At 57.1% G+C, this 57,671-nt stretch carries 48 protein-coding genes and 1 tRNA gene (1 of these 49 running past the window's edge); 27 read left to right on the top strand and 22 right to left on the bottom strand.

From position 1 onward, the window contains the following. The 4 genes in view from ACEW72_RS00635 to ACEW72_RS00620 are tightly spaced (at most 13 nt apart) and all read right to left on the bottom strand, a layout consistent with a single transcriptional unit that may run on beyond the window. Positions 1-743: the 5' portion of a hydrolase 1, exosortase A system-associated gene (locus tag ACEW72_RS00635; RefSeq protein WP_373474443.1), read on the bottom strand. 115 nt of this gene lie to the left of the window's left edge; the window shows 743 of its 858 coding nt (coding positions 1-743); its start codon is at positions 741-743; its stop codon lies off the left edge, out of view. Beyond that, on the bottom strand, positions 731-1,420 hold the full coding sequence (locus ACEW72_RS00630) for a hypothetical protein (RefSeq protein WP_373474442.1): 690 nt from the start codon (positions 1,418-1,420) through the stop codon (positions 731-733). Before ACEW72_RS00630 ends, ACEW72_RS00635 begins: the two co-directional genes overlap by 13 nt. Continuing rightward, positions 1,417-1,677, bottom strand: coding sequence for a phosphopantetheine-binding protein (locus ACEW72_RS00625; protein WP_373474441.1), 261 nt, complete (start codon positions 1,675-1,677; stop codon positions 1,417-1,419). The genes ACEW72_RS00630 and ACEW72_RS00625 overlap by 4 nt, the downstream gene beginning before the upstream one ends. A gap of 13 nt (positions 1,678-1,690) precedes the next feature. Beyond that, the gene (locus ACEW72_RS00620) at positions 1,691-2,737 is read right to left on the bottom strand and encodes a GNAT family N-acetyltransferase (protein WP_373474440.1); all 1,047 of its coding nucleotides are present in this window, start codon (positions 2,735-2,737) and stop codon (positions 1,691-1,693) included. 33 nt (positions 2,738-2,770) lie between these two features. On the opposite strand from ACEW72_RS00620, the gene ACEW72_RS00615 reads away from it, so the two are divergent. Both ACEW72_RS00615 and ACEW72_RS00610 read left to right on the top strand, forming a co-directional pair. Next, positions 2,771-4,288 carry an acyl-CoA ligase (AMP-forming), exosortase A system-associated gene (locus tag ACEW72_RS00615; RefSeq protein ID WP_373474439.1) on the top strand — a complete coding sequence of 506 codons (1,518 nt, stop codon included), beginning with the start codon at positions 2,771-2,773 and terminating at the stop codon, positions 4,286-4,288. A 70-nt stretch (positions 4,289-4,358) separates the two neighbouring features. After that, positions 4,359-5,585 carry a pyridoxal-dependent decarboxylase, exosortase A system-associated gene (locus ACEW72_RS00610; protein ID WP_373474438.1) on the top strand — a complete coding sequence of 409 codons (1,227 nt, stop codon included), beginning with the start codon at positions 4,359-4,361 and terminating at the stop codon, positions 5,583-5,585. On the opposite strand, the gene ACEW72_RS00605 is transcribed toward ACEW72_RS00610, so the two are convergent. The 3 genes from ACEW72_RS00605 to ACEW72_RS00595 are packed head-to-tail and all read right to left on the bottom strand — an operon-like array spanning position 5,574 to position 6,861. Further along, positions 5,574-5,771, bottom strand: coding sequence for a zinc-finger domain-containing protein (locus ACEW72_RS00605; RefSeq protein ID WP_373474437.1), 198 nt, complete (start codon positions 5,769-5,771; stop codon positions 5,574-5,576). The two genes, ACEW72_RS00610 and ACEW72_RS00605, sit on opposite strands and share 12 nt — an antisense overlap. Before the next feature lie 39 nt (positions 5,772-5,810). Then, entirely contained in the window at positions 5,811-6,407 is a 597-nt protein-coding gene (locus tag ACEW72_RS00600; protein WP_373474436.1) for a DUF4402 domain-containing protein, read from the bottom strand. A 4-nt stretch (positions 6,408-6,411) separates the two neighbouring features. Then, positions 6,412-6,861: a DUF4402 domain-containing protein gene (locus tag ACEW72_RS00595; RefSeq protein WP_373474435.1), complete on the bottom strand. Its 450-nt coding sequence runs from the start codon at positions 6,859-6,861 to the stop codon at positions 6,412-6,414. A 175-nt stretch (positions 6,862-7,036) separates the two neighbouring features. Here ACEW72_RS00595 and ACEW72_RS00590 point away from each other — a divergent pair, with 175 nt between their 5' ends. The 3 genes from ACEW72_RS00590 to ACEW72_RS00580 all read left to right on the top strand — a co-directional run bounded on the left by ACEW72_RS00590 (position 7,037) and on the right by ACEW72_RS00580 (position 10,839). Beyond that, positions 7,037-7,954 carry an ABC transporter ATP-binding protein gene (locus ACEW72_RS00590; RefSeq protein ID WP_373474434.1) on the top strand — a complete coding sequence of 306 codons (918 nt, stop codon included), beginning with the start codon at positions 7,037-7,039 and terminating at the stop codon, positions 7,952-7,954. Further along, entirely contained in the window at positions 7,954-9,528 is a 1,575-nt protein-coding gene (gene nadB, locus ACEW72_RS00585; protein ID WP_373474433.1) for an L-aspartate oxidase, read from the top strand. The genes ACEW72_RS00590 and nadB overlap by 1 nt, the downstream gene beginning before the upstream one ends. Positions 9,529-9,660: 132 nt before the next feature. Next, positions 9,661-10,839 (top strand): dipeptidase, encoded by a 1,179-nt coding sequence (locus ACEW72_RS00580; RefSeq protein WP_373474432.1) that lies wholly within the window; start codon positions 9,661-9,663, stop codon positions 10,837-10,839. 34 nt (positions 10,840-10,873) lie between these two features. On the opposite strand, the gene ACEW72_RS00575 is transcribed toward ACEW72_RS00580, so the two are convergent. From ACEW72_RS00575 to hflK, 4 genes are all read right to left on the bottom strand, one after another. Continuing rightward, positions 10,874-11,251, bottom strand: a complete 378-nt coding sequence (locus tag ACEW72_RS00575; protein WP_373474431.1) for a GxxExxY protein — start codon at positions 11,249-11,251, stop codon at positions 10,874-10,876. A gap of 283 nt (positions 11,252-11,534) precedes the next feature. Further along, the gene (locus ACEW72_RS00570; protein ID WP_373474430.1) at positions 11,535-13,022 is read right to left on the bottom strand and encodes a trypsin-like peptidase domain-containing protein; all 1,488 of its coding nucleotides are present in this window, start codon (positions 13,020-13,022) and stop codon (positions 11,535-11,537) included. 128 nt (positions 13,023-13,150) lie between these two features. After that, positions 13,151-13,981: a protease modulator HflC gene (gene hflC / locus ACEW72_RS00565; protein WP_373474429.1), complete on the bottom strand. Its 831-nt coding sequence runs from the start codon at positions 13,979-13,981 to the stop codon at positions 13,151-13,153. Continuing rightward, positions 13,981-15,120, bottom strand: coding sequence for an FtsH protease activity modulator HflK (hflK, locus tag ACEW72_RS00560; RefSeq protein ID WP_373474428.1), 1,140 nt, complete (start codon positions 15,118-15,120; stop codon positions 13,981-13,983). The genes hflC and hflK overlap by 1 nt, the downstream gene beginning before the upstream one ends. Positions 15,121-15,191: 71 nt before the next feature. Here hflK and ACEW72_RS00555 point away from each other — a divergent pair, with 71 nt between their 5' ends. The 5 genes from ACEW72_RS00555 to ACEW72_RS00535 all read left to right on the top strand — a co-directional run bounded on the left by ACEW72_RS00555 (position 15,192) and on the right by ACEW72_RS00535 (position 20,536). Further along, positions 15,192-16,166 carry an Mrp/NBP35 family ATP-binding protein gene (locus ACEW72_RS00555; protein WP_373474427.1) on the top strand — a complete coding sequence of 325 codons (975 nt, stop codon included), beginning with the start codon at positions 15,192-15,194 and terminating at the stop codon, positions 16,164-16,166. Beyond that, complete coding sequence (locus tag ACEW72_RS00550) at positions 16,163-18,439, top strand: molybdopterin cofactor-binding domain-containing protein (RefSeq protein ID WP_373474426.1); 2,277 nt, start codon at positions 16,163-16,165, stop codon at positions 18,437-18,439. The genes ACEW72_RS00555 and ACEW72_RS00550 overlap by 4 nt, the downstream gene beginning before the upstream one ends. Further along, the gene (gene hemH / locus ACEW72_RS00545) at positions 18,439-19,437 is read left to right on the top strand and encodes a ferrochelatase (protein ID WP_373474425.1); all 999 of its coding nucleotides are present in this window, start codon (positions 18,439-18,441) and stop codon (positions 19,435-19,437) included. Before ACEW72_RS00550 ends, hemH begins: the two co-directional genes overlap by 1 nt. Positions 19,438-19,528: 91 nt before the next feature. Then, a complete protein-coding gene (gene phbB, locus ACEW72_RS00540; RefSeq protein WP_373474424.1) occupies positions 19,529-20,251 on the top strand; it encodes an acetoacetyl-CoA reductase in 723 nt (240 codons plus the stop codon). Positions 20,252-20,284: 33 nt separating this feature from the next. Continuing rightward, entirely contained in the window at positions 20,285-20,536 is a 252-nt protein-coding gene (locus ACEW72_RS00535; RefSeq protein ID WP_373474423.1) for a ribbon-helix-helix domain-containing protein, read from the top strand. 282 nt (positions 20,537-20,818) lie between these two features. Here the strand turns inward: ACEW72_RS00535 and ACEW72_RS00530 are convergent, their stop codons facing one another. The 10 genes from ACEW72_RS00530 to ACEW72_RS00485 form a co-directional block, all read right to left on the bottom strand. Next, complete coding sequence (locus tag ACEW72_RS00530) at positions 20,819-21,445, bottom strand: LuxR C-terminal-related transcriptional regulator (protein ID WP_373474422.1); 627 nt, start codon at positions 21,443-21,445, stop codon at positions 20,819-20,821. Between the two features lie 66 nt (positions 21,446-21,511). After that, positions 21,512-22,792 carry a UDP-N-acetylglucosamine 1-carboxyvinyltransferase gene (gene murA / locus ACEW72_RS00525; protein ID WP_373474421.1) on the bottom strand — a complete coding sequence of 427 codons (1,281 nt, stop codon included), beginning with the start codon at positions 22,790-22,792 and terminating at the stop codon, positions 21,512-21,514. A 26-nt stretch (positions 22,793-22,818) separates the two neighbouring features. Beyond that, a complete protein-coding gene (locus tag ACEW72_RS00520; RefSeq protein ID WP_373474420.1) occupies positions 22,819-23,130 on the bottom strand; it encodes a DsbA family protein in 312 nt (103 codons plus the stop codon). 6 nt (positions 23,131-23,136) lie between these two features. Then, positions 23,137-23,418: a hypothetical protein gene (locus tag ACEW72_RS00515; RefSeq protein WP_373474419.1), complete on the bottom strand. Its 282-nt coding sequence runs from the start codon at positions 23,416-23,418 to the stop codon at positions 23,137-23,139. Next, positions 23,418-24,146: an SDR family oxidoreductase gene (locus ACEW72_RS00510; protein WP_373474418.1), complete on the bottom strand. Its 729-nt coding sequence runs from the start codon at positions 24,144-24,146 to the stop codon at positions 23,418-23,420. Before ACEW72_RS00510 ends, ACEW72_RS00515 begins: the two co-directional genes overlap by 1 nt. After that, positions 24,143-24,496, bottom strand: coding sequence for an ATP-dependent Clp protease adapter ClpS (clpS, locus tag ACEW72_RS00505; protein WP_373474417.1), 354 nt, complete (start codon positions 24,494-24,496; stop codon positions 24,143-24,145). The genes ACEW72_RS00510 and clpS overlap by 4 nt, the downstream gene beginning before the upstream one ends. A gap of 108 nt (positions 24,497-24,604) precedes the next feature. After that, positions 24,605-26,794, bottom strand: coding sequence for a PQQ-dependent dehydrogenase, methanol/ethanol family (locus ACEW72_RS00500; RefSeq protein WP_373474416.1), 2,190 nt, complete (start codon positions 26,792-26,794; stop codon positions 24,605-24,607). Between the two features lie 647 nt (positions 26,795-27,441). Beyond that, positions 27,442-28,116: a DJ-1/PfpI family protein gene (locus ACEW72_RS00495; RefSeq protein ID WP_373474415.1), complete on the bottom strand. Its 675-nt coding sequence runs from the start codon at positions 28,114-28,116 to the stop codon at positions 27,442-27,444. A 97-nt stretch (positions 28,117-28,213) separates the two neighbouring features. After that, positions 28,214-28,696, bottom strand: a complete 483-nt coding sequence (locus ACEW72_RS00490) for an RcnB family protein (RefSeq protein ID WP_373474414.1) — start codon at positions 28,694-28,696, stop codon at positions 28,214-28,216. A gap of 121 nt (positions 28,697-28,817) precedes the next feature. Then, positions 28,818-30,002 (bottom strand): acetyl-CoA C-acyltransferase, encoded by a 1,185-nt coding sequence (locus ACEW72_RS00485; protein WP_373474413.1) that lies wholly within the window; start codon positions 30,000-30,002, stop codon positions 28,818-28,820. Between the two features lie 208 nt (positions 30,003-30,210). Between ACEW72_RS00485 and ACEW72_RS00480 the strand changes: the two genes are divergently transcribed. The 12 genes from ACEW72_RS00480 to ACEW72_RS00425 all read left to right on the top strand — a co-directional run bounded on the left by ACEW72_RS00480 (position 30,211) and on the right by ACEW72_RS00425 (position 46,554). After that, on the top strand, positions 30,211-31,632 hold the full coding sequence (locus ACEW72_RS00480) for a coniferyl aldehyde dehydrogenase (protein WP_373474412.1): 1,422 nt from the start codon (positions 30,211-30,213) through the stop codon (positions 31,630-31,632). A 198-nt stretch (positions 31,633-31,830) separates the two neighbouring features. Continuing rightward, positions 31,831-32,670: a hypothetical protein gene (locus tag ACEW72_RS00475; RefSeq protein ID WP_373474411.1), complete on the top strand. Its 840-nt coding sequence runs from the start codon at positions 31,831-31,833 to the stop codon at positions 32,668-32,670. Positions 32,671-32,679: 9 nt separating this feature from the next. Then, positions 32,680-33,003: a hypothetical protein gene (locus ACEW72_RS00470; protein ID WP_373474410.1), complete on the top strand. Its 324-nt coding sequence runs from the start codon at positions 32,680-32,682 to the stop codon at positions 33,001-33,003. A 244-nt stretch (positions 33,004-33,247) separates the two neighbouring features. Then, positions 33,248-34,534 carry a site-specific integrase gene (locus ACEW72_RS00465; protein ID WP_373474409.1) on the top strand — a complete coding sequence of 429 codons (1,287 nt, stop codon included), beginning with the start codon at positions 33,248-33,250 and terminating at the stop codon, positions 34,532-34,534. 187 nt (positions 34,535-34,721) lie between these two features. Beyond that, on the top strand, positions 34,722-35,894 hold the full coding sequence (locus tag ACEW72_RS00460; protein ID WP_373474408.1) for a site-specific integrase: 1,173 nt from the start codon (positions 34,722-34,724) through the stop codon (positions 35,892-35,894). A gap of 93 nt (positions 35,895-35,987) precedes the next feature. Next, positions 35,988-36,072: transfer RNA gene (locus tag ACEW72_RS00455), tRNA-Leu, on the top strand. Positions 36,073-36,658: 586 nt separating this feature from the next. Continuing rightward, entirely contained in the window at positions 36,659-37,924 is a 1,266-nt protein-coding gene (dcm, locus tag ACEW72_RS00450) for a DNA (cytosine-5-)-methyltransferase (RefSeq protein WP_373474407.1), read from the top strand. Next, positions 37,914-38,384 (top strand): very short patch repair endonuclease, encoded by a 471-nt coding sequence (locus tag ACEW72_RS00445; RefSeq protein WP_373474406.1) that lies wholly within the window; start codon positions 37,914-37,916, stop codon positions 38,382-38,384. The genes dcm and ACEW72_RS00445 overlap by 11 nt, the downstream gene beginning before the upstream one ends. Further along, positions 38,377-39,615, top strand: a complete 1,239-nt coding sequence (locus tag ACEW72_RS00440; RefSeq protein ID WP_373474405.1) for a type II restriction endonuclease — start codon at positions 38,377-38,379, stop codon at positions 39,613-39,615. The genes ACEW72_RS00445 and ACEW72_RS00440 overlap by 8 nt, the downstream gene beginning before the upstream one ends. Positions 39,616-39,894: 279 nt before the next feature. Further along, positions 39,895-43,053, top strand: a complete 3,159-nt coding sequence (locus ACEW72_RS00435; RefSeq protein ID WP_373474404.1) for a helicase-related protein — start codon at positions 39,895-39,897, stop codon at positions 43,051-43,053. After that, positions 43,043-44,881, top strand: a complete 1,839-nt coding sequence (gene drmB / locus ACEW72_RS00430; protein ID WP_373474403.1) for a DrmB family protein — start codon at positions 43,043-43,045, stop codon at positions 44,879-44,881. Before ACEW72_RS00435 ends, drmB begins: the two co-directional genes overlap by 11 nt. Then, positions 44,881-46,554 carry an AAA family ATPase gene (locus ACEW72_RS00425; protein WP_373474402.1) on the top strand — a complete coding sequence of 558 codons (1,674 nt, stop codon included), beginning with the start codon at positions 44,881-44,883 and terminating at the stop codon, positions 46,552-46,554. Before drmB ends, ACEW72_RS00425 begins: the two co-directional genes overlap by 1 nt. 8 nt (positions 46,555-46,562) lie before the next feature. On the opposite strand, the gene ACEW72_RS00420 is transcribed toward ACEW72_RS00425, so the two are convergent. Beyond that, positions 46,563-49,265 carry a UvrD-helicase domain-containing protein gene (locus tag ACEW72_RS00420; RefSeq protein WP_373474401.1) on the bottom strand — a complete coding sequence of 901 codons (2,703 nt, stop codon included), beginning with the start codon at positions 49,263-49,265 and terminating at the stop codon, positions 46,563-46,565. A 92-nt stretch (positions 49,266-49,357) separates the two neighbouring features. Between ACEW72_RS00420 and ACEW72_RS00415 the strand changes: the two genes are divergently transcribed. From ACEW72_RS00415 to ACEW72_RS00395, 5 genes are all read left to right on the top strand, one after another. Beyond that, entirely contained in the window at positions 49,358-52,411 is a 3,054-nt protein-coding gene (locus tag ACEW72_RS00415) for a hypothetical protein (RefSeq protein WP_373474400.1), read from the top strand. Continuing rightward, positions 52,408-55,320 carry an SNF2-related protein gene (locus ACEW72_RS00410; RefSeq protein ID WP_373474399.1) on the top strand — a complete coding sequence of 971 codons (2,913 nt, stop codon included), beginning with the start codon at positions 52,408-52,410 and terminating at the stop codon, positions 55,318-55,320. The genes ACEW72_RS00415 and ACEW72_RS00410 overlap by 4 nt, the downstream gene beginning before the upstream one ends. Before the next feature lie 195 nt (positions 55,321-55,515). Then, positions 55,516-55,833 carry a hypothetical protein gene (locus tag ACEW72_RS00405; RefSeq protein ID WP_373474398.1) on the top strand — a complete coding sequence of 106 codons (318 nt, stop codon included), beginning with the start codon at positions 55,516-55,518 and terminating at the stop codon, positions 55,831-55,833. 212 nt (positions 55,834-56,045) lie between these two features. After that, on the top strand, positions 56,046-57,116 hold the full coding sequence (locus tag ACEW72_RS00400) for a Fic family protein (protein WP_373474397.1): 1,071 nt from the start codon (positions 56,046-56,048) through the stop codon (positions 57,114-57,116). Positions 57,117-57,379: 263 nt separating this feature from the next. Continuing rightward, positions 57,380-57,671: single-stranded DNA-binding protein (locus tag ACEW72_RS00395; RefSeq protein ID WP_373474396.1), on the top strand; the 292-nt coding region annotated here is incomplete at its 3' end.

Below are 57,671 nucleotides of genomic sequence, written 5' to 3'. Positions count from 1 at the left end.
GCTGTATCAAATTGCGCCAAACGCACATCGGGCCGTGCCTGGACATCTGCAAATATTCCGCTTTGCCAGGCACCCATGAAAGCCATCGCGGTGGTGTCGCGTTGGGCAACAAGCACAGTTATTGGAACCGCCGACCGCGCCAATGCCGTCGCCAATTCTGCTGCCAATCCGGAGGCTGGTTGCTTACGTGCGGCTGATGCCAAGCCACCGGCCAGCTTACGCAAATCTATCTTTCCGGTCAGCAAATCAATAAGGCTGCGCGGATTTTTTAGCCTTGCCCAGTAACGGGCGCGAATTGCATCCGCATTCGGGACCGGGGATTGTGCGGCGTCGCCGGACGGCGCGTCAATAACCCAAGCGTTGGCAAGAATGAGGGCGTCAATTGATAACTTATGGTGGAAAAGTGCCAACGCGCTTGCGGCATCACAATTGCCAAATGCGACGATCCGTTCGGTCCGGGGTGCGGCGTTGCGGAACGCAGCGACAGCCGCAGCGATGTCATCGGCACTGTTTTCAAAACCGGTGTTAAGGCCTTCACTTTCGCCAACGCCGCGCCGGTCAAAGCGAAAGACCGGATAACCCAGTGCGGCAAAATGCGCCGCCATTGTCGCTTGCCCGGCAAAGGCACCGCTGCGAATTTCATTGCCGCCGCTCACGATCAGAATAGCTGTTGCAAGTTCGCCTGTGTCGAGCGTTCCGGCAAGCAGGTCGTCGCCGCATGGGAATGATATCATTTGGCGCATGTGGAACTCCACACATCCAGTTTATCCGCAAATGCCGCAGACATTCGAGCATCATCTTGCGGCTCAGCCCGCAACCACAAAGGAGTTCCATCAATATCGGCCAGGGCAATTTCTTGGAACTGGTATGAAGTTGACGGCGCAGCATCCTGTAAACTCAACAACATCTCGTTGCTCAAATTATACCCGGACAGTTCCAGAAACCCAAATTTTGCGCTGGCCATCAGACTGTCAATTGTTGAATTTATGCCAGCCTCCTTATCGGCCACCAATCTGCTCCGCAGCATCGTTTTTAACAAGGACGCACCTTTGACGGGGGCAAGCCGCAATATCGGCATATCCGCAACATCATCGATCAAAGTTCCGCCCCGCAAAGATACGATGTGGGTTGGATTAAGCTGGACCAATGCTTCTTCCAAGGCCCGCCGCCACGTACTGACCGTCTGTTTTGAAATGTCAGCCAGGCTCTCGTTGAAACCTGGCAAATCTGGAAGTAGCGAGCAGACACCCCGACCGGCCAGAGCGCGCATGACTTCCACAAGCATCCGGCGGGTCCGGTTCATTTCGTCGAACACCGGAGGGATGATGATTATCGTCCGCGCAGCGTGGCGTTCGCCAAAGCATAAGCAAAATTCGCTCTGCCCGCCAAAGTCATAAGTCAGATAAGTAGGCAGCGTCACCCGGAAACCTTGGTATGTGCGAAAGCGACAAGGCTGCCCAAAGTCGCGAACATATCGCCATCGACATCGTCATCATCAATGATGATGCCAAGCCGATCTTCCATTTCGGTAAGTAATCCGGCAACGGCCATAGAATCCAGTTCGGGCAACGCACCAAATAATTCGGTATGATCATCCATCGCAGCGACTTGATCAACCGATAGGCCAAGTACATCCGTTAAAATTGCGCGGATCGTTTCTTGCGTAGTGAGGGGCATCTTATTCTCCGGTTTATGCGGCACTGCGGCGCATTTGGCGCAAATGCAGGCGGGCAATCAATGGCCAATTGGCAACATGTTTGGGCCAGTACATCTCCAGCCTGTACCGTGGACGAACAGCATCCATCCAGTCACGTTTATACGCGTCGCTGCCGGTGCCAAAATCAATTTCATCCACTTTGTCGATGTCGATCACATGTTGGAACAAGGCGGCGGAAAGCAAGGTTCCGGGTGAGGCGTCAAGATGCCTTTCATCATGGGCAAGCTTGTGGATCAAGGCGACGCCGTTTTCCACGGTCCAGAATTGGGCGGCGACTGGTTTGCCGTCAATATAGGCAAGTCCGAGGCGCAATGTTCCAGAACCACTCTCGTTTCGGGCCAATTGCTTCAGAAATTCCGGGCTGCCCTCATGCGGCTTCCAGCTTCTCGCATAGATTTGTTCATAATCGTGCCAGACGGTATCCGAAAACTCGGCGTCGATCCGAATAGCCACAGTATTTTTTTTGGCTTTCCGTTTGACGGTGTTTTTCAACTGTCCGGGCCGACTATCCCAATATTGCTCAAATGATCGACCGTTTAGCCGCAAATAATGGTTTTCGTCGCATTGAGTAATGTCCACAACCCAGCCTACCGCTGTGAATGCGGCGGCAATCTCGCTTGCAGAGCCTTCTTCATCGGGCACGGGCGCCAACGTAAGGCGGCGGGTGCGATGCCGCGCCGTTTCGGCCAGCTGCTGAAGCAATGGCCGGCGCTCGGCTTCGTCAACTGCGCCATTGTAAATCGGCCGCCATGTAAAATTATACCAATTGGCAAGCGCAACGTGGTGACGGCTTGCTCGCCGCATCAAAGGTAGCCATGCGTCGGCATGCCCGAATTGCGCCCTGAGAAAAAGCGGTGCTTTATCGCGCAGCGCAATACGATGCAGCGGGTCAAGCCAGTCGAGCCGGTCGAACAGACAGGCCTGCCGCTCCCGATCCATACCACCGCGTGCAGCCGCCTGCGCGGTCAGAAAATTATCGTGATATTCACCTTTTACCGGCAAATATGTTACCCCTGACATGCCCCAAAAACTCCAATCGAATTTGACCCCGTGATGCCCGATCTGCCAACTTTCCCGCCCGACCATTTGGCCCTGTTTGGGCAGCCCGATGCACCTGCACTCGCTGTCCGTGACAAGGTCTATAGTTTTAAGGAGTTAAATCTCCGTATCGGTCGCCTGGCCGCCTGGCTGGCCACGCGGGGGCTGTCGGCGGGGGATCGGGTCGCTACGTGGCTGGGCAAAAGTGAGGTTGCCTGTTTGATGCCGCTTGCTTCGGTGCGCGCCGGATTGGTTCATGTTCCGGTCAATCCGCTTTTGAAAGCAGCGCAAGTCGCGCATATTATAGCCGACAGTGGCGCACAGTTGCTGGTTACAAATGCCGCACGCGCCGCAACCTTAGACGCAACTTCTTTGCCGGTATCGTTATCGCAATTCCTCGCGGATGAAAGAGCGGTTCAAGCAATTCTTGACGACGCGGCGTCCCCGATTTTGCCCCCACTCCCCGAAGATACCGATCCCGACACATTGGCCGCCATTCTTTACACAAGCGGTTCAACCGGCCGCCCTAAAGGAGTTGTGCTTTCGCACGCCAATCTTGCGCTTGGTGCAGATAGTGTGGCGCAATATCTGAAGCTTTCGTCCGACGACATAACGCTCGCAGTTCTGCCCTTAAGTTTTGATTATGGCCAGAACCAGTTGCTATCGACATGGCGCGCCGGGGGATGCGTTGTGCCGCTCGACTATCTGACAGCGCGCGATGTTATTAAGGCTTGCGCCAAGCACAGCATCACTACACTTGCCGCAGTACCGCCCTTGTGGGTGCAACTGGTCGAACAAGATTGGCCAACAGACGCCACCCGAAATATGCGCCGCTTGACGAACTCCGGTGGTGCGCTGACGCCAAGTCTCGTAAAAATGCTGCGCAGCATTTTTGGGCACAAGACCGATATATTTGCGATGTACGGACTGACCGAGGCATTTCGATCCACTTTTCTAGACCCGGCGTTGATTGACGATAAACCGACCAGCATGGGCCATGCTATTCCTTACGCCGAAATCATGGTGGTGACACCAGAAGGCATCGAAGCCGGGCCGGATCAAGCCGGTGAACTGGTCCATGCAGGGCCGCTGGTCGCAAAGGGATATTGGCAAGACAATGCGCGCACCGCCGAACGGTTTAAGCCTGCACCTGCGTTTTCGACATATGGCGGCATGGCGGTCTGGTCAGGCGATACCGTCCGACGTGACCGTGACGGCCTGCTCTATTTTGTAGGGCGCGACGATGCGATGATCAAGACAAGCGGTAACCGCGTGTCGCCCACCGAAATTGAGGAAGCCGCAGTGGAAAGCGGATTGGTAGCCGAAGCCTGCGCTCTTGGCCGTAAGGACGACCGGCTCGGCGCAGTGATTGTTCTATTTGTGCGGGGCGATGGAAATGATGACGGGCTAAAAGTGCATTTGAAGGCGACGTTGCCCAATTTCATGCAACCAGCCGAAGTGGTGTGGCTGGATACGTTTCCCAAAAATGCCAATGGCAAATTGGACCGCACAGTTTTGGTCCAAACTATATAGTGCGCCATTTGCTTCTTAGTCACGCGGCCATTATCGAAACATTTACGCCTCATTCCTATATGGTAACGCGATGAAAGCGACGGGACCAATTCCAACGGGCTATGAAAGCATCGATGGCGAACTCGCGATTGGCGGGCTTCCCGCGTCTGTTTTGGCTGAAAAATCCGGTGATACGCCGTTGTTTGTTTATTCTTCTGCACATCTGCGAAAGCGTGTGGAGGATACAAAGTCGGCCATGCCCAAACGGCTAGCATTGCATTATGCTATGAAAGCCAATCCCTACCCACCTCTGCTTGCGTTGATGCACGGCCTGGTCGACGGGTTCGATGTGGCATCAGGCGGAGAGCTTGAACTGGCGCTCGTTGCCGGTGTGAACCCGAACCAGATCAGTTTCGCCGGACCGGGCAAACGCGACCGTGACCTTGAACGTGCGATTGCCTTGGGCGTAACGCTGAACTGCGAAAGTGAAGGCGAGGTGGAGCGTGCCATTGCGATTGGCGCGAAGCTGAATATCTGTCCGCGACTTGCCGTTCGGGTAAACCCCAGCTTTGATTTGAAGGGATCGGGCATGAAAATGGGGGGCGGGGCAAAGCAGTTTGGTGTCGATGCCGAACGCGTACCCGCATTGGTAAGACACATCCTGATCGCTGGCGCGCAGTGGCAGGGTTTCCATATCTACGCAGGCAGTCAGGCATTGTCAGCCGACGCCATTATAGCGATGCAGGCACAAACGCTGGATCTGGTTGTGGAACTTACGCAAGCAATCGGGACATCGCCGCCAAAGGTCAATCTGGGTGGCGGTTTTGGCATTCCTTATTTTCCCGGTGACACACCGGTTGATATTAACGCTGTAGGATTGGCTTTGGATGTTCGCTTAAGCGGCTTGCCAGAAAGCCTTGCCGATACGCATTTCTGCATTGAGCTCGGCCGCTATCTGGTGGGCGAAGCAGGCGTATATCTGACCCGGATCGTCGACCGCAAAATCAGTCATGGGGAAACTTTTCTCGTTACCGATGGCGGGTTACACCACCAGTTGGCAGCGAGCGGTAATTTTGGCACGGTCATCCGGCGCAATTATCCGGTGGCGATTGCAAATCGGTTTGATGCCGCGCCGACCGAAGTTGCAACAATTGTCGGATGCCTGTGCACCCCGCTGGATAAATTGTCCGACAGCGCCCATTTGCCGCGCACCGATGTCGGCGATCTGGTCGCTATTTTTTGCGCGGGAGCTTATGGCGCGAGTGCGAGTCCGGCAAATTTTCTAGGCCAAGGGCCCGCTGTGGAATTACTGGTTTAGGCCGTTATCCGCAGGCCCACCGATCAGCACATATCGTCTGTCACAATATCCGCAATCGACATAGCCCTTGTCGTCGATTTGTAACCAGACGCGGGGATGGCCGAGTGCGGCTGGAATATCGCCGCTGCCATCGCAAGCAATGCGGGCTTCACGGACGCGGATGGTTTCGGGCTGAAAATTGCTCATTTGCGGCGCTTAGCAAAAGCGCGCTACGGCTGCAACGGCTCAGAAATAATTGAGGGTAATTGACCAATTGCCGGTATATTTACCCGGTACCTGATTGGCACCTACTTCCAATGTTGCTCCGATCGGGAACGTAAAAATGCCATTGGTTGCAGCAATCCGGAATCTAAGGGGCGCGGTCGTCAGTACGGCGGTCGGCGTACTTCCAATCACAAAAGTCCGCACCCGCATTGGCGCGCCAGGCCCTGTGATCAATATGCTGTTAGCGCCCAACGATATATCGACACGCTGGTTAAAGCTGCCCTGACCGGAAAAAGTTGCCGTGCTCTGACCGCCGCCGACAAGGACAATGCCATTGTTCGCCGTGCGCGTTCCGGTTGGTGCCATAACGACCGTGCCAGCGGCCGTGCCAGGAATGAGTGAACCAAAATCCAGATTATCGTCGATGACAAAAGATAACGGACGAACGACGGTAATTTCTGCATTGGCCGGTTCGGTTTCGGCAAGCACCTGTTGCGGACCACATACTGCAAAAACAGCAGCAATGCCCATAGCCAGTTTTACTGGAAATTTATTTTCGGCCCCACACATAAGTTGCGGGATAGACCGTGAACCGTAAAGATATTCTAAAAATTGCATTATATTAGAGGAAATTCACCGTGACGGTAAAATCACCCTGATACAGACCTGGCGCTTGGGATGGTCCGACGCGCAGGCGCCCGCCGACAAAGAACGACAACTGTCCCGTCGCGCCCATAATCCGTAGCGGTGTTCCGTTCTGCTGGAACTGGTCGAGTAACATCTGCTCGCTGCCGGAAACGCGGACCAACTGGATATTACCCGGCAGGTTTATAAGGACCAACGTAAGCGGTGCCGCCACCACATCAAACCGCGCGCGCGACACCGATCCGCCGACCGGAATAGCATTACCTGCGGAAACAATAATTGTATCGCTGGTCGAAGGTATCCGTAACCGGCTTTGGACAGATCCGGTGATGACTGATCCAAAATCAAGGCGGGACGCGTTTGTTACCAGACCGGGATTGACGATTTGAGTTTGCGTATCGCCGGGCAAGGCAAAGGCACCCTGCACGCAAAATAAGGCGCAGCCAAAGGCTGAACGCCGTATTGTTTTCTGAAAAGCCCCACTGTCCACGCTTGCACATTATCTCGAAGCAATGCGTATTTGGTGTTCGAAAAGGGTGAATAGGCCGTAAACCATGTTTCCTGTCATTGCACCCGAGACATGGCTTCGCTATCGCTAGCCTATGTCCGATAAAGCTATAGATATTCAGAATCTCTCCAAAAAATATGTAGGTGGCAAACAGGCGCTGGACGATGTCAGTTTTGAAGTCGCGCAAGGTTCGATTTTCGGATTGCTCGGTCCGAATGGCGCGGGCAAGTCTACGCTTATAAATATATTGGCCGGGCTGGTGATGAAAAGCTCCGGATCGGCGTCGATCTGGGGCTTCGATATTGACGCCAACCCCCGTAACGCCAAGGCCTCGATTGGAATTGTGCCGCAAGAAATCATGTTCGATCCTTTTTTCACACCGAAAGAGGCGCTGGAATTGCAGGCGGGCCTCTATGGCGTGCCAAAGGCGAGGCGCAAAACGATGGAATTGCTTCGCGCTGTAAGGTTGGAGGACAAAGCCGACGCGTATGCGCGTACTTTGTCGGGCGGGATGAAACGGCGTTTGTTGGTTGCAAAAGCAATGGTCCATTCGCCGCCGGTCATAGTGCTTGATGAACCGACCGCTGGGGTCGATATCGAATTGCGGCAACAGCTTTGGGATTATGTCGTCGAATTGAACCGCGAAGGCGTGACCGTTGTTTTGACAACGCATTATCTGGAAGAAGCGGAACAGCTTTGCGATCGGATAGCCATCATCAATCACGGAAAGTTGATTGCAAATAAGCCGACCAAAGAACTGGTCGGCATGGCCCGCGAAAAAGCGGTCGTCCTGACTCTCGATCGCGATTTAACCGAATCCCCAAAGCACGCTGCCTTTGAAAAGTCCGAACTGTTGGGTGACCGCATCGTTGAAATCACTTACAACAAGGACCGGATGAACGCAGGTGAAGTGCTTGCTGCCATCCAGGGCCTTGGACTTGGTATAATTGATGTGACAACGAAGGAAGCTGATCTGGAAGACGTGTTCCTGCGGTTGACGAGTACGTCGTAATGGAGGCCGATGTTCTCATCATCGGGTCAGGCGCGGCTGGATTGACGGCGGCGCTGCAGCTTGCCCAAAAATACAAGGTTGTCGTGCTGGCCAAAGGTGCTTTGTCCGATGGCGCGACGGCTTGGGCGCAGGGTGGAATTGCGGCGGTGCTGGAACCGGGCGATACTTTTAAAAGTCATATCGAGGACACGATGGTCGCGGGCGCGGGCTTGAACAACCGGGCTACCGTGGAATTCGTTGTCGAAAATGCACCCGAAGCGATCGAACGGCTGGCGAAGCTAGGCGTGCCGTTCAATCTGGACGGCAATGACTGGCATCTGACACGCGAAGGCGGCCACAGCCACCGGCGGATTGTCCATGTCGACGATGCTACCGGATGGGCGGTGCAGCAAGCACTGGAGGCGGCGGCGAATGCCAATGCTAATATCACTTTGGTCCCGGATATGGTGGCAATCGACCTGATTCTGGGGAGGCATCAGGAACGCTTCTCCACATCGGGCCGCATCCACGGCGTTTATGCATTGAACCGCAAAACAGGAAAGGTAGAAACCTTTACGTCGCGCGCGACAATATTGGCCAGCGGCGGGGCAGGGCGCACCTATCTCTATTCAACCGCCCCGCGCGGTGCGACCGGCGATGGTATCGCGATGGCATGGCGGGCCGGATGCCGCATTTCCAATATGGAATTCATGCAATTCCACCCCACATGCCTGTACAATCTGGAGGTCAAGAATTTCCTGATTACCGAAGCTGTGCGCGGCGAAGGCGGGATATTGAAAAATCCGAAGACCGGGCATCGTTATATGCCCGATTATGACGAGCGCGCTGAATTGGCCCCCCGAGATATCGTAGCGCGTGCCAATGATGCGGAAATAAAGCGCGACGGATTGGATTTTGTGCATCTGGATATCAGCCACCGGCCGCCGGAATTTGTGAAAGAGCATTTTCCGAATATCTATGAAAAGCTGATGGGTTTGGGTATCGACATCACGCGTGATCCAATTCCAGTTGTTCCCGCGCAGCATTATACGTGCGGCGGCGTCTTGGTTGACCTTGATGGGCGGACAGATGCCCCCGGTCTTTATGCGGCAGGCGAAGTGACGCAGTCGGGCCTGCATGGAGCAAACCGGCTTGCCTCCAATTCTCTTTTGGAATGCTTTGTTTTTGGCGACGCCTGTGCGGCACATATTGATGCCAATTGGGGACGCTTTCCGAAACCTCCAAAGGTGCGCCCGTGGGACGAAAGCCGTGTTACCGATAGCGATGAAGAGGTGGTCATTGCCCAATGCTGGCGTGAGATACGCCAGTTTATGTGGAACTTTGTCGGCATTGTCCGCACCACCAAGCGGCTGGAACGGGCGCAGCATCGCATCGATCTGCTACGCCGCGAGGTTGAAGATTATTACAGCCATTTCCGGGTGACCCCAGATCTGATCGAATTGCGTAATCTTGTGGAGGTTGCCGATCTCATCATCCGGTCTGCCTTGTCCCGCGCCGAAAGTCGCGGTTTGCATTACACGCTCGATTATCCGGATTTGGCAAAGCAAGCAGTTGATACCGTGTTGGTGCCCTAAGTCTTGAAAACACTTTCCTGCAAAGGCTTGGATAGGGCTGAATGTTATCAGTAAATAGGGGGTATTATGTCCGACCAAAAGTGCGTTTTGACTGTAAACTTACCAAGTTTTTTGCGGGTTTCGCTTCTGTCCATGCTCATAGCAGGGACCGCGCCGTTAAGTGCGACAACGCCGGAGGAAACCGCGCGGCAAGTACTTGCCAAAACCCCGGTTATCGATGGTCACAACGATACCCCGCACCAGATTGCCGAGCTGTTCGATCGCGACTTTTCGAAATTCGACCTAAAGGGCCTGTCGCCTGATATATTGGCCAAGACTCATACGGATATCCCGACCTTGCGCGCGGGTTTTCTGGGTGGGCAGTTCTGGTCTGTCTATGTCGACGCCGCTTTGCCCAAGCATGAAGCGGTAACACGCACGGTTGAACAGATCGACGTCGTGCGCCAGATGATAACACGCTACCCCGATGCCTTTGTTTATGCCGACACAGCGGCAACGGCAGAAGCTGCCATAAAAAAGGGCAAAATTGCGTCGCTGATTGGCATGGAGGGCGGGCATTCCATTGGCAGTTCACTGGAAATCTTGCGCCAGATGCACGCGCTTGGTGCGCGCTATATGACGATTACCCACAGCCTGACGACAGATTGGGCCGACAGCGCCACCGACGCGCCCAAACATGACGGTCTGTCGCCCTTCGGCTTTGAAGTGATTGCCGAGATGAATCTTCTGGGGATGATCGTGGATATAAGCCATGTGTCCGAAGCCACGATGCATGACGTGCTGGACAAGACGCGCGCGCCTGTTCTCTTCACACATAGTAATGCGCGTGCCGTGACCCCGCATCCGCGCAATGTCCCGGATTCAGTGCTGAAACGTCTGCCGCAAAATGGGGGTGTAGTGATGGTGACCTTTGTCCCCGGTTTTACCTCGCCCGAACGTCGGCAGTGGGAATATGACCGTTCGGCGGTCGTGGGCCGTGCGAAGCTGGAGTTTACCGGCAATCCCGCAGGCGAAAAAGCCACGGTTGATGCATGGATCGCCGGCCACCCGCAACCCAAAGCGACGTTGGCGCAAGTCGCCGATCATATCGACCAGATCCGCAAAGTCGCCGGTATCGACCATATCGGAATTGGCGGCGACTTCGGCGGCGTGGACGAACTGCCGGTAGGGCTCGAAAACGTATCCACCTATCCCGCACTTTTCGCCGAACTGGTGCGCCGGGGTTATTCGAAAGCGGATCTTGCGAAAATTGCACAGGGCAATGTGTTACGGGTAATGCGGGGTGCCGAAGCCGCGGCCGGGATAAAATAATCTCACACAAAGACACTAAGGCACAAAGAAGGAGCTAAGTCTGTTTTGACAGGTCGCCATTAGCAATTCGCCGAATACCTTCTTTGAATGTAGCTCCACCGAAATTCATCAAGAGCCCAAGCGGCAGATCGAGCAATTTTAGATAAGTGAGTATTTGTCGGCCATGTACGGCAGCCAATCGCTCACATGATTTTAATTCAATTAGAAGCTTTCCTTCGACAAGTATGTCCGCACGAAAACCTTCATCGAAAACGCGTCCATTGAAGTGGATTGAAATGGGCTTTTGTCGTTCTACGGACAATCCTCGCGCCGCAAGGCTATCTGCTAAAAGCACTTCGTAAACACTCTCTAACAATCCCGGCCCGAGTGCATCATGAATTTTAAAGCCGCAATCAATTGCAACCGTTGCCATTCTTTCTAAATCTCTCAACTTTAAATCTTCTTTGTGCCTTGGTGTGAGATTACATCAATCCAACCCATCGGTCAAAAACCGCTCCGTAATGCCCGCATGTTAAACCGCACCGCGGGACATGACGCTGTCGTCGAGAAACATTTTGCTGGTGTTCATGTTACAACAAGGTAGCCGGTCGCCGCCTTTGTGGCTGGCACCGGGAAGGAACGTCGTGCCAAGGGGGTGTTAGTCAGGTTCATGGAAGCTGGCTGACACCCCGCTGGCGTTGATGAACAAAAGAGGGTTATTCCTCGATACGGACCGTTGCATATTGCGTGGTTCCGCCCCGACGTTTGACGCCCAGCAGAACCGCGCTGCGACCGGCTGTCTTGGCCGTACGGATCGCGGCGGCGAGTGCGGTGGCGGAGGTCACAGGCTGATAGGTTGCCGATACGATCACGTCACCGCGCCGCAAACCTGCCTGAGCGCCGCTACCTTGACCGGCAATGTCGATCACAACGCCCTTGGTATCGCTGCCCATGCCCAACTGACGCGCAATTTCGGCGTCCAATGGAATGACGCTTAAGCCGATTGCATCACGGATGACCTTCGCATCCGGGCTATCGTTATCTTTTTCAAAATCCTTGTTTTCTTCCGGATTGAAATTGCTTTGCGCCAACTTTTCTTCTGGCGGACGGGTACCGACTGTGGCGTTAAGGCGCATTGGTTTGCCTTCGCGCAAAATGTCCAGCGGGATGCGGGTTCCGGGTTTGATGTTGGCAACGATATAAGACAATGTCGCTTCAGGCGAAACTTCGCGGCTGTCAACGTTCAGGACGATATCGCCTTCTTTCAAACCGGCTTTCTCTCCGCCTTCGCCCGCTACAACGCGGGCTACGAATTCGCCGCGGTTCTTTTCAAGACCGAGCGCATCGGCCAGATCTTCGCCGACTGGCGTGATGCTGATACCCAGATAACCGCGCTCTGGACGAACGCCCTTTTTCAGGGATTCAATAACCGGTGCGGCTTCTTCTGCCGGAATGGCAAAGCCAACGCCAATATTCGCACCGATAGGGGAAATCAGACGGTTGTTGATCCCGATGACTTCACCCTTCAGATTGAAAAGCGGACCACCGGAATTGCCAGGGTTGATTGCGGTATCGGTCTGGATAAAGCGGTCATAAGCGCCGCCCGCGCCGATATTTCGCTGTAACGCCGAAATGATCCCTGCCGTAACCGAGCTGCTGAGGCCAAGCGGGTTACCGATTGCGATGACCCAATCACCAACGCGGCTCTTGGTCGAATCCGCCATCGCCACAAAAGGCAAATTATTGGCTTTGATCTTTAGCAAGGCAATGTCCGATTGTGGATCGCGACCCACGATGTCGGCGGTATATTCTTTTCCGTCGAACAATGTGACAGTTACCTTGTCAACGGCATCACCTGCTGGCCCGCCCGCTACGACATGGTTGTTCGTGACGATATAGCCGTCCGCCGAAATCAAAAAGCCTGATCCGCCGCTTGCCTGTTCCTGAGTGACCGGTCGCCGTTCGCCGGTGAAGGGGTTGAAGCTGGTTGCCACCTGCACCTTTTGTTTGGTCGAAATATTGACCACCGCTGGCTGAAGCTGGGTAACCAGATCCGCAAAAGTGGCGGGTGCCCCGGCAGGTGCCAGGTTGGCTTGGGCCGAAACAGGAAGGGCGGTTTGCGCCGTGACGGGCGAACCATTGACCAGCGCAAAAGCACTGCCGGTCAGTAAAAGAGCGGTAGTTGCAGCATAAGCGTAACGCACGGATTTCATTCCTCTCGTCTATCTAACAAGGGCAAAGTGCCCGAAAATCAGCTTCCCGATGGCGTCACAAAGCTGAACGCCAATTGAATAGCCACCGGTCCAACCGGCGAATGTCGTTTGCCGTTCGACTAACGACCGTTACGAAACTTTTCCAGATAGGCATTTTGCGGAGACAATATGATATTGGTCGAACCTTCGCCATTCTGGAAAGTCTGGCGGTAACTTTGCATCGCGCGGTAGAAATCGTAAAATTCAGGGTCCTTGCCATAGCTGATCGCATAGATACGAGCAGCCTCGGCCTCTGCATCGGCGCGAATGATCTGCGCTTCTTTCTGGCCTTCGGCGTCGATGGCAATTGCTTCCTGATTTCTGGCGGATCGCATCCGGTTATACGCCGATTGCAATGTTGCGGCTGGCAAATCTGCGCGCTTGATTCGCACGTCGATTACTTCTGCGCCATATTTGCTCGCCTCACGATTAAGCGCCGTCTGGATATTTTCCATGACCTCGCCACGCTCTGCACTCAGCAATGTCGCGAATGTACGCTTGCCAAGTTCATTACGTAACGATGAACCCAAAATGGTACGCAACTGGTCACGCAACCGGTCTTCGGTGCGTATCGTGCGATACATCTGGTCCGGTTTGGTAACCCGGAAACGGGCAAAGGCATCGACCTGCAATCGCAACTGGTCGGTAGACAGCACTTCCTGCTGCTCCATTTCAACGCTTAAGACGCGCTTGTCGATCAATTGGATCTGTTCAACCAACGGTATCCGGAAAGTCAGTCCGGCCCGCGTATCGCCAAATACCTCACCTTTACGATATGGGTTCACAACGCGGTCAACCTTACCGTAGCTGCTGATGATGGCTTGCTGGGTTTCGGGCACGATTGTAATCGACATGCTGAGCAAGATCAGCGCAGCCAGTACGGAAAGGCCTATATATAGCGGATTACGCATTACTTCTTCCCCGTCACTGTAACGGTTTCATTTTTGGGAGCTGCCTTTTTCTGGAATTCAGGCAGCGGCAGATAAGGGGTTACCCCTCCGGTTTCGACGATGGTCTTGTCGACTTTACCCAGAACCTGCTCCATCGTTTCATAATAAAGCCGTCTTTTTGTAACTTCAGGGGCTTCCCGATATTGGACATAGATTTTGTCGAATTCAGTGGTTTCACCGATAGCCAATTCGGTAACCCGGCTGGCATAAGCGCGGGCGTCATTCATATAGCTTTCGCGCCTTTGCTGTGCCGCGTTGACTTCGCGGAAGGCGTCATTAACCTCTGCTGGCGGGTCGGATTGCCGGATCGAAATGCTCTGCACCAAAACGCCAGAGCGATACTCGTCGAGCACCTGCTGCATACGCCTGCGAACTTCAAGTTCAATCGCGCCGCGACCCGGCCCTATGGCCTGCGTCAAATCAAAATTGGCGACCGCTGCCCGCATTGCACTTTCAGCAACTTCTTTGACGGTCGAATCGGCGTTTTCAAGCTGGAACAAGTAAAGTTCCGGTTCCTTGATCGACCAACGCACATCATAGGCCATATCGATAATGCTCTGGTCTTTTGTCAAAACCAGATTTTCACTACTCGCCTTGGGTGATCCCACTGCGGTTGTCTGGATCTGTTTGGTGTCGACTTTTTCAACGGCCTCAATCGGCGAAGGAAAAGTGAACTGGATACCGGGTTGCAAGGTCCGCGCATAACGGCCCAACTGCGTTACCACGCCCTCCTGTTCCGGACCTATCCGGTGGACACTGCTCCAAACCAGCCACAATGCGATAAAGGCACCACCGATAATCGGCCACCAGCTTTTCCCGTTACTTCGCGGGGGAAGGCCACTGAATCCGCCATTTTTGCCCCCGCTGGCGCGGCGAAGCAAATCCTCAAGCGAAGGGCCGCGCTGACGTCCAGCCTGTCCGCCGCGAATAGGAACAGGGTCCCAAGGATTTGATGGCTCAGGTTTAGAACCACTCTCGCCAGATCCCGAACCCCCGGTCTTGCCAATTTTACCCGGATCGCCCGATGCAGGGGAATCCCAAGGCCCCTTGCCATCAACTGCCAAAATATTGCTGCCCTGTTGGTCGATTTTTTTGCTCATATTGCCTTTATAGGAACGGTTTTTCAGAAAAACAGTGTCAATCCCGCAATTCTGATTCTATTCGGCGATGGATGACCGATTTTGATAGTTTTTCACAACTTGTTTTTACCATCGCAGGGCCGCGTGCGACAGGCCTGAAGGCGGAGGATGGTGCCGTTTCGTTCATGCTTGATGTATCAGATATGACGACCGACGAGCGCGTGCAGATTGAAGAAAAATTGCGTCATGCCTGCGAACAGGCCGGGGCGAACAGCGTTCGGATCATGCTGACGGCAGAGCGTGTCACCCCTCGCCTGATTGCAGTCGCGAGTGGCAAGGGCGGGGTTGGTAAATCCACGCTGTCCACAAATTTGGCGGTCGCTATGAAATTGGCCGGCCGTTCCGTCGGCTTGGTAGATGCCGACATTTATGGCCCGTCCCAGCCGCGGCTAATGGGTGCGGAGGATAATAAGCCTGAAGCTGATGGCAAAAAACTGATTCCGGTAATTGGTGCCGGCGGGGTGCCATTTTTGTCGATGGGCCAATTGGCAAAGCCGGGTCAAGCCATTGCATGGCGTGGTCCCATGGCGGGCAATGCCTTGTCGCAACTGGTTGATGCCCATTGGGGCCAAGTGCGGGACATCATAGTAGATATGCCACCGGGCACAGGAGACATTCAATTGTCGATGGTCCAGAAACACAAACCGTTGGGTGCAGTGATCATTTCCACACCGCAAGACCTCGCGCTGATGGATGCGACCCGGGCTATTGGCTTTTTCGACACCGCTAAAGTTCCGATAATCGGACTGGTCGAAAATATGGCGGGATATTTGTGCCCGCATTGCGGAGAGATGAGCAATCCTTTTGGTGCAGGTGGCGCCGAGGCGGCTGCGGCCGAATTGGGTATACCGTTTCTTGGACGGATCCCATTGGATATCGATATCAGGTTGGCCAGCGATGCTGGTACGCCACCGGCACTGAGCGACGGTCCGATTGGTCGGGCATACGCCGAAATCGCACGTCAAGTCAGTGACTGGATCGATAACCCAAAAGCCCACGCCGCATGAACGCGAACGCCGATAGCGAAAGCGGATTGACCCGCCGCAAGCTGTTGATAAGCGGCGGCGTTGGAATTGGGCTTGTGGTGGCATGGGGCTTATGGCCGCGCCGTTATCAGCCCAATTTACGACCTGCGTCCGGGGAGCATTCATTCGGCCCTTGGCTGAAAATTGCAGAGGACGGCAAAGTCATCGTCGGCATTCCCCAAAGCGAGTCCGGCCAAGGGGTCTATACTGCACTCGCCCAGATTGTGGCGGGCGAACTGGGGGCGGACTGGCGTTCCGTGGCGGTGCAGCCGGTGCCGCCCAATCCGGTTTTCGCCAATGGCGTTTTGGCGCGTGAATGGGCATCTGCATTTCTGCCGGAAAAAATGGGACTTGATTCCAAACAGAGCCCGGTCGCCGGCATACTGAATGAAGTTGCGCGCCGCGAAATATTCGTGGCCACTGGCGGATCATCGTCCATCCGGCAATTTGAAAAGCCATGCCGCGAAGCTGGCGCAACAGCGCGCGTCCTTTTGTGTCAGGCGGCAGCCGCCCGTTGGGACACCGATTGGGAACAATGCCAGGTAGATAAAGGCTTCGTCACTTATGGGAAAAAACGGATCGCGTTTGCCGATCTCGTGGCCGAAGCTGCGGGGTTCGAACCCATATTACCCGTTCCATTGAATCCGTCGCCGCGCAACCGCTTGTCGGGTCGCGATGCCCCGCGCCTTGATTTATCATCTAAAGTAGACGGCAGCGCCAGTTTCGCAGGCGATATCCGCTTGCCTGATATGCTCTTCGCCTCGGTCAGGGGCGGCCCTGTTGGGCGAACGAATTTGAAATCGGTAAACAGCAAGGAGGCGTTCAAGATTAAGGGCGTCGTCAATATTGTGCGGACAGACGATTGGGTGGCGGCTGTTGCAACCAATTGGTGGGCTGCCAACAAGGCGCTTGACGCCCTAGCTCCGGTTTTTTCAATTAAAGGCCGCGTTGCTGATAGCGGGAAAATTGCCGATAGCCTGTCCTCCGCTATCGCCAACGGGCCGGGTACCCGGATGGTGCGCCTGGGCGATGTCGATGCCACGTTGACAAAGGAAGCTGGAACTCGCGTTTTCAATGCGGATTATAATATTTCTGCGGCGGTGCACGCACCGATTGAAACGCGATCGGCAACGGCGGAGTTTCGAAATGGTCGATTGCAATTGTGGCTGGCTAGCCAAACGCCGCAGTCAGCCTGCGAAGCTGCAGCAAAGGCCATCGGGATCGATGTCGATGATGTAACTTTATACCCGGTGATTGCGGGTGGCAGTTTCGACCGAAATTTCGACAATCAGATTGCGGCGCAAATTGCGGTCATCGCCAAAGAGGTCGGGCGCCCGGTGCAGCTCATTTGGTCACGCGCAGAAGATCTGGTCCGCGACCATGTCCGCACGCCCGCACTCGGGCGGTTAACGGCTGCACTCGATCAGGAGGGCCGCGTTGCCGGACTTTCCGTGCGCGTTGCTGCTGCGTCCTCAATGCGCGAACTTGCGAACCGGATCGACGGGCAAAGCCCTGTCGAAGCGCGAAAATCGGCCGCTGGACAATTTGACGCCCTTGCAATTGACGGCGCTGTTCCGCCTTATGCAATCAGCAATATGACAATTGATCATTTTCCCGTCGATTTGCCCATTGTTACAGGGCCTTGGAGGTCTCTGGCACATAGTTATACCTGTTTTTTCATCGAATCCTTCATTGATGAATTGGCCCAAAAGGCTGGTATCGAGCCGCTTTCATTCCGGATGCAGATGCTGGTTGACCAAACACGGCTGGCGCGATGCCTGACTGGTGTGGCGTCGATGGCCGGATGGGACGGCGGCGTTTCCGGAAGCAGCAACGGTCTTGCATGCCATTCGATGCGGGGCAGCCACATTGCCATCATCGCCAGCGCGCGGACCAGCGAAAATGGCGTAAGGGTAGAACGGATTTCGGCGATGGTTGATTGCGGACGATTGATAAACCCCGATTTGGCAAGGCAACAGATAGAAAGCGGTATTATCTTTGGCTTGGCGCAAGCGGTCGGAGTTGCAACCGATTTTGCAAATGGGTGGCCGACGGTCAGGCGATTGCGTGAAATCGATCTTCCCGTTCTTGCCGATATTCCCGAAATCATAGTTGAATTTATCCGCAGCGATGATGAGCCGGGTGGCGTTTCCGAATTGGGGGTTCCTGCCGTTGCACCGGCGGTTGCCAATGCGCTATTTTCCGCTGCGGGTGTGCGCCTGCGCGAATTGCCGTTATTGTCGCGGGGGCTGTAATGGAGAAGCCTGCAGAACATCCAGTGGTCGCTCAACCCAAAATCGGCATTTTGCTTGTCAATCTCGGCACACCCGATGAGCCAACCACGCCGGCCGTTAAGCGCTATTTGAAGCAGTTTTTATCGGACCGCCGCGTCGTTGAAATTCCCCCGCTGATCTGGCAGCCCATTTTGCGTGGGATCATATTGAACACCCGTCCGCAAATATCAGCCAAAGCCTATGCAAAAGTCTGGACAGATAGCGGGTCACCGCTGGCATTTTTTACCATCGCACAATGCAAGGCTCTTGGATTGCGGATGCAAGGCGAAGCCGATGTCCGCCATGCCATGCGCTATGGCAACCCGTCGGTTCCAGACCAATTGGCGGCGATGAAAGCAGCCGGTTGCAATCGCATTCTGATTGCGCCGCTTTATCCCCAATATTCCGGGGCAACGACGGGTACAGTGCTTGATGAAGCTTATGCCGCGCTCACAAAAATGCGCTGGCATCCCGCATTACGCACCCTGCCGCCATATCATGACGATCCCGCTTACATCAATGCGTTGAAAGGGTCGGTCGAGGCGTCATTGGCGCAACTCGATTTTACCCCCGACGCACTGGTTATCAGCTTTCATGGGATGCCCGAACGGACTTTGTATCGGGGTGATCCCTATCATTGCCATTGCCAAAAAACCGCACGGCTTCTTTCAGAAGCGATGGAGCGCGAACTGGTGGTCAGTTTCCAATCACGCTTTGGTCGCGCCAAATGGCTGGAGCCGGCAACTGATGACACCATCATGCAATTGGCACGCGCCGGCCAAAAAAAGATAGCAATTTTCGCGCCGGGATTTTCGGTTGATTGTCTCGAAACGCTGGAGGAACTGGCTATTCAAGGCCATGAACAGTTTGAAGAAGCGGGCGGGACGCATTTCGCATATTTGCCCTGTTTGAACGACAGCACGATCGGAATGGATATGCTGGAAACCGTCATTCGCCGGGAAGTTTCCGGCTGGGTTTGAATTGCTGTGCACTAACGCTAGCGTCAACTTGCACTTGTTTGCTGTCTGGTTATTCATCGTAAAATAACAAGACAACAAACAGGAGAGAGTTATGTCACGTATTGCGGTCGTCACTGGAGGAACTCGCGGCATCGGTGAGGCGATAAGTCTGAAATTAAAAGAAAAAGGACGTGTCGTTGTTGCCAATTATGGCGGTAATGACGTCGCAGCCAAAGCTTTTTCCGACCGTACGGGCATTGCCGTTCGCAAATGGGATGTGGGTAATCACGAAGCTTGCATTGATTCTTGTGCCGCAATCGAGGCAGAATTTGGCCCGATTGAAATCATGGTCAACAACGCCGGAATAACCCGTGACGCGACGATGGTTAAGATGACTTTCGAACAATGGGACGAAGTCATCCGCGTCGATCTGACCGGATGCTTCAACATGGCGAAGGCAGTGTTTGCGGGAATGCGTGAACGCAAGTGGGGCCGCATCGTCAATATCGGGTCTGTCAACGGGCAGGGCGGACAGATTGGGCAGGTCAACTATGCCGCCGCCAAATCAGGGATTCATGGCTTTACAAAATCGCTGGCGATGGAAGGTGCACGCTATGGCGTGACCGCCAATGCTATCGCCCCGGGATACATCGGTACCGAAATGTTGGCCACGATACCTGAAAATGTCATGGAAAAAATCGTTGCACAAATTCCTGTCGGGCGGCTGGGCAATGCGGATGAAATTGCGCGTGGTGTCGAGTTTCTGACGAGCGAAAATGCCGGATTTATTACCGGATCGACATTGTCGATCAACGGTGGCCAGCATATGTATTAAGCGAAACTAGATTTGATGGCGGGGTGAGCATTTGTGAAAGGCATTTCAATCTATCACCCGCCAGTCAAGCGCAGCATGACGATTGCCGGGCACCAGACATCGATCAGTCTGGAGCCGCTGTTTTGGGATGCGCTAAAATTGGCAGCTGACAGTAAAAATTTGCCTGTCAACGCCCTTGTGGCGCAGATCGATGTCGAGCGGCTGGAATCAAATACCCCCTGCGGCTTGGCGAGCGCTATTCGCTTATGGTTAGTGGCAGGGCAAAAAGGTACCGCCGATAGCTAGGCTATGGCGGTACAATTGCGACCCGGTATTGCACGCAATATCCGGATGATGCGTTTGGTAAAAGGTTACAGGCAGACGGCAAATATCGGTAGCCATTAGCAGCGGAGGGTTGCTACATTCTGACCAAAGCGCCCACTGTATCGAGGGAGGGATAAGACCGGGCGCAGTACCGAATGGAAATGCCGTTCGCCTGTTGTTACGATAATGCTCCACGAGCACCGAAAACAAAATACCGGATTTGGCCTATATAGGCGAACTGCGGTAAGACCCCAGGTTCTTATCCTAAAGCCCTGCCTCCACCGCGATGCGGACGGCGTCGGCGGCGTTGGACGTTGATAATTTCTTGAACATCAGCATTCGGTGCATCTGCACTGTTTTTTCGCTCAACGACAGACGGAATGCGATTTGTTTGGTTCGGAAACCCTGTGCCATTTGCTGCAGAATCTCTCGCTGGCGCGGTGACAGGCGGTCGACGATTTCAGCGGCCTGTTGTTGCCGCACCACAGCAATACTCTCTTCATCGGGCAAGACTTCTATCTGTGAGCCGACAAACAGTTCAAGTTCACCATCGTCGCCGAACAGCGGTGCGATCATGACCGCATTGCGAAAGGGTGAGCCATCCTTACGATAATTGATAAGCTCTGCCAACGCGGGACGCCGCGCATGAATGGACTCGCGCAGCTTTTCTGTCTGCGAGTTCTCGGTATCCGGGCCACGTAAAAAGCGGCAGTTGCGACCAATCGATTCTTCCTCGGTATAGCCGGTCATCGCACAAAAAGCGGCGTTGACGGCAATGAGGGGATTGTCGGCCTGCAACGGGTCACTGACCACGGTTGCTATAGGGCTATGGCGTATTGATTCCAGAACCGGGTGGCGCATTCGCTTTGGTAAAGATGTCTGGATTGTCATCGGGTCATATCTCGAAATGAAAATGACGTAAAAATGTCGCTTTGGCAAGGGGCGTCATGCGCCCTGTCAATCCGACCCGACCCGCTCCACATCTGCACCCACTAGCTGCAACTTCTCTTCCAACCGTTCATAGCCCCGGTCGAGATGGTATAATCTGCTGACATGTGTCTCACCCTCGGCAACCAGCCCGGCGATCACAAGGCTCATCGATGCGCGCAGATCAGTCGCCATAACGGGCGCGCCGGTCAGGCGCTTGACGCCGTGCACAATCGCGGTGCGGCCCTTGGTTTCAATATGCGCGCCCATGCGGTTCAATTCCGGAACGTGCATATAGCGGTTTTCAAAGATTGTTTCGGTCAATACGCTGGCACCGTCGGCCATGCATAACATGGCCATGAATTGGGCCTGCATATCAGTAGCAAAGCCGGGATAGGGGGCGGTTGATATCGTCAGCGGTTTCAACTTGCCGTCCGACGTGACCCTGATACCGGTCTTGGTTTCCTCGACCGTGACACCGGCCTGACGCAAGGCGTTAACGGTTGCATCCATCTCGTCGGCTTTGGCACCGATCAGTTCGACATCACCGCCGGTAATCGCCGCGGCACACGCATAGCTGCCCGCTTCGATCCGGTCGCTCATCACCCGATAGGTTGCGCCGTGCAAGCGATCCTTGCCGTGGATGACAAGGTCTGACGAACCAATACCTTCAATTTCAGCACCCATATCAACCAACAAATTACACAAATCGACAATTTCAGGTTCACGCGCCGCGTTGTGTAAAACGCAGGTGCCTTTGGCGAGGCTGGCTGCCATTAATGCATTTTCAGTCGCGCCCACTGACACGACCGGGAAGGTATAGGTTCCGCCCGGAATGCCGTCGGGTGCTAAGGCCTTCACATAGCCTGCGGCCAGCTCAATTTCGACCCCGAATGCTTCCAATGCTTTCAGGTGCAAATCGATAGGCCGGTTGCCGATAGCGCATCCCCCAGGTAGCGATACAGTTGCTTCGCCTGCTCGTGCCACCATCGGTCCGAGTACAAGAATCGACGCGCGCATTTTGCGGACCAATTCATACGGAGCCACGGTCGTCGTCAGGCGGGTGGCTTGTAACGTCATGACGCGGCCAAAATCTTCGGGACGGGAACCGGCTATGGCAGTGGAAATACCGAACTGGTTCAACAAATGCTGGAACCCGTCAATATCGGCCAATCGTGGCAAGTTGCGCAACGTTAGCGGCTCGTCCGTAAGCAATGCACATGGCAGCAGCGTTAACGCGCTGTTCTTTGCCCCCGATATCGGAATTTTCCCCTTAAGCGCGTTGCCGCCGCGTACAATTATCTTGTCCATTGCCGGTATTTAGCGGGAAACGGTTTTCAGGCAAGCGCCTCTGCAACTTGAGCGAGACGTTCTTTGCCCCAAAATAATTCTTCGCCAACAAAAAAGGCGGGGACGCCGAATACGCCGTGTTTGATTGCGGCTTCGGTTTGTTCGATAAGCCGTAATTTGACGACATCGTCATCTGTCTTGGCAACCAATGACTTTCCATCGAGATTCTTTTGAGACAGCAGGTCTTCCACAATCTGTGGTTGCGCCAGGTCGAGCCCATCTTCCCACATTCCACGCATCATTATATCAATGGCAGGCGCGAAATCATTGCTGTCTTGTGTTGCACAAATCACCCTCATCGCGAGTTAGGAATTTACCGGAAAGTGCGGGTTCATTCGAAACGCATCGATATGATGTTGCCGGATAAAACGCATGAATTCAAGCTGTTCATAAGCAAGCTTTGCCGGCGCATCGGCATAACGCAGCATTGGTGCGCGATTGCCGGTCGCCTTGAATATCTTGCCAAGCAATACGGGTTTATAAACAGCATCAGCATCGTGAACCACGCAAAATTCGGGCAGAATTTTGTGCACCAGATAGGCATTGGGTGCACCGACATCGAATAAAAATTCAAATTTCCGTGCCATCAGAATGTCTCCGCCCAAGGTCGCAAGTCCATCTCATGCGTCCATGCACTTCTGTGCTGCTTGTGAATGGAAACATATTGTGCGGCAATCGCATCTGGCGACAAAACCTTGTCGTTGGCTTTAGCCGAATCGAAATCGGGGTGAATCGAACGAATGAAATCTGTGTCTATGCCGCCATCAATGATGACATGGGCGACGTGGATATTGTGCGGTCCCAATTCTCGGGCCATCGATTGCGCCAGCATACGAAGCGCGCCCTTCGCGCCTGAAAATGCAGAAAAGCCTTGGCCACCGCGCAAGGAAGCGGTCGCGCCTGTGAATATAATCGTGCCTGACTGGCGCTCGACCATGCGTTTGGCTACTTCACGGCCCATAAGGAAACCTGCAAAAGCCGCCATTTCCCATACTTTGCGATACACTTGCGCGGTGGTCTCGAGCACCGAGAAGTTTACATTTGCACCGATATTGAAGACCGCCACTTCAATTGGGCCAACGTCACTTTCGATAGCGTCCACCATCTTTTGCACTTCATCCTCGATGCGTGCGTCGGCGGGATAGGCATGCGCGGTAAAGCCTTCGTCTCGAATGGACTGGACCAATGCGTTGAGTTGATCAATGTTCCGGGATCGCCGATTGACGCAGGCCGCATAACCTTCACGGGCGAAAGCTTTGGCAATCGCTCCGCCCGTTGCATCACCCGCCCCGACAATCAGAGCAGATTTGGTCACGCTTTTTCAAGCGTGCATTGCAACGGATGCTGGTTTTTGGCAGCAAAATCCATCACTTGCGTGACTTTGGTCTCGGCAACCTCATAGGTAAATATGCCGCAGACCCCGACTCCTTTTTGGTGGACATGCAACATCACGCGAGTGGCCTGATCGGTGTCCATCGAAAAAAAGGCCTTCAAAACATGAACGACGAATTCCATCGGGGTGTAGTCATCGTTCAGCAATAGCACCTTGTACTGGCTGGGCTTCTGCGTCTTGGGCCGCGTGCGTGTGGCAAGGCCGACACCGGGGCGTCCGCTCCCACCCTTGTCGTCGCCATCTTCGTCATCAATCATCTTTATCTGCATCATGCTAAAATAGGATAGGGCAGGGGCAGAGTGCAAGGGGCGAATTTGCAATTCGTCACATGCCCAAATGAGTTCGCATTCTGGTACATATTGGCTTTCGCTTTATTACCCCTATTTCGTCGCTTTTACGCCCCCGCCAAGTCCCGCGTCATTTGCCTTGGCATAATGTGCGCGGCTAATGACATAGGCGCGCATTTGTTCGGATTCCTTAGGCGTCAGGACCGAGGCGAAGCTGACCATGCCATTGCCTTTCAGCACGCCTTCGATGACCACCGATTTCCAAGTGCCTGCATCGGCAATAGACGCCGATTTACGCAAGTCGGGTAGCACCCCGTTCCCCACGGCACCGGGGCCATGGCAAACAAGGCAATAGCGTTGGAAATTCGACTGCCCTGCCGCAATATCGGCAGCCGTGCCGATCTTCGCGGGCGGGTCCCACACATAAGCGGGTGTTTCGGGCAGCGCGGGCAGGGCGACCTTGCCGCCTAGCTTCAGCACGATCAGACGCGGGATATTGGGCACCGCCGAGCTGGCGGAACCTGCATAGCCCGATACCAGAGGGAAGGCGCCGCCCTTGCTGGTCAGGAAAGCGACATATTGTTCGCCGTCCACCGTATAGGTCGAGGCACCCGACAGGACGCCCGACTGCACATTGAGGTTGAGCAATTGCTTGCCCGTATCGGCCGCATAGGCGCGGAATTCGCCCAAGGCGGTGCCCTGGAACACCAGATTACCCGCCGTCGTCATCGTGCCTCCATTCCACGATGCGGGATGGTCGACCGTCCACTTCGCCTTGCCCGTCTTGGGGTCAAAGGCGACCAGCTTGCCTTTGGTGGCGGCCTTGACCGCTTTTACAAAATTTATGTCGTCGGGCAGATCGGCAGTCGCCATTGCACCGCCGATGTTAAAGCCCAACGCCTTGCGCTCCTGTTCGTTTGGCGCGACGGGCGGCATATAGGCACCCCCGATATAAAGCGCCGGAATATAAACGAGGCCCGTTGCGGGATTGTAGCTCATCGGATGCCAGTTATGAGCACCGAGCGCGGACGGGTTGGCCATATAAAGCTTGCCGGTATTTTCATAGCGCGCTTCCGGCTTTTCAATCGGGCGGCCCGTTTTCAGGTCATAGCCCGATGCCCATGTGATGCCGTCGATAAAGGGATCGGCCGACAACATCTTGCCGCTTACCCGGTCAATCGTGAAGAAAAAGCCGTTTTTCGGTGCGTGGTAGAGGACCTTCACATCCTTTCCTTCGCGCATTTCGGTGGCGAGGATGATCGGCTGCGTTGCCGTATAGTCCCAGCTTTCCGCCGGAGTTTCCTGATAATGCCAGACATATTCGCCGGTGTCGGGTTTCAGCGCGACGATCGACGACAGGAAAAGATTGTCGCCTTCTCCATTGGAACGCACACCATGGTTCCACGGATTGCCATTGCCGACGCCGAGGTAGAGTTGATCCAACTCTGCGTCGTATACAATTGCATCCCAAACCGTGCCGCCGCCGCCGCTTTCACGCCAGTCGCCCTTTTTAGGCTTGGCGCTCCACGTAGTGGTTGCTGCGGTTTTCAGAATTTCGTCGCTGGCTGCGCCGTCGGGTTCGCCCTTGGGATTGGGTGTGGTGTAGAAACGCCAGGCCTGCTTGCCGGTTGCCGCATCATACGCGGTGACATAGCCGCGCGCACCAAATTCCGCGCCGCCAAAGCCGATGACAACCTTGTCCTTTACGACTCGCGGTACGCCTGTGATGGTGCCGTTGGATTCAAGGTCAAGCGTCTGCGCGCTCCAGTTTTGTTTACCGGTGGCGGCATCCAGGGAAATAAGGCGGCCGTCAATCGTGCCGACAAAAACGCTGCCTTTCCAAAAGGCGACGCCGCGGTTGACGACATCGCAACAGGCCTTCACCCCACGTGCCTTGTCCACTTGCGGATCGAAGCTCCACAGCGGTTTGCCTGTCTTGGCGTCGAACGCGAGCACTTTCGACCAGGCGGTGGATACGAACATCTTGCCATCGACCACGACGGGCGTTGCCTCTTGTCCGCGCGCATCGGGCAGGTCGGTGAACCAAGCGATGCCCAGATCCTTTACATTGTCGGCGTTGATCTGGGTCAGTGGGCTGTGGCGTTGTTCGTTATAGCTGAAACCGGTCATGGCCCAGTTCGACCCGTCACCACCGGTTTCCAGATAATCGCCATCAATGGCGGCAAAACCGGAGACGTCCGTTGGCCCCTCGGTATTCTGGCACGAACCCGTCATCAAAATTAGCGCCGCCGCAGCAGCAACCAGCCCAAGCTTTTTGATCATATGCTCTCTCCCAAGTCCGGAAGCTATGCGCGCAAAGCCTGTTCGTCCAGTGGGAATTTAAGCGGGCGGTTAAGTTGGGGGAGGGGAAGAGCTGGGGAGAGTCCCCTCTCTCCTTCAGGGGAGAGGATACGAAGCCTTGGCCGAAGGCCTAGGCGAAGTTGGAGAGGGGTTCCAAGGTGAAGTCAGTGCTCCAACTCCCCTCTCCACTCCGTCTAACGGCTAAAGCCGTAAGACTGCGTACCTCTCCCCTGAAGGGGAGAGGGGGCATGCGGAAAGAGTTGGGGAATGTCTAAGGACTGCGAGGTTGGGATGATTTTGCTCACACGAAGACACAAAGTCGCAAAGGGAAGTGAAAAGGAGCGAAGCACCTGTCAAAGCCGTCACCCTCCTAGTAACCGACGGCTAATTGTAATGGCTACGCCTTCTTTCCTTATACTTTGCGCCTTTGTGTGAGATATCCCTCTCTCCTTCAGGGGAGAGGATACGAAGCCTTGGCCGCAAGGCCTAGGCGCAGTTGGAGAGGGGTTCCACGGTGAAGTCAGTGCTCCAACTCCCCCTCTCCACTCCGTCTAACGGCTAAAGCCGTAAGACTGCGTACCTCTCCCCTAAAGGGGAGAGGGGGTGCTCGGTCTGCTAACAATAGCTCGTTACCCCACCATCCCGTTATCCCGCAAAGCCGACTCCATCTGCGCGGCGGCCTTGTCATAAACGCGTGCGCGTAAATTATGGAGGATGTCCGGCGCCGTCGTTGCAGGGGTACCACCCTGAAATGGGGGGGCTGGATCGTATTCGAGCGACAGTTGCAGCGTCCGCGCCACATCTTCGCCGGATATCAGCGCGATCAGCTCAAGCGCGAAGTCGATGCCCGATGTGACGCCCCCTGCTGTAACGACATTACCGTCGCGCACCACGCGCGCGGGTTGATGCGTCGCGCCGACCAAAGGCAGCAACTGGGTATAGGCCCAATGGCAGGTGGCGCGCTTGTCCTGAAGCAGTCCGGCAACGCCCAGAATGAAAGCGCCGGTGCATACGCTGGTCACCCATTTCGCCTGCGCGCCCTGTTTCCGGACGAAGTCGATCAAAGCTGCGTCGCCAACCGCTTCGCGCACGCCATGCCCGCCGGGCACGCATAATATGTCCGCAGGTCCGCAGTCGGCAAAGCTGGTATTGGGGATGATGGAGAAGCCGCAATCGGTTGTAACCGCCCCGCCGTAATTGCTGGCGATCTGGATGGTGGCCCCGGGTAATCGGGACAGAAACTGCACCGGGCCTGCAAAATCGAGCTGGGTGACGTTATCGAAAAGGACAAAGACGATGTTCATGGCGGCATGGGTAGCGCGCCCGGCGGGTAAATGCAAAGGGCCGCCGGATTGCTCCGACGGCCCGCATTTACCAGTAACATTCCGGGAGGGTGAAATGTTACCAGTAAAAACCGCGATAAGCCTGAACCACGCGTCCGGTACGGGTGTTAACCAGCAGCACGTCGTTATAGTGACGGATATAAGCCTGGTAACGGCCCGGCTGGGGCAGGCGATAGTTCTGGTAATTATTTACCCGATAGCGTGGAGCGTAGTAGCTCGAGCGAATGCTGACGCCGTTGTTGAAGGTGCGGTAACGGAAAGGGGCATTAAAGCGCGCGGCCCGAAAGGCATTGCGGTTCTGCTGCTTGTACGAGCGCCAGTCACGACGGTCTTCACGTTGTTCCTGCTTTGCTTCACGAACATCCTGACGTTCGTTGCGAACATCGCGGGCATCACCATAACGCTTTGCCTGTTTCAGATCACGCTTTTCTTCGCGGACCTCTTGGCGATCACGCTGCAACTCGCGTGTCTGCGCCTGCGCCGCCATTGGGGATAGGGTAGCGGCGACAGCTGCGACTGTTATTAAAAATCTTTTCTTCATTGTCTGTCTCCTTGAGAACAACAAACCCCTTTCGGCGTCTGATGTTCCCTATTAGAAGGCAGCGTTTGAACGTGCGGAAAACAACGCGTTCAGAAACAAGACATTAGTGTCGCAAATTGTATCAGACCAGTTCGATCGCCAGCGCGGTTCCTTCGCCTCCCCCGATGCAGAGCGAGGCAACGCCACGCTTCTTGCCGTGACGTTGGAGCGCGGCGATCAACGTGGTGATGATGCGTGCACCCGATGCGCCGATGGGATGGCCCAAGGCGGTTGCGCCGCCGTGGACGTTGATCTTGTCGTGCGAAATGCCAAGGTCGTGCATTGCGAACATCGCGACACAGGCAAAGGCTTCGTTGACTTCGAACAGGTCGACATCAGCCACTGTCCAGCCCACCTTGGCGAGGCATTTGGTGATCGCGCCGACAGGAGCGGTGGTGAAGGCGGACGGTTCCTGTGCATGGGCGGCATGGGCAACTATGCGGGCGACCGGTGTGTGGCCCTTTGCATCGGCTATGGACTGGCGCGTCAGGACCAGTGCCGCGGCACCATCGGAAATAGAGGAACTGGTCGCGGCTGTGATGGTGCCATCCTTGGCAAAGGCGGGACGCAGGCCCGGGATCTTGTCGGGCATGCCCTTGCCGGGCTGTTCATCGGTGTCGACTACGACATCGCCCTTGCGGGTGGCGACGGTGACGGCGACGATCTCATCCTTGAACGCGCCATCGGCAATCGCGGCCTGCGAACGGCGGAGTGATTCAATCGCGTAATTGTCCTGCGCCTCACGCGTCAGTTGATATTCATTGGCGGTGTCCTGCGCGAATGTGCCCATCGCGCGGCCCGCTTCATAGGCGTCTTCCAGACCGTCGAGAAACATATGGTCATAAGCAGTGTCATGGCCGATGCGCGCGCCGCCGCGATGTTTTTTCAGCAGATAGGGGGCGTTGGTCATGCTTTCCATCCCACCGGCGATGACATAATCCACGGATCCTGCGGCCAGCGCCTCGCTGCCCATGATGACGGTCTGCATGCCCGAACCGCACACCTTGTTGACGGTGGTCGCCTGTACCGACTTGGGCAGGCCGGCCTTAATTGCGGCCTGTCGTGCAGGGGCCTGGCCGAGGCCGGCAGGAAGAACGCAGCCCATGTAGATCCGCTCGATAGCGGCGCCATCAACACCGGACCGCTCGACCGCTGCCCTTACCGCTGTTGCGCCAAGGTCGGTGGCCGCAACATCGGCGAATACGCCCTGCATACCGCCCATCGGGGTGCGGGCGTAGGACAGAATGACGACGGGATCGGTGTTCATGGAAATTCTTTCTTTAAAGGTTGCAACACAAATAGGCGGTCGGACAGCCTAAAACAAACAAAATTTGTTCACGCAGAGGCGCAGAGGTCGCAGAGGTTAAGCGCTGAAACTCTGCGTTCTCTGCGCCTCTGCGTGAAATTAAAATTTTTACGTTGCTTGCATCGTGTCGCGGATGGTTTAACTAAGCAATTAAGACGAGGAGAATGCCATGACCAAGGATATGCAAGCGGTTCTCGGGAAACAGCGTGCCAGTTTCACCACAGCGCTGCCGGAGCCGATGTCGGTACGCCGGGACCGGATTGACCGTGCCATTGCTTTGCTGGTCGATCATGCCGAAGATTTCGCCAAGGCGGTATCTGCCGATTTCGGCCATCGCAGTCGTGAGCAGACGCTGTTGACCGACATCATGCCTTCCGTCAGTGCGATGAAGCATGCGAAGAAACATTTCGAAAGCTGGGCCAAAGGCGATAAACGCAAGCCCACCTTCCCGCTTGGACTGCTCGGTGCCAAGGCCGAGGTCGTATATCAGCCCAAGGGCGTGGTCGGTGTGGTCGCGCCCTGGAATTTCCCTGTCGGTATGGTGATGGTGCCGATGGCGGGGATCCTCGCTGCGGGGAACCGCGCAATGATCAAGCCGTCGGAATTTACCGAGCGTGTTTCCGCGCTGTTCGAAGAAGTCGTGCCCAAATATTTCGCTGAAGAAGAAATGGCGGTATTCACCGGCGATGCCGAAGTCGGCATGGCCTTTTCCAAACTGGCCTTCGACCATATGATCTTCACCGGCGCGACCGGCGTTGGCCGCCATATCATGCGCGCCGCGGCGGACAATCTCGTGCCCGTGACGCTCGAACTGGGCGGCAAGTCGCCCACCATAGTCGGCCGCAGCGCCGACAAGAAGAAAGCGGGCGAGCGGATTGCGCTGGGCAAAATGATGAACGCCGGGCAAATCTGTCTGGCACCCGATTATCTGCTGGTGCCCTCGGATCAGGAAGGCGACGTGATCGACGCGGTCAAGGCAGGCGTAGCAGCGCAATATCCCAAGCTGCTGCACAATGATGATTACACCTCGGTGGTGAATGGCCGCAATTATGAGCGGCTGCAGGGTTATCTGACCGACGCGCGAGAAAAGGGTGCGGAGCTGATCGAGGTCAACCCGGCAGGTGAAGATTTCGCCTCCTCCAATGGCAACAAAATGCCGCTGACCATCGTTCGCAACGTGACCGACGATATGAAGGTGATGCAGGAGGAAATCTTTGGCCCGATCTTGCCGGTGATGACTTATTCGTCGATGGACGAGGCAATCGATTATGTGAACACCCATGACCGCCCGCTCGGTCTCTATTATTTCGGCAGCGACAAAGCGGAGGAGGAGCGCGTCCTGTCGCGCACCATTTCGGGCGGCGTAACGGTGAACGATGTGATCTTCCACAATGCGATGGAAGACCTGCCCTTTGGCGGTGTCGGGCCATCGGGGATGGGCAATTATCATGGGCAGGACGGCTTTAAAACCTTCAGCCATATGCGCGCCGTCTATCGCCAGACCGGCGTTGATGTTGCCGGTATCGGCGGTTTCAAGGCCCCCTATGGCAAGGCAACGCACAAGACTTTGGCGAAGGAATTAAAGAAATAAGGATGCTCTTGCATCCGGACGGAGGCTCGGTTAGAGGGGCCTCCGCTTCGAAGGGTGCGCCCGGAGAAGCTTTGCCCCAGTGGTGGAATTGGTAGACGCGCTGGATTCAAAAACCTTTGATAATCAAAAAAACCTTGCATATACGCCGGTTTTTAGCCATATTTTTCGCCAGATGGTCTAGCGCACTGCTAGCACAAAATGGCATCGGATGGCACGATGACGACACGGCACTCTCTGCTGGATAATAAAGTCCAGCTCTACATGCGGCCCAACAGTCCGCACTGGCAATGCGCCTGTTCGATTGCCGGAAAGCAGCGCCGAACTTCGACCAAAGAGGAAAGCCTTTCGCGCGCCAAGGATGTCGCGCGCGATTGGTATCTTGGCTTGATGGGAAAATATCGCGCCGGAGAATTGAAGGAAGGCGTCACCTTCCGCACGGCGGCAGAGCATTTCGTCAAAGAGTTTGAGGTGATTACCGAAGGCGAACGGAACAAGGATTATATCGAAAGTCTCGCGATGCGCATCCGCGTTCACTTGTTGCCCTTCATGGGCGACCGCGTGGTGACGGAAATTACGCCCGGTCTGGTTCAGGAATACCGTGTCCACCGGATGACATCGCGCGTCGACAAGAAAACCGGCCTGCCAAAGCGGCCATCGCGATCAACGATGCACCACGAGATCATCACCTTGCGGCACGTTCTCAAAACCGCGAACCGCCACGGCTGGCTTCCCTATATGCCGGACATCTCGGCACCTTATAAAATGTCGGGCAAGATCGCGCATCGGGCATGGTTTTCGCCCGACGAATATAAGGCGTTCTACAAAGCGACCGGCGAACGCGCGAAAAATCCGAAGAAGGAACGGTGGCGGACGGCTTGCGAGGATTTGCACGACTATGTCTTGTTCATGGTCAACAGCGGCCTTCGCCCCGATGAGGCCAAACGGATCGAGCTTCGCGACATCGACATTGTTGCCGATGGTCCGGGGAACGAGGAAATTCTGCACATCGCCGTTCGGGGCAAGCGCGGTGTCGGCTAGTGCAAGACCATGCCCGGCGCGGTGATTCCGTTCAAACGAATGAAGGAGCGGCATAGCCTTGAGCCGAACCAGCTCCTATTCCCAAAAATTCAGCGTGAACTCTTCAACACGCTGCTCGACGAACTCGGCATGAAGCACGACCGCGAGGGCAACCCCCGCACCAGCTACAGTTTGCGGCATACCTATATCTGTTTCCGGTTGATGGAGGGGGCCGACATTTACCAGATCGCAAAAAATTGCCGCACCAGCGTCGAGATGATCGAGAAGTACTATGCCTCGCATATCAAGAACATGCTTGATGCTTCTGCGATCAATGTGCGACGCGCCAGATAACATGCAGTTTACACGCTAAGCCCATTTTTTTAGCCATACTCCATCAAAGCAGTTGGCTAAGCCGATTCCAAAGTCTAAGGACTTTTCTCGCGTGCCCCTGTGGTGGAACTGGTAGACGCGCCGCACTCAAAATCGCGTTTTGCCTTAAAAAATAAGCAAAAAACCGCATAAAACCAGTAGTTTGAGCAGGGACGAGACTTCCAAAAAGACTTACACATGTCTTACACATTTTGGAGTTCTCGCAATGCCGACAGAAAGCCATCTGCTGATGGACGGTGCGCTTCACGTATATCGGCGTGAGAACAGCCGCTACTGGCAGTGCTCGACTTACCTGGGCAGCCGCAACCATCGACAAACAACCAAGGAGGCCAGCCTTGCTGCCGCCAAGGATTTTGCGCGCGACTGGTATATGGAACGCTGCGTCGAAGATCGCCAACGCCGACGCGGTGGCGTTCTCTTGCTGGACGGACCCGTCCAGCCTCTCATCGCCGGACCCGGCGCACTAGCCGATGGTCGTCGGCGTCGAACGCCAACAGGCCCTAGCTTCGAAGATGCCGCCAAGGCGTTTACTGATGAATTCGAGGCTATCACGCTAGGCGAACGCAATGCCGATTATGTGAAACAGAAATCAGATCACGTCCGCGTTCACCTGATTCCGTTTTTTGGCAATACCGCGCTTGAAGCCATCACGGCTGGCAAGGTTCAGGAATACCGGGTTCATCGCCAGACGTCCCGGATCGATCCAAAAACCGGGAAACCGAAGAAACCCGCCCGCGCGACTTTGCATGGTGAGGTCGTGACGCTTCGTCAGGTATTGAAAACCGCCAATCGCAAAGGCTGGATTGCAGCGTTGCCGGATATGTCTGCACCCTACAAGACATCCGGCAAAGTAGAGCATCGAGCGTGGTTCTCGCCCGAAGAATATAAGATGCTTTATGAAGCGACACGCGAGCGAGCGAAAAACCCGCCCAAACCGCGTTGGCGCGAAGTCTGCGAGAATTTTCACGACTATGTTCTGTTTATGGGGAACACTGGCCTTCGACCCGACGAGTCCGCCCGGCTTGAGCTACGCGACGTCAAGATCGTGAACGATGAGTCAACCGGCGAGCGCATTTTGGAGATTGAGGTGCGCGGCAAGCGTGGTGTCGGCTTCTGCAAATCAATGCCTGGTGCGATCCTACCCTTTGAACGGGTACGCAGACGTAAACAGCTCAAACCGACCGACCGGTTATTCGGGAAGACCCCGCGCGAATTGATGAACACTGTTCTCGACGAGCTTAAACTGAAATTTGATCGCGATGGTCACGTCCGCACCTGTTACAGCCTCCGGCATACCTATATCTGCCTTCGGTTGCTCGAAGGCGCAGACATTTATCAGGTCGCTAAGAACTGTCGCACAAGTGTCGAGATGATCGAGAAATATTACGGGAGGCATTTGAAAAACAACATCGACGCTTCTGCGGTCAATGTTCGCAGAGCGCGGCCCACACCAGTCGTCACCCGAAAGAAGACCGCAAAGCCGACGAAATAAGCTGCATCGTTTGCTTTTGCCGTTGCGTGTTTTGATGACGCCGCTAATAGGCGTATCGCCGTGCCCCAGTGGTGGAATTGGTAGACGCGCTGGATTCAAAAACTTTTAATAATCAGAAAAACCTTGCATATACGTCGGTTTTTCGCCATATTTTTCGCCAGATGGTCTAGCGCATTGCTAGCACAAAATGGCATCGGATGGCACGATGACGACACGGCATTCCCTGCTGGACAACAAGGTTCAGCTCTACATGCGGGCTAACAGCCCGCACTGGCAATCTGCCTGTTCGATTGCCGGACAGCAGCGCCGTACATCGACCAAAGAGGAAAGCCTTTCGCGCGCCAAGGATGTTGCGCGCGACTGGTATCTTGGCTTGATGGGAAAATACCGCGCCGGGGAATTGAAGGAAGGCGTGACCTTCCGCACGGCGGCGGAGCATTTCGTCAAAGAGTTCGAGGTCATCACCGAGGGCGAACGGAACAAGGATTATGTCGAAAGTCTCGCGATGCGTATTCGCGTTCACTTGCTGCCCTTCATGGGCGACCGCGTGGTGACTGAAATTACGCCGGGTCTCGTTCAGGAATATCGTGTCCACCGGATGACATCGCGTATCGACAAAAAGACCGGCCTTCCCAAGCGGCCATCGCGGTCAACGATGCACCATGAGATCATCACCCTGCGCCACGTTCTCAAAACAGCGAACCGCCACGGTTGGCTTCCTTATATGCCGGACATCTCGGCCCCCTACAAAATGTCAGGCAAGATCGCGCATCGAGCTTGGTTCTCGCCCGACGAGTATAAGACGTTCTACAAGGCTACAGGCGAGCGCGCAAAAAATCCGAAGAAGGAACGGTGGCGGACGGCTTGCGAGGATTTGCACGACTATGTCCTGTTCATGGTCAACAGCGGCCTTCGCCCCGATGAGGCCAAGCGCATCGAGCTTCGCGACATCGACATTGTTGCCGATGGACCGGGAAACGAGGAAATTCTGCACATCGCCGTTCGGGGCAAGCGCGGCGTCGGCTATTGCAAGACGATGCCCGGCGCGGTGATTCCGTTCAAACGAATGAAGGAGCGGCATAGCCTTGAGCCGAACCAGCTCCTGTTCCCGAAAATTCAGCGTGAACTCTTCAACACGCTACTCGACGAACTCGGCATGAAGCACGACCGCGAAGGCAACCCCCGCACAAGCTACAGCTTGCGGCATACTTATATCTGTTTCCGATTGATGGAGGGGGCTGACATCTATCAGATCGCAAAAAACTGCCGCACCAGCGTCGAGATGATCGAGAAATACTATGCCTCACACATTAAGAACATGCTCGATGCTTCAGCAATCAATGTGCGTCGTGCAAAATAACATGCAGATTACACGATAAGCCCTTTTTATTAGCCATGCTCGATCAAAGCAGTTGGCTAAGGCGATTTCAAAGTCTAAGGACCTTTCTCGCGTGCCCCTGTGGTGGAACTGGTAGACGCGCCGCACTCAAAATGCGGTATCGAGAGATGTGCCGGTTCGAGTCCGGCCAGGGGCACCATTCTTTTACCCGATCTAAAACGGCCCAGAACTGGGGTTTTAGCCCAATCGGGTTCACACTTCAGTGGGCGAAATGCGCCGAACAGACGTCGCCCCAACCTGCGAAATGACAGCCGAACGCCTGTCATGCGGGCCGGAAGAATCCCGGACGGGATTAGGCCATCGCCAATCTCAACCCTATCGCGAGCGACCATCCGATCAGCGCCTCTTACAAACACGCGCGTTTCACAGCAGTGGTCTTGAAGACCCGATCGGTCTTCAGGTCCGCGCGTCCGGCCAAACCAATGTCAGTCGGCGGTTTCGGGACTGGTGCGCGCTGGACTGCTTAAACGGCACTACGAGGGATATCGTGTCGATCACGACAATCGTGGTGCGGAACGGCAGGCGGTCTACATTCCATCTACATCTTCGCCAGTGGTGCACGCAGCCTAGTTTCTGCTTCGCAAAGTAAGCCTAGATAGACTCTGCGACAAGCCTATTTGGCGTTCTATGTGGCAGCATCAAGACGACGAAGTGAGTGGATCAACCCTCATTTGTTCTTGTTTTAAGGGAATCTCTGCGCCAAAGTGGCATAAATCTTCCCTGAGGTGCCAGTGCGACCATCCGTTTCAGACTTTTCCCGCCTCCGCACCAGCGCTGGGGTCAGCATCGACGCGTTCGCGGCGAACTCGGGCTTTTCAAGGCGTACCGTCTATCGCTGGGAGCGGGGCGAGGCCCCACCTCGGAAAGCTGCGATGCGGATGCTTGACACACTGATTGCCGAGCATCGGCAGAAGGGGGGGAGCAAGAAGAAGTTCCGGTTTATTGACCTGTTCGCCGGTATCGGCGGCTTGCGGCGCGGCTTCGATGAGGAGGGGGAATGCGTCTTCACGAGCGAGTGGGACAAATACTCGCAAAAGACCTACCTTGCCAACTACGTGTGCGACCACGAGGTCGCCGGCGATATCACCAAGGTGCCGGTAGAGAGCATCCCGCCGCACGACTTGCTGCTGGCAGGATTTCCCTGTCAGCCATTCTCAATCGCTGGTGTGTCAAAGAAAAATGCGCTGAACCGCCCGCATGGCTTTCTCGATGAGACGCAGGGTACGTTATTCTTCAACGTTGCGAAGATCATCCAGCACCACCGGCCGCGCGCGTTCCTGCTGGAGAACGTTAAAAATTTGGTCAACCACGACAAGGGCCGGACGTTCGACGTCATCCATCGGACGCTGATCGAGCTGGGCTATCAGGTTCACTGGAAGGTCATTAACTCGAAGTCGTTCGTGCCCCAGCAACGCGAACGCATCTTTATCGTCGGCTTCCGCGACCCGAACGATTTCACATTTGCCGATCTCGAATTGCCCGATCCGTTTGCCGGTCCGCGGCTCGGTACCATCCTACACCCGGAGGACGGCACCGAGGAGATGGACTCGCCCTACACCCGCGGCAACATCGCGTCGGTCTCGGAGAAATATACGCTGACCGATCACCTGTGGCGCTACCTTCAGGGCTATGCCGAGAAACACCGTGCGGCCGGCAACGGCTTTGGGTTCGGGCTGGTCGGCCGCGACGATGTCGCCCGTACGCTTTCGGCGCGCTACTACAAGGATGGATCGGAGATCCTTGTTGAGCAAAAGGGCAAGAATCCGCGCCGCCTCACCCCGCGTGAGTGCGCTTGGTTGATGGGATTCGACGAACCCGGCCGCCGGGACTTCATTATCCCTGTCTCCGATACACAAGCCTATCGCCAGTTTGGCAACGCCGTCGTCGTGCCCGTGGTGAAGGCGGTTGCCGCGCACATGATGCCGTGGCTAGGTGATAGTGTGGATGTGGAGCCGGAACAGCCGGAGCGGACCATGGCCCTTGCCCGGTGATGTAGTCAATCCAGCGACGCGCAGCCGGATGATGGCCGGGATCAAGGGCAAAAACACGAAGCCCGAGCTGCTCGTGCGTCGGGGCCTTCATGCGCTCGGGTTTCGGTTCGTGCTTCACGATGGACGCCTTCCCGGCAAGCCCGACATGGTGCTCCCTCGTTGGCGCGCCGCGGTCTTCGTCCACGGGTGTTTCTGGCACGGGCATGACTGTCCCCTGTTCCGATGGCCAAGCACCCGCCAAGATTTCTGGCGGCAGAAGATCCGCCGGAACCGAGAACGCGATACCGAAGTGGAGAGGGAGCTTGATGATGCCGGATGGCGTGTGTTGAAAATCTGGGAATGCTCACTGAAGGGTGCCGGGCGGATTGGTATTGATCGCGTGGTGCCGATTGCGGCGGACTGGCTTCGTTCCGAAAAACGTGGCAGCGAGATAAGGGGGACGATGCGTGCCAGTGGGTGATATTCTCGAATGGCTAGACGAACATGGCGGGCCAGACCTCACATGGTACGTGAAGCGACTGTCGGGCAACGACACGCTGGCGAACGGAAGTCATCAAGCCGGTCCCTATATTCCGCGTGAAATCCTGTTCCGGGTGCTGCCCGCCCTCAACCGGCAGGACGTAAAAAATCCGGACGTGTGGTTCAACCTCTACGTGGATTCCCATGCCGATCACCGGCAGGTGCGGGCAGTCTGGTACAACAACCACTATCACGACACGAAGGCGAAACGTGGCCGGGACGAGACACGAGTCACGAACTTCGGCGGTGGAGCGTCGGCTCTTCTCGATCCAGAAAGCACCGGCGCACTGACGGTGTTCGCGTTTCGGGCTGGCGAAACGCCGGGGGTGCCCGATTGCCATGTCTGGGTATGCCGGCATGAGACAGAAGAAGACTTTGTCGAGGATCGCGTCGGGCCGGTCGAGCCCGGCAAGTGGCTGCTGTGGCCACCGACGCAGAGCAGCCTGTTCCCGACCGATGCCCAACCCGTCGTGCGGACGAGCTGTTGGCTGGACGATAATGAAATCCCCGCGGCATGGCGGCTTAAGTTTCCCAGTGGAGCCGATATCGTCCGCAGGGCGGTCGAGTTGCGCGACGACAGCAGCCTCGATCCCGATCGGCGATTGTTGCGACGCCGCGAATGCGAGTTCGAGATATTCCGCAGCGTCGAGCAAGCGATCGAGCTGCCGCATATTATCGTGGGCTTTACGAACGTGGACGGCTTCGTCGCCCGCGCTCAGACGATCCTTCAGCGCCGCAAAGCCAGGTCCGGTCGCTCTCTTGAGCTTCACGCCCGTGAAATCTTTATTGAAGAGCGGCTCGTTGAAAATACTCACTTTGCGCACCAGCCCGTGTCCGAAGGGGGCAAGACGCCTGATTTCCTTTTCCCCTCGGTCACGGCTTATCACGACATGACCTTCCCGGCTGACCGGCTTCGTATGCTGGCGGTCAAGACGACGTGCCGCGATCGATGGCGGCAAATTCTCAATGAGGCCAATCGCATTCCCGCTAAACACCTCCTCACTTTGCAGGAAGGCGTCTCGGAGACGCAGTTCGCCGAGATGACGCAGGCAGGAGTGCAGCTTGTGGTTCCGGCAGGACTGACTGACAAGTTCCCGAAGACAGTGCAGCCCCATTTGCAGACGCTGGAGAGCTTTATCGGCGACGTGCGGCTATTGCCGATAGCGCGATAGGCAAACGAATTACGTTCGTAGCGCGCTGGCTGGGCGATATTGGTTGAGAGGATCGCTATCACAGGTGATCAAACCGGTTTTGCACTACAGGCTATGAACAGAGCGAGTGCCAAGGAAGGCGGACATCAGGGCGGGAGCGAATTTTGACTGATTGTTACGCAGTAAAGAGAGAGTTCGAGGCGTTTTCCACATATCGTTTCCCCGAAGCGCGTTTCGAAGCTACCAAATGTTGATCGACGCAATCTCAAACGACGGCACACCTAGAAAGACAAGATCGCAATGGCGACTGAACAGGATAAATTTCCCGATCGTGAGTTGTTGGTGCAACGGCTTGAGGAAGATTTGATTGGGCCACGCACTCTCGATGAAATTTTGACATCCCGACCATCCGACGTTTATCTCACAGGCATATTATGGCCGCGCCAGACGGAGATTCCGGGAGAGCAGAACGAAAAACTGGCTGTCGATGGCTCTGATGATGCCTCGGCATCTATAGACGCGGAGCAATCGGAGGTACCGGCCTCTTCCATTCAGAGGCCCGCTGCGGCCGGTCTCTCGTTCTGCGCGATGTCGCAGTCGGATCCTTCGGTTCGCGTGCTTTGCCGTTTCGGAAGGTACGACCTGATCCGGCGGGATGAGGTGCCAAAAAAGACATGGGTCAGAAGCCAGGTGGAGGTTGTGCTTACCGAAGTTTCGTTGAGGCCGGGATCTCGTTTCATAGACCTGCCGGAGACTGATCCCCGGGCGGCCGGCGGCCGACTTCATGTACGCGCGCTCGATGGTCCGGCAGGGCGTCTCGCAACAATCACGTTGCTCAACAATTGCGCGCACGATCAAGGAAGGGACGAAGCTGAAGCCTCGATACTTTTTCAAACTTCTCTGGAAGTAACACCTAATCCGGGAACCACTCTCGTAGCGCGCCCGGCGCGCCGCGCGCCCGGAAACGGAGACTTCGATGAACGGTCGGCCGCTTTGCTATTTCGCGATGTCGCTGAATTCGCTGCTGGACATACCTGCTCTGCATTGTGGGACACGCCGGAAGTCGGTGAGTCTTTTTCAAAGTCTGTCCCGCGAGTCCGCACGAGCTGGCTCCCGGAAGCGACGGTCGCCGGTGTCGACTCCCGGGGTCATGCGGTCTTTCGCGATCTCGTCTCGGGTGTTGGCGGGATGGACCCGCTATCCGCGAAAGATTTGGCCGAAGCTGGCCCTGCGGACCTCGAAGCCGCACTTGTTCGCGTCTGCGCCGCATACGGTTGTTGGATCGGACAGCAACGTCAGGCACTGCTTTCTTTAAGCGGAGATTTGCTTCGCGCTGCGGAAGACAATCTCGTGCAATGCGACCGTGTCCGGGAACGCATGTCCGAAGCGGCCGTTCGAATTGCTCAGCATCCGCGACTGAGGCGGGCATTCCAGCTGGCGAACCTCGCAATGCACGTTCAGCATGGATGGGATGGCGGGAAGGCTGCCCACGGAACGCTACGGTGGCGACCGTTTCAGCTCGGTTTCCTCTTACTGAGCGCCACATCCAGCGCAGAAAAAGGTCATCCCGACCGCAAGGTTATGGACCTCCTTTGGTTTCCTACAGGTGGGGGCAAAACAGAAGCGTATCTTGCGCTGGTTGCCTTCGTATCGTTCTACCGGCGCCTCGGAGACGAAGAGTCGGACGGGAAGGGCGTCGCGGCAGTCATGCGATATACCTTGCGGCTGCTTACGACCCAGCAGTTCGCGCGCGCTGCGGCAATGATGCTGGCGTGTGAGGCGATCAGGTGCGGACGAATTCAGGCACCCGGGCAGTCGCTGAATGGTAATCATGCCTTTTCTATCGGCCTATGGGTGGGAGGCGATGCAAGCCCCAACCGGCTCGTGGACTCATTCGCGTCGCTCAAGGGCTCACGCGAGGTGTCATCGCCGAAACAGCTGGCAATTTGTCCGGCATGCCATCAGCAGCTGCGCTGGCGCCAAGAGGCACCGACGACCCCGGTCATCGTATCCTGTGAAACAGGCGACTGCGTCCTCTCCGGCGAGCTTCCGGTATGGACGGTGGATGAAGACGTGTATCGCGAGCGCCCCACTTTACTGATCGGCACGATCGACAAATTTGCGCAGATCGTGCGCAAAACGGAGGTGCACGACCTGTTCGGCATTGGGACGAATGCCACCCCTGATCTTGTTATCCAAGACGAGCTTCATCTGATTTCCGGACCGCTTGGCACCATCGCCGGTGTATACGAAGTGGCGATTGACCTGATGTTTGCATCAGGCGGCTCATATCCCAAGGTTATCGGCTCTACTGCGACGATCCGGCGCGCAGCAGAGCAGGTGAAGGATCTTTTCGACCGGGAAGCCTGCCAGTTCCCACCTTCGGCCATTAATCACGACGACTCGGGTTTCGCCGTGAATGATCCAAACTCCACTGGCCGCCGGTATGTCGGAGTGTCGACCGCTGGAAGGTCTGCAAAGTTTACACTGCAGGCGGTCGCTGGGTCGCTTCTCCAGTCTGCCTTCGGCGCGTTTTCAGATAACACCCGGAGGGATCCCTACTGGACGCTGGTTGGTTATTTCAATTCGCTCCGCGAACTCGGGGGGGCACTTGTGCTGATGCAGGATGACGTCAGCGATACCGTTAGGCTTCTGGCTGAGGCGAGGGGCGAGAAAGCGCGGACATCCGGAAGCGTCGAGGAGCTGACATCGCGTAGATCTCAAGACGAAATTCTGGAAATGCTGACGCAACTTGGCGTCAAAGTCGGTGAGGTTGGCGCACTCGACAGCGTACTGGCCACGAACATGGTCAGCGTTGGCGTCGATATCCCCCGCCTTGGCCTGATGGTCGTGAACGGTCAGCCAAAGAGCACCGCTGAATACATTCAGTCGACCAGCCGGGTGGGTCGAGGGTCGATCAGCGGGCTGGTTGTCGCGTTGCTCAACAATGCCAAGGCGCGAGACCGCTCGCACTTCGAGACGTTCCCCGGCTGGCATCAAACCCTGTACCGTGATGTCGAGGCAACCAGCGTTACGCCTTTTGCATCGAGGTCGAGAGACCGGGCGCTGCACGCAGCGTTGGTTGCGGGAGTCCGACACCTGATTCCTGGAATGCTGGATCACCCGTCATTGAACGAAGACACACTCATCAGAATCGATGCGCTGATTGAACTCATCGTTGCCCGTGCCGGACGCATTGACGGGCGCGAAACGGCAGTTGCCAGAGAGCTGCGTCGCCGGATTAACGACTGGGTCGCCCGGGCTCCTGAGCATTACTGGCAGGACAGGAAGCTTGGCCGGTCACTCCTGCAAAGCGCCGAACGTGCCGCGACCCAGAAAGCGCTTGGCCGAAGGCCGGGAGACGCATGGCCGACAATGAACAACATGCGCAGCGTCGAAGCTGGAACTCCGTTCCGGCTCGCTTCTGTGCTGCGAGGCTGGCAAAAGAATGGCGAATGATCTTCAGAACTTGCGGAGAAGTGGGGTCGTCTCGACCTTCGGACCTGGCGCGGTGGTCGATTTCCGGGCGGACAATGCGCCTGTGTCTGGCCTCGCTGCCGGTCTTGAGGAATGGGACCGGTCATTCCCGCCTGCTGGCTTGCTAAATCCGCAGGTAATTCGCGAACCACGTCTTCAGAAAAAGCTCGGCGTTGCGGGCTTCCGGCTTCCTCCGGTACTTGAGGAGCGGCGCAAAGATGAAGATCCGGATGGCCGACGCCTCGTTGCGGTGCGATTTCCCGGCTGGCTGCAGTGCCCGACATGCGACCTGATAGGACTGGCGAAGTCTTGGTCTGACGAACCCGGAAAGGCCTACCGTTTCTGTCACAGTTGCACCGGCAAAACGCAAGGCCCCGCCAAGACATTCGTCATTCCGGTCCGGTTTGTTCTCGCTTGCTCCGGCGGGCACATTGATGAGTTCCCCTGGCATTGGTGGGTTGGACACGATGAAACCTGCCAGAACCGGTCCGGCACCCTGCGTCTGCGCTCGGAGAGTCCAGGCCTCGCCGGTGTTATCCTGAGCTGTCCAAAATGCAGCGCCAAGAAGTCCATGGACGGCATTTTTTCGAAGCAGACGTGGGAACGCTTTCGTGATTGTACCGGGCACCGGCCATGGCTTTCCGAAGGCGATGAGGCATGCAGTCGCAAGCCGGTCGCAGTACAGCGTGGCGCATCGAACCTTTATTTTCCGGTCACGCACTCGGCACTCAGCATTCCGCCATGGGAGGACAGGCTCCAAGATATGCTTGGCACGTACTGGGATTCGTTGGTCAACGTCAGCGCTGAGCAACGGGCCAACTTTATCGAAATGCTTTCGGCAGGAGATCTAGGACCACTCATGGCAGAGCTTAAACTGACCCCTGCCGGTCTCGCGGAGGCAGTCGAGCGACGGCTTCATGAATTTGGCGAACTCGATACCGATGACCTGAAGCCGGCAGAATACCGGCAGTTTCTCGAGAACCCGGCTGGAGAAGGCGACGGTCCGCAAGAATTCGAGATCCGTCGCGAATACGTCCCGGCTGCGATCGAAGCGTGGGTCTCATCGGTCGTTCGCGCTGTGCGCCTGCGTGAGGTTCGCGCCATCACCGGTTTTACCCGGATCAACCCGCCAGGTGATCCAGAATCACCGGACGTCCAGCCGCTTTCGCAAGCACGAATGCCATGGTACCCTGCAATCGAGGTTCGCGGAGAAGGCATTTTCCTTGCGCTCAACGAGAGCCGGGTTGCCGGGTGGGAGCAGCACGACGCCATCAAATCCAGAGTATCTGGCATTGACCAACGCTACCGCGAAGATTGGGCGAGCCGTCACGGGGAAGGTGCGATTCCGCCCAGAAAGATCACGCCGCGGTTCCTGCTCTGCCATACTCTGTCGCATGTTCTTATGCGACAGCTGACCCTTGAGTGCGGCTATTCAAGCGCCGCACTGCAGGAGCGGATCTATGCCGGGGATGGAGACGAAAAGATGGCTGGACTCCTTATTTACACCGCGACATCCGATGCCGATGGCACGCTGGGCGGACTGCAGCGGCAGGGCGAGGCCAGCCGGATCGCGCAAACGCTTCATAATGCGATTGCCGGTGTCGAATGGTGCTCGTCGGACCCGTTGTGCATCAGCGACATGATGGGCGCGGAGGCCAGCTTTTCGCACTCCGCCTGTCATTCCTGCGTGCTCGTTCCGGAGACGTCCTGCGAGGAGTTCAACTATTTCCTCGACCGCGGTTTGCTCGTGGGCACCCCCGACCATCCCGAAACCGGCTTCTTCTCTACGCTTCTGAGCGGCCACATTTAATGGCGATTTTCTGGCCGAAGAAGCTCCCACCTGAAATCCTCCGCGATCCCCGGCGTAAGGCGGAGATTGCCGTTTACGACAGGCTCTGCCGCGAGCTTGGCGACGAGTTTCACATCTATTATTCCAGCCCATGGCTGGGCACCGACCATCTGGGCGCAGAAAAAGACGGGGAGGCCGATTTCCTCGTGGGGCACTCCGATCTGGGACTGCTAGCTATTGAGGTGAAGGGCGGAGAAATCGATTATGACCCCCGGTTAACACAATGGACGAGCAGAGACGGGCATGGCTTCGTCCATAAGATTAAAGACCCTGTCGGGCAGGCCCGGGGCGCGAAACACGCCCTACTTGGTAAGCTGAAAGAGTCAGGTCGCTGGCAATCGAGATGGATCCATACCGCACACGGGGTCATTTTTCCGGCGGCAGCTGCAGTCCCGCGCGACCTCGGACCGGACAGGCCGAAAAAGATATTCTGCTGCTCGGCCGAACTTCGGTCCGGTTTACGCGGCTGGATCGGCGAACGCATGGGCGAGGGCGGCCCGGCATCCGAATTTGAACCACTCGGGCGCGACGGGCTGGCAGCGCTTGAGGATTTGCTGGCGAAGCCGTTTCGGTTGCACACACCGCTTTCTGCGCGTGTCGGCGACGCACAGGATGAGTTGCGCGCGCTCACGCCACGACAGTACCACGTTCTCGACATCATCGACGATATTCCACGGGCTGAGGTCAAAGGAGGAGCGGGAACCGGCAAGACAGTGATCGCGATGGAAGCGGCACGACGCGCAGCCGCCGCCGGACGGCGAACGCTCCTCACTTGTCATAGCCGCCCTCTGTCGCTTGCGATGCGGCGCGCACTTGCGGGACAGACAAACCTCGAAGTCCGCAGCTTTCACAGCCTTTGCACTTGGGCGGCGGACGAAGCCGGTATTGTCGTGCCTGCCGGTACGCCGGACCGGCAGCTTTTCTCGGAGGTTCTCCCGAACGCGTTGCTGTCCGCGCTGGAAGCTCGACCCGATCTGGCTTGGGATGACATCGTCGTCGACGAGGGCCAAGATTTCGAAGAGGAATGGTGGATCGCGCTTGAATCCGCGCTTCGGCCCAGCGCACGCTTGAGGGTGTTCAGCGACTCCAACCAAGAAGTGTATGGCGAACGGCAGCGGCCACCGCTGGATCTGCAGCTTATCCCCGTCCGGCTGAGCCAAAATCTACGCAATACGAAATCGGTTCATTCCGCCGCTTCGGTTCACTATCGCGGACCAGACATTGTTCCCGAGGGGCCCGACGGTGTAGACGTGGAATGGATTTCGGCACCGTCGGATGCTGAACTGCCGCGTCTTCTGCTGAAGTCGCTTCGATCGCTTTTGCAGCATGAGGAGTTTGCCCCCGGAGATGTTAGCGTTCTTTTGCCGACGCAGGATCTCGTAACCGACTTCGTTTCGATGGCGGCAGCGGCCGGAATCAAATCATCTGATTGCGAGACGATGGCGCAGGATCAGGTGATCGTCGACACGGTCCGTCGCTTCAAGGGGCTTGAGCGCCCGGTTATCGCGGTCGGCGTCCCCTCTCGCAACCGGCTCCAGTCCGAGCTTGCCTATGTTGCCCTTTCGCGGCCATCGGGGCACCTGATCGTATGCGGGGTACCAGCGACGCTCGAGTGGCTCAGATCGGGTGGTTAGCAAGCTCCCTAACCGCGATTGAGATAGATTACAGGAAGCCCGCTAATGACCGGGGCCAGCCAGAAGCGAGAAGTTCCGGTCTCCTCCTGCCACGTGCTTATCGTCCGCACTGCAATTAGGTATATCCCGCTGATCTTCCCGGGTGGTGACACCCGCGCTCCGGTTGCGGCCGTCCCCAGCTTCCACATGTCGGAGACGAAAGCTTTTGTGAGGCGGCCCACCGAGCGCCCCCGGAACCGGCCGTCGGCTACCTCGAGACTGTAAAAATCACCCGATCGCACCGCAGCCAGCTGCGTCGTTTTCGACGCCAGATGCCAGAGCAATGTCTGCATTTCCGCGACCGCCGTCGCCCCGTGCCACACGGCCTCGTCAATCATGGCGGCGTCATCGACATCGCCATCGATACCGACCTCAACCTGCGCGTCTTTTCGGCCGCGCCAGTGGAAGGGTTGCCAAAGGCGGCTGCCGCGCCCGTCAAGCGGCCTGAGCCAAGCCGTGGACGACCCAACCCGCAGGGTTTTGCGCGCACGCGTCGCGCCGACAAAGAGGATCCGGGCTTCCTCTTCCCAGTCGATCACCGACGTGTCCTCGGGATAGCGGGGCAGCATCACGTGGACTGTGTCAGCTTCCCGCCCCTTCGCGGCGTGAATGGTCGACAAAAGCGGACCGGCGGAAGGCCCGATATCGGTTTGTGTCACCGCCAAGGGAGGGCGCTCTTGCGATAGACGAACCGCGAGACTGTGCAGGTCGAGATTGCCCGAGCTCAGCCCCGTCAATGCGAAGAGATCTGACCACAGGTCATCCTTTGACCGGGGTGGCAGTGGCCGAACTTCGGCCCAGCGCTCATCGAAAGCGGATTTCGTTATCGTCGCGCCGGTCTCGTCGCGCATCAGCGCTCCTATCCACGGCTGAACAATGTCCCGCTGACTGGGAAGCCGGATCCGGAACGGCAGTCCTGATGCGAGCAATTGCGATGCTGCAAGACAGACGGCGGCGCGAGAGCGATAGAGAAAAAATGTGGTTCCATCGGCCGGGTTTGTCTGATGCACGGAGGTCGTGCTCGTGCCCGTGCCGGGCGATGCTTCGATTGACGATCGCACCCTTTCATAGAGATCTGGACCTTCTAGGGCCGCGTCTCGAAGATGCTGTCTCGCGGTTGCGAACAGATCGAGAAGCGGGGGCGAGCGCGTTCGGTAATTGCCCGTCAGCACGCGCTTTGCAAATCCGGGATTAGCGGTGTTCAGCGCGTGCGCGATCCCGGATGGTTCTACCCCGGAAAACCCATAAATCGCCTGAGCCGGGTCGTGAAAGACTGTGGCGCCGCTTTCGGGCAGGAGCCTTTGCAGCAGTGCGACAACAAGATCACGGCGGCTGCCGGTGAGATCCTGGGCCTCGTCGACTAGGATGTGTTCAAAGCCCTCGATATACTCGAGCAGCTGATCATCTCCCGCCCGGATTAGCTCCAGTATTTCGGCGATGTTAACATCATAACCGGAGGCGTCCGAACGACGGTCATCCTGAAACCGGGATCGCAACCGCGAAGCAAGCGAATCCAAGGTTACGATGCGGATCGCGTCAGCAACGAACCGATCTTTGAGGAAACCGGCAATTCTGTCTCGTATTTCCGACACGGCCGCGCGGGTAAAACTGATCACCAGAATGTGCGTCGGAGTTACGCCAAAATCGACGAGCTGACGCACGCGGGAGCACAGCACCCACGTTTTCCCGCTGCCGGGGCCGGCTTCAACGAGAAGTCGGGCATTCGCAGGTGCAAGGATAACATCACGCTGAGACGCGTCGCTGGGCTGGTCGGCATAGTCTTCTTCGGAGAACCCAAGCCAGCCAAGCAGGCCGGTCAGCGCCTCCTCTGGGACCGTCCATTTGCAAAGACTGTCGTCGAGCGGTTGTCCAGTAAAAGACAGTGCCGTCAGCACCTGCGCAGGCATTGGCACGCCGGTCGGCCAGTCCTGATAAAAATCCGCGCCCCTTGTCACAAGCCATATCCAGCCTGCCGCGTCAGGATGGTCGATTCTGAGAACCCGTAGTCGGCCGTCGTTCAGCCGGATGCCAATCTCAACCGGTGCTCCCGCTCCGCCGAAAACGCTCGTCTCGCCCGCGTTCAGCTCGAACAAGCAGTGCCGGTCGGCGAGACTGTCAGGGGTCAGCCCGTTCATTCGCGCGCTGGCCCGCAATATTCCGATGACTTCCGTCATCGGGAGATCACCGGGAATATTGAGCGTGCGGAGCATAGACCGATAAGACGGCTCACCGAGCACCTTGGCAAACGGGATGTCGTCGCTATGCGTAGCTGTCCGGCGCAGTATCTCTGACGGATGCGCCGGATTTTCCCGCTTCAAGGTTCCCGGACCGCCAAGGCTGAGGCTGTAAGCAGGACAAACGGCAACCTGCTTTGCCGTCGTTGCCATGATGACCATTCCGTCGGCAGTGGCCAGCGCCGCCGCGTCACCAGTCGCGACAAGCACCCTTAGCACCGCCTGTATCCGCGAGAGGGTCAAGTCTTCCGGATAGCCAAGGGCAACGCTCAGCGATGTTAGATGATGCAGCAGCTCGGTTTCATGGACCGCCCTGCGCACCCCGAGAAAGTCTCGGATCAGCCCGGCGACAGCCTCGCCGCGCGGTACGCCGCTTCCGTCGCGCGGTAATCCCATCGCTGCGGGAGCGTCCGACAGTTCAATAACGTCGAACGTCATCGTGCGATATCCCCAAATAACAGGAGATATAAGCACTTAATAGTTGAGCGCCCCATCCTACCGTCCTACACCCGTCGCGGGAAGGGTGTCAATTGAGCGAGGGGAGAGCAGTTCAGGCCATTGCAGAGACGCGCGACGGGGCCGGCATCGAATCTCTCGATGAGCTGAATTCCCGTCTTGCCGGACATTTTGCGGCATTGCGGGCCTCGCGGGGCGGGGCCGCTGTTTACGGTCTTGAGCATAACCTTGATGCCCGACAGCTGCTTACAGTGTTTGATCTGGTCGGACGCGAAGCGCGCCGGCAGGGGATTTCTGTAACATGGATGCAGCGGCCGTTACCGCTCATCGTCGCGGCATCCGAAATCGGCTACGATTACCGGGGGACCGGTACCGATTTCTGGCCTCGGTTTGAGAGCGCAATCGGCGCATCGCTGGGCTCGTCTGACCGGGAGCAACACTCGAAGGTCTTCGAATATGCGCACCGGTCTTTTGGTATCAAAAAGCCGGTTTCGAGTCCTTGGACGAAAGCGTTCCGGCACATCGCTTGGCCGATCGCGAACGCAGTTGCTCCACGCGAAGTGCATCGGCCGCTCGCCACTTCGCTTCGCGAAATCCTGCGGACTTCGGGTGCCGCAAGAATTGTTGGCGATCTCGTTGCGGATATGGCCATTTCGGCCAGCAGTTCGGGATCCGGGAGATTTGCTGACTGGGTGACCGATACCGGGCTGGCGTCGGCGGTTGTTCTCCATCTGCTCGATTTGCCCGATCCGGAGCAGCGGCTGTCCCAGAGCGCCGCAGCCAGAATTCTCAGCGACCTCGAAACCGATCCGACGGCGCGGCGCGCGATCAAAAATGCGCGCCGACTGCACCGCGAGCGCCCGGTGGTGCGGCGGCAAAGTGCCGCGATGGCAGGGACCACCGCATTTTTCATCCGCGAAGCAGATGGCGAGGCCGGCCTCTGGCTGCGAATGCCCGCGTTGACGGATACCACGCGAGGCGAACTGCGCACCATTCTGTCGCGAAGCGGGACGCGACTGCGCCTATGGCAATCCGGCGCACCCATCGAAATGGATACTTTGTTGTCCGGGCTGCCGGTGTCGCTCGTCGGAATAGATGTTGCCGCGGCCTTTGCGGACCAACTGCCGTTTCTAACGTCTGGTCTCGCTTCATCTGACGTTCTCGCGGAGCTTTCGCCGCGCTGGAACGACCCGGTTGTTTTCGTCCGCACCACGCATTCCGGAGATTTCGAGCAATATTTTGGCGAGATCGTTCCGGGCTCCGGCCCTGTCCGCGTTTTAACTAGGCGCTCGATACCAACCTCTCCATCGTCGCGCTCACTCCCACCTTTGGCCGGATTCCAGTGCTTCGAGGTCGATGCGGCAAGCGCCGCCGGGCAGGAATTGCTGACCCGGCTTGGCAGGAAAGTATCGCCAACCGGGATCGAGGTATTTGGTGGCGGACGTATTTCGGACGGGCTTCTCGGCCCGGTGTTCGCGACTGGCCTGCCGGTGCTGCTCAGGCCGTCGCCGGCACCTGCAGCGAGCGAAATGGTCAGTTTCCGCCTCGATGCAGAGGAGGCTATCGCCCTGTCAGGCCATCATCCGGTGGCGGTTCTGTATCCGTCTTCGGGTGAGCATGCAGTCGAAGTCAGACGTGGTGCCTCGGTGTCGACCGTGCGGTTCAGCGTCGCCGATCCCGATTCAGGCTTTGAGCCGCTGGCAGTCATCGCCGAGCCATCCGCGCCGACGCTCGACGACTTCATACGGCAACAGATCGCGTTGCGGATTACCGCTCCGGTTGTCACCACGGGAGTGCCGTACCACGCGAGCCTTGTTGGTCCCGCAGGTTTGATCGCGTCTGCCAGGGGCGTGCTGCCGCGCCTCCCGGCAATGCTCAGCGCAATGGATCCTGTACTGGCGACGCTTCGCAGCCAGCTGCTCGAGAGCCCTCCCGGCCGGGAGGCGCCGGTCGAACTCGTGTTCGGGATCGGTGAACAATGGTCGCAGCGATGGAGGCTCTTTTGGGAGCCGGCGCAGGTTGAGTGGCAAGACGTGGACGGCGCATGGCAGGCCTTCGGCGACGGTAACGCCCTCGAGCTTCTCATCGCCGATGCTGGCCAGCCGTTGACTCCGCGCCCGGCCGTTGCGGAGTACAGGCCGACGGAGGACACCGTCCTGCTGATACCGGTCGTCGACGGAATCGCGCAACTTGCAGCTGCATACTGCGTCGCGCCTAGTGTCGCACCGTTGGTAGCGTCGGTAGAGCTTCCGCGCCGGATTTTGAGGCAGAGATTCCCGGTAGGTGATGGAGCTGGCCTCGTTGCCGTGATTGATGGCTATCTGGGTTGGACGCTCGCGCGACCATCAAACGTCATCGCTGCTATGAAATCGCGGCTGGTGTCGCACGCGCTTGAGAAGATGCTCGTAATGCAGCTGTGTGGGGAACGCTGGGCGAGCGCTGAGGAAAGGGCGCCATTGCTTTCGGGCGACGCCTGGGACTGTCTCGCGCGGGTCGCGATTGGGTCCGGCCTCGCTGCGGGCGGGACGCTGCCTGAGATCGGTCCCCGGGAATATCGGCTTCTTGAGCCGCTCCTTGCCGCAGCTATGAAGCTTGCGGTTCCCGATCTTTGGGAATCAACGGAGGAGCCCGATCCCGACAGCTTCGCTGAATCTATGGATATGGCCGTGATCGACGCCTATGAGGAATTCGGCCGGGACTATGCCAACGGCACCGATGCATTCGACGATGTCGATACCTCGGGTGCCCCCGAGGCATGGCTCAGGACCTTGCGCGACACGGTGGAACGACGTTCGGGTACAGCGCTGGTCAAGCTGGTTCTGCCACCAAAACGTGCGCTTGCTTTGCAGGTGGCCGATTATAGCGAGCTGGTCCCGCAAGAAGTGATTTCCCTGCTCGACCACCATCACTTCGACCTGATTCGATCCGGCGCGCGATGGTTGTCGATAATCGATCTTCGGGCAGGATTTCTGCTCTGGACCAATCCAGCGCAGCTTCTCCGGTGCGAAGGCTGGCCTGCTTCGATCGCGCGCTTCCTAGAAGACCGGCAAACGTCACGCGCTATCCGATACGCGGCGCTGCGGTTTCGTGCGTCCCGCAATATCAGCGACGGGTTCCCAGAGCTTTGATCGAGGATCCTTATATCTGTTTTGCGGCGGGGGTGCAGGCTGCCCGCCGAAAAGTGGAAGGGCTCGGTCTGGCCCTTGGTGGGGCTCTTGGTGTCGCTGCGGAGCCCTATCCGCACCAGATTGCCTCGGTTTCCCGTATCCTGACGGATACGCGCATCCGCCATCTCGTTAGCGACGAGGTTGGTCTCGGGAAGACGGTTCAGACCTTAATGGTGCTCAACGCTCTGCGGTGCCAAAACCCGGCGCACCGGGCCGTTATCCTAGTTCCCGACAGGCTTGTGACGCAATGGCACACGGAATGCTGGTCGCGTGCGCACACGCATGCGTCGGTGCTTGGTGATCCGACCGATGATGACGAACAGTTCGTGAGGATTGTCCGTCCCCAGAGCCTGCAGTCAGGTGAGTTCCAGCTTGATCCCGCAGAGTTCGACATGCTGATCGTCGATGAGCCCCAGATTCTTCCGGTAGAGGTAATGGATCAGGTCGAACGGATGGCGGGTGAATTTCGCCAGTTCTTGATCCTGTCGGCGACCCCCGGCCTCGGCGACCCGCAAAACAGCCGGCGAATGATGGCGATGCTCGAGCCCGAGCGGACCGCCTGCGCGGTATCGTCCGGGTTCGACCCCGTTGACAGTCTGGACCGTCTCGAGCTCTCGGCGCTCGAGGAGGGGGAGGCGCGCCCTGCCGAACGCGCGTCGCTCTACCGCACCTTCAGTCGCAGCAGACGAATCATCCGCGCAACACGCGCCGAGTGGAGCCGGTATCTGCCAAAGCGCAGGTACGAGCGTGTCGAGCCAGAGCCGCTCTTTGGGGAAGTCGAACGGGTGCGTATTGGCCTTGATTGGTTCAGGACGACGCCACCGCAGGATGGCGGATGGCGCGCTGCGCAGTCGTTTCACCGCGGGCTTGCCTCCGCAAGATCCGCCGCCCGCACGGCGCGCGATGGAGGATCGGTCAGCAAGGCGGTCGCCGTGACAGGGGACACTCCCGGCGACAGCAGGCTCGACGCACTGCTCGACATCATGGCTGGAATCTGGAGCGAGCATCCTGCCGAGCAGATTATTGTCGTCGCCGGGGACAATCCGACTATCGATTTTCTCGAGCCGCGCATCGCAAGAAATTTCGCGAGCGATGGCGAAGAGCCCGGTGTGGCAACCTTGCGTAGGATGGGTGAGTCTCTCGCCAGCGAGGCGGCCGATATGCAGGCGATGCATGAGCAGTTATCTGCTTTTTCATCCGGTGCAGCAAAGGTTTTGCTGATTGGCGAGTGGATCCAGGCGGGCCTGAATCTCCACTATTTCGCACGCAACATCGTGTTCTACAGCTCGCCTTGGGATCCCGACGCTGTCGATCAGCTGATTGGCCGGCTCGACCGGCTTCGGCCAAATGGGCTCAGCAAGTCTGACCGGGGAGACCATTTGGGAAATATCCGTGTCTGGACAGTGGTTCATCCCGATACGCCTGAGCAGCGGGTCGTCGAAGGGCTCGAAATTATCGGCGTTTACGAGAGACCGCTCCCGCCGCTTTCGCCCGAGGCGGCGCAACTCGTTCGCGAGAGCCTTCAGCAATATGGCTTCCGCAACGACCGGGCGGCGCGCGACAGGCTTTCGGCGCTTGCTGCTGGCTGGAATGCACAGGGCGACCAATCTGTCCTTGACGCCTTTTCACCATATACGGCGCGCCGCGCTCAGGAACTGTATGACAGGTTACAGATAGCACTGCTCCCGCAGCCTGTGCTGCTCGACTCTGGCGAGCAGTCCTACTCGTCGCGCTCTGAACTCGCTTTACAGGGTCTCCTGCTGTTGGCGGAAAAAGCCGGTTTCTTTCAAATTTCCGTGCGGAAAGATCACGTAAATTCGGACAGGCGGTTCTCGACGATTTGGTATCCGGATGGCGGGGAGCGGAACGCAACCATCCGGCTCTCTGATATCCCCCCGGGCGGATGGATGGCGGGACACGTTCCTTACGTGGCGAGGCGCCGACATCTTAGCCGTCCACCGGCAAATACGGTTCACACCGATGATGGCGAGCCAAGCGGGCGGCCTCTTCGATTTCTGGACCATGGCGACAGCCTGCACGATGAGCTGATCACTGGCTTCATCGATCACGCACGAAAAGTCTGCACAGTGAACGGTGGCACCGGGCGAACTGTCATGTTCGATTCGCGGCATCCTGCGCTTCCTGAAACACAGGGCAGGAACCTTTTCGCGACCGTGGCGATGGTCGATGCAGCGCCGCATCTGCTGCCGCTTCCTGATCTCTCGTCCTTGGAGGCAAGGGCAGAACTTGCACCGACGCCAGCGCAGCAGGCGGCACATCGCGCGGACATCGAACTCGCGCGGGAATGGTGGCGGGCGGACTTACGATGGCTCCGAAGCGAGCTCGCGCCCCTGCTGATGCCGGCAGTATTTCATCTCGATGGCCGGAGCTGTACGTTGCTCCCCGACAGCGTCGCATGGTCAATTCTGTCACCGATCGTGGAGATGCCGGATTCGTATTGCGCCCGATCACGTGGCAACCCGGTCTCGGTGCCTGTCCGGATGGTCGACGAAGCGAGGCGACGCGCTGCCGAAACATTCGCGCGGGGAAGCAACACATGGATCAGAACGGAGGTTGGCCGGCTCGGGTCTGCAATCGAAGAGCGGATCGGCCAGATCGAGGTTGAGCTCGACGATCTGCTCGCGGTCCGGGAAGCCGATGTCGAAAAGCAACGCGCTGGACCGGCACCGCTGGGGGAGCAGGCCCGCACTGGCCGCATCGCTGCCGCTCAGCGAGGAGTCAGGATGATCGAGGAGGCAGGGCAGACGAGGGTGGCATGGCTGCGCGCCATCGCCGCCAATCCGCAACCGTCAGCGGCCTCCATACTGGGCGAGGTCCTGTTTCGCCCGGTGAGTTTGAACTCGTCCTGATTTTTGGAAAACCTGAAAGGGTAGCCGAGACGAGCATCTTGGCACCTGCGGGAAAGTCCGCATCACGCTCTATTTGCAACCCGCCTCAGCGGTTGCTGCACCGAGCCGCCGTTGGCGTCTCGGCCTGCCGGTAACGATCGCTGGCGCAAAATAGGGGGCGGCCCTGTCGAGCCGGCAATTGAGCGGGACTTTTTTATGCGCCGCGACCGTCGCCATCAGCGGTTCGACCAGATCGCATTCGCCAGTGGCGTCGATATGGTCGGCAAGTGGCAAGCGCCGGTCGCTTTTTACGACCGACTCAAAAAGCCTGTGATCGCCAAGATCATGACCGAGGTGTTGGGCAAGGCCGCTGCCGACAATTGCGCCAAGATGAAGAAGGGCGACCTTGCCGCTGCCGCCGCCGAGCGGATGGCAGGGCGTGGATGGCTGCCGCCCGCGCTTGTGATCGCGGAGCCGGAACCTGAGGCGGAAGACGCGCCAGCGCTGTTCACGGACGGCGATGGCGACGATTAAGAGTTTGAGGACGCCCAAGTTGCTTGATGTGCGGGGCGGGCGGTGGCCCGCCCTGCAATTTTTCGCGGCCCGTCCGTTGGGACGGGCAAAGGCCGATTGCTTCGGCATCTGGCCTGCATCGGAGCGGCGGCTTATGGTCACCGCGCCGATGAGCGAAAAGATATGGATATTTACGGGTCGGTTTGCGGGTAAGGTTGCATTTATGGATATTTATGGGTATAGATATGGATATGCCCATCAACATAGCCTCGCTGGCAATTACGCCCCAGATGCTCTCGCTGATCGCCGAGATCGACGAGTTCAAGGGCGCGTGGCGCGCGCTAGGGACGCTTGCGCCTGATCGCCTGTCGGCGCTGCGGCGCGTGGCAACGATTGAAAGCATCGGCTCTTCGACGCGGATTGAGGGGAGCAAACTGTCGGACAGCGACGTTGAGCGGCTGTTGTCCAATATCGAAATCCGCCACTTCGACACTCGCGACGAGCAGGAGGTCGCGGGATATGCCGAAGTCATGGAAACCGTCTTTGCATCGTTCGACGCGATTGCGCCGACCGAGAACCACATCAAGCAATTGCACCGCGACTTGCTGGTTCACAGCAGCAAGGATGCGCGGCATCGCGGTGCTTACAAAACCAACACCAATCATGTCAGCGCATTCGATGCCGAGGGCAAGGAAATCGGCGTCGTGTTCGAGACGGCGACGCCGTTCGACGCGCCGCGATTGATGGTCGAACTGGTCGAATGGGTGAATGAGACGCTGGATCAGAAGCAGCTTCACCCGCTCCTCGTCACCGCGATCTTCATCGTCGTCTTCCTCGAAATCCATCCCTTCCAAGATGGCAATGGCCGATTATCGCGGGTGCTGACCACCTTGCTCTTGCTGCGCAGCGGCTATGCCTATGTGCCGTATTCGTCACTGGAAAGCGTGATTGAGGCGAGCAAGGAAGGCTATTATCTGGGGCTTCGCCGGACGCAGGGGACAATCCGCAGCGAAGCGCCCGCATGGGAGCCGTGGATCGTCTATTTCCTCCAGTCGCTCCGGCAGCAAAAGACCCGCCTTGAAACGAAGATTACCCGCGAACGGTTGATGGTCGAGCGGCTGCCCGAACTTGCCGTGCAGATTCTCGAACTGGCGAAAGCGCATGGGCGGATCACCAACGGCCAGGTCGTTGATGTGACCGGCGCAAACCGCAACACGGTGAAGAAGCATTTGCAGATGTTGGTATCGGCCAGCCATCTTGTCCAGCACGGCAGCGGCAAAGCAACATGGTATAGTCGCGTCTGACAGCATCGGCCCACCAAGCACCGCCGAACTGAAGCAGGATTCTGCAACCAACTCCCCGACCGCGAATCAGCCTCTGTCCTTGATTGACGGAAACTGGCCGCTTGGCCCCGCCTTCATGCGCGCAAGCAAAAAACCGGCTTTCAGCCTACGGTTTCCATAGATTTCATCGACGGAGCCTCCGTTTTTTGGCTGGCGCGCAGGCGGCGCGCGGCTCTGAAAGTGTCCGTCAGGACATTTCGCCTGATAAGATCAGGAGACAGACAGTGCAGAACATCGTCGAATTTCACATCATCGGACGGCTCGGCAGGATCGACGCCGCCAAGAAAGTCACCCACATCTCGGTCGCCACCAACTACAACCGTCGCGAAGGCGAAACGTGGAAGTCCGATCCGCAGTGGCACCGCATCACCCTGCTTGACAAGATGCGCGACCGGCTCACCAACGCCACAATCGGCGATCTTGTCCGCATCACCGGGCGTATTGGCCAGTCGAAATACCAAGTCGATGGGCACACCCAATACTCGGTTGACCTGATCGCGGACGGCTTCGCAATCC

Origin of the sequence: Sphingorhabdus sp., assembly GCF_041737645.1 — a bacterium.
GTDB lineage: Bacteria > Pseudomonadota > Alphaproteobacteria > Sphingomonadales > Sphingomonadaceae > Sphingorhabdus_B.
This window is presented reverse-complemented; position numbering and strand designations above follow the sequence as displayed.

What these genes read in the sequence shown, in the direction of transcription:
- ACEW72_RS00625 (WP_373474441.1), bottom strand. Translation starts at nt 1,677, where the DNA reads ATGCCCCTCACTACGCAAGAAACGATCCGCGCAATTTTAACGGATGTA.
- ACEW72_RS00620 (WP_373474440.1), bottom strand. Translation starts at nt 2,737, where the DNA reads ATGTCAGGGGTAACATATTTGCCGGTAAAAGGTGAATATCACGATAAT.
- ACEW72_RS00615 (WP_373474439.1), top strand. Translation starts at nt 2,771, where the DNA reads ATGCCCGATCTGCCAACTTTCCCGCCCGACCATTTGGCCCTGTTTGGG.
- ACEW72_RS00610 (WP_373474438.1), top strand. Translation starts at nt 4,359, where the DNA reads ATGAAAGCGACGGGACCAATTCCAACGGGCTATGAAAGCATCGATGGC.
- ACEW72_RS00605 (WP_373474437.1), bottom strand. Translation starts at nt 5,771, where the DNA reads ATGAGCAATTTTCAGCCCGAAACCATCCGCGTCCGTGAAGCCCGCATT.
- ACEW72_RS00600 (WP_373474436.1), bottom strand. Translation starts at nt 6,407, where the DNA reads ATGCAATTTTTAGAATATCTTTACGGTTCACGGTCTATCCCGCAACTT.
- ACEW72_RS00590 (WP_373474434.1), top strand. Translation starts at nt 7,037, where the DNA reads ATGTCCGATAAAGCTATAGATATTCAGAATCTCTCCAAAAAATATGTA.
- nadB (WP_373474433.1), top strand. Translation starts at nt 7,954, where the DNA reads ATGGAGGCCGATGTTCTCATCATCGGGTCAGGCGCGGCTGGATTGACG.
- ACEW72_RS00580 (WP_373474432.1), top strand. Translation starts at nt 9,661, where the DNA reads ATGCTCATAGCAGGGACCGCGCCGTTAAGTGCGACAACGCCGGAGGAA.
- ACEW72_RS00575 (WP_373474431.1), bottom strand. Translation starts at nt 11,251, where the DNA reads ATGGCAACGGTTGCAATTGATTGCGGCTTTAAAATTCATGATGCACTC.
- hflC (WP_373474429.1), bottom strand. Translation starts at nt 13,981, where the DNA reads ATGCGTAATCCGCTATATATAGGCCTTTCCGTACTGGCTGCGCTGATC.
- hflK (WP_373474428.1), bottom strand. Translation starts at nt 15,120, where the DNA reads ATGAGCAAAAAAATCGACCAACAGGGCAGCAATATTTTGGCAGTTGAT.
- ACEW72_RS00555 (WP_373474427.1), top strand. Translation starts at nt 15,192, where the DNA reads ATGACCGATTTTGATAGTTTTTCACAACTTGTTTTTACCATCGCAGGG.
- ACEW72_RS00550 (WP_373474426.1), top strand. Translation starts at nt 16,163, where the DNA reads ATGAACGCGAACGCCGATAGCGAAAGCGGATTGACCCGCCGCAAGCTG.
- hemH (WP_373474425.1), top strand. Translation starts at nt 18,439, where the DNA reads ATGGAGAAGCCTGCAGAACATCCAGTGGTCGCTCAACCCAAAATCGGC.
- phbB (WP_373474424.1), top strand. Translation starts at nt 19,529, where the DNA reads ATGTCACGTATTGCGGTCGTCACTGGAGGAACTCGCGGCATCGGTGAG.
- ACEW72_RS00530 (WP_373474422.1), bottom strand. Translation starts at nt 21,445, where the DNA reads ATGACAATCCAGACATCTTTACCAAAGCGAATGCGCCACCCGGTTCTG.
- murA (WP_373474421.1), bottom strand. Translation starts at nt 22,792, where the DNA reads ATGGACAAGATAATTGTACGCGGCGGCAACGCGCTTAAGGGGAAAATT.
- ACEW72_RS00520 (WP_373474420.1), bottom strand. Translation starts at nt 23,130, where the DNA reads ATGAGGGTGATTTGTGCAACACAAGACAGCAATGATTTCGCGCCTGCC.
- ACEW72_RS00515 (WP_373474419.1), bottom strand. Translation starts at nt 23,418, where the DNA reads ATGGCACGGAAATTTGAATTTTTATTCGATGTCGGTGCACCCAATGCC.
- clpS (WP_373474417.1), bottom strand. Translation starts at nt 24,496, where the DNA reads ATGATGCAGATAAAGATGATTGATGACGAAGATGGCGACGACAAGGGT.
- ACEW72_RS00500 (WP_373474416.1), bottom strand. Translation starts at nt 26,794, where the DNA reads ATGATCAAAAAGCTTGGGCTGGTTGCTGCTGCGGCGGCGCTAATTTTG.
- ACEW72_RS00495 (WP_373474415.1), bottom strand. Translation starts at nt 28,116, where the DNA reads ATGAACATCGTCTTTGTCCTTTTCGATAACGTCACCCAGCTCGATTTT.
- ACEW72_RS00490 (WP_373474414.1), bottom strand. Translation starts at nt 28,696, where the DNA reads ATGAAGAAAAGATTTTTAATAACAGTCGCAGCTGTCGCCGCTACCCTA.
- ACEW72_RS00485 (WP_373474413.1), bottom strand. Translation starts at nt 30,002, where the DNA reads ATGAACACCGATCCCGTCGTCATTCTGTCCTACGCCCGCACCCCGATG.
- ACEW72_RS00480 (WP_373474412.1), top strand. Translation starts at nt 30,211, where the DNA reads ATGACCAAGGATATGCAAGCGGTTCTCGGGAAACAGCGTGCCAGTTTC.
- ACEW72_RS00475 (WP_373474411.1), top strand. Translation starts at nt 31,831, where the DNA reads ATGGCATCGGATGGCACGATGACGACACGGCACTCTCTGCTGGATAAT.
- ACEW72_RS00470 (WP_373474410.1), top strand. Translation starts at nt 32,680, where the DNA reads ATGCCCGGCGCGGTGATTCCGTTCAAACGAATGAAGGAGCGGCATAGC.
- ACEW72_RS00465 (WP_373474409.1), top strand. Translation starts at nt 33,248, where the DNA reads ATGCCGACAGAAAGCCATCTGCTGATGGACGGTGCGCTTCACGTATAT.
- ACEW72_RS00460 (WP_373474408.1), top strand. Translation starts at nt 34,722, where the DNA reads ATGGCATCGGATGGCACGATGACGACACGGCATTCCCTGCTGGACAAC.
- ACEW72_RS00435 (WP_373474404.1), top strand. Translation starts at nt 39,895, where the DNA reads ATGGCGACTGAACAGGATAAATTTCCCGATCGTGAGTTGTTGGTGCAA.
- drmB (WP_373474403.1), top strand. Translation starts at nt 43,043, where the DNA reads ATGGCGAATGATCTTCAGAACTTGCGGAGAAGTGGGGTCGTCTCGACC.
- ACEW72_RS00425 (WP_373474402.1), top strand. Translation starts at nt 44,881, where the DNA reads ATGGCGATTTTCTGGCCGAAGAAGCTCCCACCTGAAATCCTCCGCGAT.
- ACEW72_RS00420 (WP_373474401.1), bottom strand. Translation starts at nt 49,265, where the DNA reads ATGACGTTCGACGTTATTGAACTGTCGGACGCTCCCGCAGCGATGGGA.
- ACEW72_RS00405 (WP_373474398.1), top strand. Translation starts at nt 55,516, where the DNA reads ATGCGCCGCGACCGTCGCCATCAGCGGTTCGACCAGATCGCATTCGCC.
- ACEW72_RS00400 (WP_373474397.1), top strand. Translation starts at nt 56,046, where the DNA reads ATGGGTATAGATATGGATATGCCCATCAACATAGCCTCGCTGGCAATT.